At 64.5% G+C, this 56,620-nt stretch carries 52 protein-coding genes and 2 tRNA genes (2 of these 54 running past the window's edge); 25 read left to right on the top strand and 29 right to left on the bottom strand.

Annotation, left to right across the window (positions count from 1 at the left end; genetic code table 11):
* Together topA and VF194_RS19195 are read right to left on the bottom strand one after the other, a co-directional pair.
* Positions 1–815, bottom strand: partial view of a type I DNA topoisomerase gene (gene topA / locus VF194_RS19200; protein WP_330892817.1) — the 5' end (the start) only. Its footprint begins 1,936 nt before the window's first position; only the first 815 of its 2,751 coding nucleotides appear in the window; its start codon is at positions 813–815; the stop codon falls past the left edge of the window.
* A gap of 140 nt (positions 816–955) precedes the next feature.
* A complete protein-coding gene (locus VF194_RS19195) occupies positions 956–1,456 on the bottom strand; it encodes a PAS domain-containing protein (protein WP_330892816.1) in 501 nt (166 codons plus the stop codon).
* A 238-nt stretch (positions 1,457–1,694) separates the two neighbouring features.
* On the opposite strand from VF194_RS19195, the gene VF194_RS19190 reads away from it, so the two are divergent.
* The gene (locus VF194_RS19190) at positions 1,695–2,480 is read left to right on the top strand and encodes an SDR family oxidoreductase (RefSeq protein WP_330892815.1); all 786 of its coding nucleotides are present in this window, start codon (positions 1,695–1,697) and stop codon (positions 2,478–2,480) included.
* 87 nt (positions 2,481–2,567) lie between these two features.
* Here VF194_RS19190 and VF194_RS19185 read toward each other — a convergent pair whose 3' ends face one another.
* From VF194_RS19185 to VF194_RS19175, 3 genes are all read right to left on the bottom strand, one after another.
* Entirely contained in the window at positions 2,568–3,041 is a 474-nt protein-coding gene (locus VF194_RS19185; RefSeq protein ID WP_330892813.1) for an OsmC family protein, read from the bottom strand.
* 4 nt (positions 3,042–3,045) lie between these two features.
* Positions 3,046–3,687, bottom strand: coding sequence for a muconolactone Delta-isomerase family protein (locus tag VF194_RS19180; protein WP_330892812.1), 642 nt, complete (start codon positions 3,685–3,687; stop codon positions 3,046–3,048).
* A gap of 88 nt (positions 3,688–3,775) precedes the next feature.
* Complete coding sequence (locus VF194_RS19175) at positions 3,776–5,587, bottom strand: class I poly(R)-hydroxyalkanoic acid synthase (protein WP_330892811.1); 1,812 nt, start codon at positions 5,585–5,587, stop codon at positions 3,776–3,778.
* A 177-nt stretch (positions 5,588–5,764) separates the two neighbouring features.
* Between VF194_RS19175 and VF194_RS19170 the strand changes: the two genes are divergently transcribed.
* From VF194_RS19170 to recJ, 5 genes are all read left to right on the top strand, one after another.
* Complete coding sequence (locus VF194_RS19170; RefSeq protein WP_330892810.1) at positions 5,765–6,916, top strand: OmpA family protein; 1,152 nt, start codon at positions 5,765–5,767, stop codon at positions 6,914–6,916.
* A 105-nt stretch (positions 6,917–7,021) separates the two neighbouring features.
* Positions 7,022–8,242, top strand: a complete 1,221-nt coding sequence (locus tag VF194_RS19165; protein ID WP_330892809.1) for an LL-diaminopimelate aminotransferase — start codon at positions 7,022–7,024, stop codon at positions 8,240–8,242.
* On the top strand, positions 8,235–9,554 hold the full coding sequence (locus VF194_RS19160) for a homoserine dehydrogenase (protein ID WP_330892808.1): 1,320 nt from the start codon (positions 8,235–8,237) through the stop codon (positions 9,552–9,554). Before VF194_RS19165 ends, VF194_RS19160 begins: the two co-directional genes overlap by 8 nt.
* A gap of 8 nt (positions 9,555–9,562) precedes the next feature.
* Positions 9,563–10,573 (top strand): class II fructose-bisphosphatase, encoded by a 1,011-nt coding sequence (gene glpX / locus VF194_RS19155; RefSeq protein ID WP_330892807.1) that lies wholly within the window; start codon positions 9,563–9,565, stop codon positions 10,571–10,573.
* A 5-nt stretch (positions 10,574–10,578) separates the two neighbouring features.
* Positions 10,579–12,378: a single-stranded-DNA-specific exonuclease RecJ gene (gene recJ / locus VF194_RS19150; RefSeq protein WP_330892806.1), complete on the top strand. Its 1,800-nt coding sequence runs from the start codon at positions 10,579–10,581 to the stop codon at positions 12,376–12,378.
* A gap of 6 nt (positions 12,379–12,384) precedes the next feature.
* On the opposite strand, the gene VF194_RS19145 is transcribed toward recJ, so the two are convergent.
* Complete coding sequence (locus VF194_RS19145) at positions 12,385–12,876, bottom strand: cupin domain-containing protein (RefSeq protein ID WP_330892805.1); 492 nt, start codon at positions 12,874–12,876, stop codon at positions 12,385–12,387.
* A gap of 223 nt (positions 12,877–13,099) precedes the next feature.
* Here VF194_RS19145 and VF194_RS19140 point away from each other — a divergent pair.
* Positions 13,100–13,175, top strand: a tRNA-Glu gene (locus tag VF194_RS19140).
* Positions 13,176–13,253: 78 nt separating this feature from the next.
* Entirely contained in the window at positions 13,254–15,083 is a 1,830-nt protein-coding gene (gene edd, locus VF194_RS19135) for a phosphogluconate dehydratase (RefSeq protein ID WP_414656127.1), read from the top strand.
* A 19-nt stretch (positions 15,084–15,102) separates the two neighbouring features.
* On the opposite strand, the gene VF194_RS19130 is transcribed toward edd, so the two are convergent.
* From VF194_RS19130 to VF194_RS19120, 3 genes are read right to left on the bottom strand one after another with little or no spacing between them, the layout of a single operon-like run.
* Positions 15,103–18,336: an error-prone DNA polymerase gene (locus VF194_RS19130; RefSeq protein ID WP_330892803.1), complete on the bottom strand. Its 3,234-nt coding sequence runs from the start codon at positions 18,334–18,336 to the stop codon at positions 15,103–15,105.
* Positions 18,337–18,362: 26 nt separating this feature from the next.
* On the bottom strand, positions 18,363–19,829 hold the full coding sequence (locus tag VF194_RS19125) for a DNA polymerase Y family protein (protein ID WP_330892802.1): 1,467 nt from the start codon (positions 19,827–19,829) through the stop codon (positions 18,363–18,365).
* A complete protein-coding gene (locus tag VF194_RS19120) occupies positions 19,762–20,451 on the bottom strand; it encodes a hypothetical protein (protein WP_330892801.1) in 690 nt (229 codons plus the stop codon). The genes VF194_RS19125 and VF194_RS19120 overlap by 68 nt, the downstream gene beginning before the upstream one ends.
* 418 nt (positions 20,452–20,869) lie before the next feature.
* Here VF194_RS19120 and VF194_RS19115 point away from each other — a divergent pair, with 418 nt between their 5' ends.
* A complete protein-coding gene (locus tag VF194_RS19115; RefSeq protein WP_330892800.1) occupies positions 20,870–21,532 on the top strand; it encodes a gamma-glutamylcyclotransferase in 663 nt (220 codons plus the stop codon).
* Positions 21,447–22,091 carry a glutathione S-transferase family protein gene (locus VF194_RS19110; RefSeq protein WP_330892799.1) on the top strand — a complete coding sequence of 215 codons (645 nt, stop codon included), beginning with the start codon at positions 21,447–21,449 and terminating at the stop codon, positions 22,089–22,091. The genes VF194_RS19115 and VF194_RS19110 overlap by 86 nt, the downstream gene beginning before the upstream one ends.
* Here the strand turns inward: VF194_RS19110 and VF194_RS19105 are convergent.
* Positions 22,054–22,638, bottom strand: a complete 585-nt coding sequence (locus tag VF194_RS19105; RefSeq protein WP_330892797.1) for a dTDP-4-dehydrorhamnose 3,5-epimerase family protein — start codon at positions 22,636–22,638, stop codon at positions 22,054–22,056. The genes VF194_RS19110 and VF194_RS19105 overlap by 38 nt on opposite strands.
* 414 nt (positions 22,639–23,052) lie before the next feature.
* Between VF194_RS19105 and arfB the strand changes: the two genes are divergently transcribed.
* A complete protein-coding gene (gene arfB / locus VF194_RS19100; RefSeq protein ID WP_330892796.1) occupies positions 23,053–23,475 on the top strand; it encodes an alternative ribosome rescue aminoacyl-tRNA hydrolase ArfB in 423 nt (140 codons plus the stop codon).
* 104 nt (positions 23,476–23,579) lie between these two features.
* Positions 23,580–24,641 (top strand): lipid A deacylase LpxR family protein, encoded by a 1,062-nt coding sequence (locus VF194_RS19095; RefSeq protein WP_330892795.1) that lies wholly within the window; start codon positions 23,580–23,582, stop codon positions 24,639–24,641.
* Here the strand turns inward: VF194_RS19095 and VF194_RS19090 are convergent.
* The 3 genes from VF194_RS19090 to VF194_RS19080 form a co-directional block, all read right to left on the bottom strand.
* The gene (locus tag VF194_RS19090) at positions 24,638–25,180 is read right to left on the bottom strand and encodes a PAS domain-containing protein (protein WP_330892794.1); all 543 of its coding nucleotides are present in this window, start codon (positions 25,178–25,180) and stop codon (positions 24,638–24,640) included. The genes VF194_RS19095 and VF194_RS19090 overlap by 4 nt on opposite strands.
* Before the next feature lie 68 nt (positions 25,181–25,248).
* Entirely contained in the window at positions 25,249–26,742 is a 1,494-nt protein-coding gene (locus VF194_RS19085; RefSeq protein WP_330892793.1) for an indolepyruvate oxidoreductase subunit beta family protein, read from the bottom strand.
* Between the two features lie 2 nt (positions 26,743–26,744).
* Positions 26,745–28,898: an indolepyruvate ferredoxin oxidoreductase subunit alpha gene (locus VF194_RS19080; protein WP_330892792.1), complete on the bottom strand. Its 2,154-nt coding sequence runs from the start codon at positions 28,896–28,898 to the stop codon at positions 26,745–26,747.
* Between the two features lie 175 nt (positions 28,899–29,073).
* On the opposite strand from VF194_RS19080, the gene VF194_RS19075 reads away from it, so the two are divergent.
* The 5 genes from VF194_RS19075 to VF194_RS19055 all read left to right on the top strand — a co-directional run bounded on the left by VF194_RS19075 (position 29,074) and on the right by VF194_RS19055 (position 33,263).
* Positions 29,074–30,132: a TRAP transporter substrate-binding protein gene (locus tag VF194_RS19075; protein WP_330892791.1), complete on the top strand. Its 1,059-nt coding sequence runs from the start codon at positions 29,074–29,076 to the stop codon at positions 30,130–30,132.
* A gap of 76 nt (positions 30,133–30,208) precedes the next feature.
* Positions 30,209–30,676 carry a TRAP transporter small permease gene (locus VF194_RS19070; protein WP_330892790.1) on the top strand — a complete coding sequence of 156 codons (468 nt, stop codon included), beginning with the start codon at positions 30,209–30,211 and terminating at the stop codon, positions 30,674–30,676.
* 2 nt (positions 30,677–30,678) lie between these two features.
* Positions 30,679–31,980: a TRAP transporter large permease gene (locus VF194_RS19065; protein WP_330892789.1), complete on the top strand. Its 1,302-nt coding sequence runs from the start codon at positions 30,679–30,681 to the stop codon at positions 31,978–31,980.
* 73 nt (positions 31,981–32,053) lie between these two features.
* The gene (locus tag VF194_RS19060; protein WP_330892788.1) at positions 32,054–32,542 is read left to right on the top strand and encodes a MarR family transcriptional regulator; all 489 of its coding nucleotides are present in this window, start codon (positions 32,054–32,056) and stop codon (positions 32,540–32,542) included.
* A gap of 289 nt (positions 32,543–32,831) precedes the next feature.
* Positions 32,832–33,263 (top strand): hypothetical protein, encoded by a 432-nt coding sequence (locus VF194_RS19055; RefSeq protein WP_330892787.1) that lies wholly within the window; start codon positions 32,832–32,834, stop codon positions 33,261–33,263.
* A gap of 50 nt (positions 33,264–33,313) precedes the next feature.
* Here VF194_RS19055 and VF194_RS19050 read toward each other — a convergent pair whose 3' ends face one another.
* The 4 genes from VF194_RS19050 to purU all read right to left on the bottom strand — a co-directional run bounded on the left by VF194_RS19050 (position 33,314) and on the right by purU (position 36,069).
* On the bottom strand, positions 33,314–33,934 hold the full coding sequence (locus VF194_RS19050) for a DUF1194 domain-containing protein (protein WP_330892786.1): 621 nt from the start codon (positions 33,932–33,934) through the stop codon (positions 33,314–33,316).
* Positions 33,935–34,151: 217 nt separating this feature from the next.
* On the bottom strand, positions 34,152–34,487 hold the full coding sequence (locus VF194_RS19045) for a DUF2934 domain-containing protein (protein ID WP_330892785.1): 336 nt from the start codon (positions 34,485–34,487) through the stop codon (positions 34,152–34,154).
* Positions 34,488–34,526: 39 nt separating this feature from the next.
* Positions 34,527–34,985 (bottom strand): hemerythrin domain-containing protein, encoded by a 459-nt coding sequence (locus VF194_RS19040; RefSeq protein ID WP_330892784.1) that lies wholly within the window; start codon positions 34,983–34,985, stop codon positions 34,527–34,529.
* A gap of 232 nt (positions 34,986–35,217) precedes the next feature.
* Positions 35,218–36,069, bottom strand: coding sequence for a formyltetrahydrofolate deformylase (gene purU / locus VF194_RS19035; RefSeq protein ID WP_330892783.1), 852 nt, complete (start codon positions 36,067–36,069; stop codon positions 35,218–35,220).
* A gap of 189 nt (positions 36,070–36,258) precedes the next feature.
* On the opposite strand from purU, the gene VF194_RS19030 reads away from it, so the two are divergent.
* Positions 36,259–37,035 carry a hypothetical protein gene (locus VF194_RS19030; RefSeq protein WP_330892782.1) on the top strand — a complete coding sequence of 259 codons (777 nt, stop codon included), beginning with the start codon at positions 36,259–36,261 and terminating at the stop codon, positions 37,033–37,035.
* An 8-nt stretch (positions 37,036–37,043) separates the two neighbouring features.
* Here VF194_RS19030 and VF194_RS19025 read toward each other — a convergent pair whose 3' ends face one another.
* The 7 genes from VF194_RS19025 to VF194_RS18995 form a co-directional block, all read right to left on the bottom strand.
* Positions 37,044–37,484 carry a hypothetical protein gene (locus VF194_RS19025; RefSeq protein ID WP_330892781.1) on the bottom strand — a complete coding sequence of 147 codons (441 nt, stop codon included), beginning with the start codon at positions 37,482–37,484 and terminating at the stop codon, positions 37,044–37,046.
* Positions 37,485–37,527: 43 nt separating this feature from the next.
* Positions 37,528–38,778, bottom strand: a complete 1,251-nt coding sequence (locus tag VF194_RS19020) for a hypothetical protein (RefSeq protein WP_330892780.1) — start codon at positions 38,776–38,778, stop codon at positions 37,528–37,530.
* A 176-nt stretch (positions 38,779–38,954) separates the two neighbouring features.
* Entirely contained in the window at positions 38,955–40,598 is a 1,644-nt protein-coding gene (locus tag VF194_RS19015; RefSeq protein ID WP_330892779.1) for a molybdopterin-binding/glycosyltransferase family 2 protein, read from the bottom strand.
* Between the two features lie 3 nt (positions 40,599–40,601).
* Positions 40,602–41,324 (bottom strand): XdhC family protein, encoded by a 723-nt coding sequence (locus tag VF194_RS19010; protein ID WP_330892778.1) that lies wholly within the window; start codon positions 41,322–41,324, stop codon positions 40,602–40,604.
* Complete coding sequence (locus VF194_RS19005; RefSeq protein ID WP_414656126.1) at positions 41,321–41,665, bottom strand: XdhC family protein; 345 nt, start codon at positions 41,663–41,665, stop codon at positions 41,321–41,323. Before VF194_RS19005 ends, VF194_RS19010 begins: the two co-directional genes overlap by 4 nt.
* Entirely contained in the window at positions 41,662–42,894 is a 1,233-nt protein-coding gene (locus VF194_RS19000) for a VWA domain-containing protein (protein ID WP_330892777.1), read from the bottom strand. The genes VF194_RS19005 and VF194_RS19000 overlap by 4 nt, the downstream gene beginning before the upstream one ends.
* A 4-nt stretch (positions 42,895–42,898) precedes the next feature.
* Positions 42,899–43,816 carry a MoxR family ATPase gene (locus VF194_RS18995; RefSeq protein WP_330892776.1) on the bottom strand — a complete coding sequence of 306 codons (918 nt, stop codon included), beginning with the start codon at positions 43,814–43,816 and terminating at the stop codon, positions 42,899–42,901.
* A 123-nt stretch (positions 43,817–43,939) separates the two neighbouring features.
* On the opposite strand from VF194_RS18995, the gene VF194_RS18990 reads away from it, so the two are divergent.
* Positions 43,940–44,425: an ester cyclase gene (locus VF194_RS18990; protein WP_330892775.1), complete on the top strand. Its 486-nt coding sequence runs from the start codon at positions 43,940–43,942 to the stop codon at positions 44,423–44,425.
* On the opposite strand, the gene VF194_RS18985 is transcribed toward VF194_RS18990, so the two are convergent.
* From VF194_RS18985 to VF194_RS18975, 3 genes are all read right to left on the bottom strand, one after another.
* Positions 44,422–44,802, bottom strand: coding sequence for a hypothetical protein (locus VF194_RS18985; RefSeq protein WP_330892774.1), 381 nt, complete (start codon positions 44,800–44,802; stop codon positions 44,422–44,424). The genes VF194_RS18990 and VF194_RS18985 overlap by 4 nt on opposite strands.
* An 84-nt stretch (positions 44,803–44,886) precedes the next feature.
* Positions 44,887–48,060: a bifunctional proline dehydrogenase/L-glutamate gamma-semialdehyde dehydrogenase PutA gene (putA, locus tag VF194_RS18980; RefSeq protein WP_330892773.1), complete on the bottom strand. Its 3,174-nt coding sequence runs from the start codon at positions 48,058–48,060 to the stop codon at positions 44,887–44,889.
* A gap of 82 nt (positions 48,061–48,142) precedes the next feature.
* Positions 48,143–48,216 (bottom strand) — tRNA-Cys (locus tag VF194_RS18975).
* Between the two features lie 180 nt (positions 48,217–48,396).
* Between VF194_RS18975 and VF194_RS18970 the strand changes: the two genes are divergently transcribed.
* From VF194_RS18970 to VF194_RS18945, 6 genes are all read left to right on the top strand, one after another.
* On the top strand, positions 48,397–49,068 hold the full coding sequence (locus tag VF194_RS18970; RefSeq protein WP_330892772.1) for a protein-L-isoaspartate O-methyltransferase: 672 nt from the start codon (positions 48,397–48,399) through the stop codon (positions 49,066–49,068).
* 20 nt (positions 49,069–49,088) lie between these two features.
* Entirely contained in the window at positions 49,089–49,421 is a 333-nt protein-coding gene (locus tag VF194_RS18965; RefSeq protein WP_330892771.1) for a rhodanese-like domain-containing protein, read from the top strand.
* Between the two features lie 93 nt (positions 49,422–49,514).
* Positions 49,515–50,891, top strand: a complete 1,377-nt coding sequence (locus VF194_RS18960) for a TolC family outer membrane protein (protein ID WP_330892770.1) — start codon at positions 49,515–49,517, stop codon at positions 50,889–50,891.
* Positions 50,892–51,109: 218 nt separating this feature from the next.
* Positions 51,110–51,775 carry a DUF2497 domain-containing protein gene (locus VF194_RS18955; protein ID WP_330892769.1) on the top strand — a complete coding sequence of 222 codons (666 nt, stop codon included), beginning with the start codon at positions 51,110–51,112 and terminating at the stop codon, positions 51,773–51,775.
* 93 nt (positions 51,776–51,868) lie between these two features.
* Positions 51,869–54,508, top strand: a complete 2,640-nt coding sequence (locus VF194_RS18950; RefSeq protein ID WP_330892768.1) for a valine--tRNA ligase — start codon at positions 51,869–51,871, stop codon at positions 54,506–54,508.
* On the top strand, positions 54,505–54,939 hold the full coding sequence (locus VF194_RS18945) for a cytidine deaminase (RefSeq protein ID WP_330892767.1): 435 nt from the start codon (positions 54,505–54,507) through the stop codon (positions 54,937–54,939). Before VF194_RS18950 ends, VF194_RS18945 begins: the two co-directional genes overlap by 4 nt.
* Before the next feature lie 3 nt (positions 54,940–54,942).
* Here the strand turns inward: VF194_RS18945 and VF194_RS18940 are convergent, their stop codons facing one another.
* Both VF194_RS18940 and VF194_RS18935 read right to left on the bottom strand, forming a co-directional pair.
* The gene (locus VF194_RS18940) at positions 54,943–56,079 is read right to left on the bottom strand and encodes a dipeptidase (RefSeq protein WP_330892766.1); all 1,137 of its coding nucleotides are present in this window, start codon (positions 56,077–56,079) and stop codon (positions 54,943–54,945) included.
* A gap of 15 nt (positions 56,080–56,094) precedes the next feature.
* Positions 56,095–56,620: the 3' portion of a carbohydrate ABC transporter permease gene (locus VF194_RS18935; RefSeq protein WP_330892765.1), read on the bottom strand. 374 nt of this gene lie beyond the right edge of the window; only the last 526 of its 900 coding nucleotides appear in the window; the start codon falls outside the window, past its right edge; its stop codon occupies positions 56,095–56,097.

Raw genomic sequence — 56,620 nt, 5'->3', positions numbered from 1 at the left:
TTGCGCGCCGCTTCCTGCTGCAGGGTCGAGGTGGTGAAGGGCGGCGCCGGATGGCGCTTGGCCGGCTTGATCTGCACATCGGCAACGGCGTAGCGCAGATCCTGCAGCCGGGCGACGGCGGCCTTGGCGGCGGCCTCGTTGGCGATGTCGAACTTGTCGAGCTTCTTGCCGCCCAGCTCGGCCAGGCGGGCGACGACCTTCTGGCCGGCCTCGTTCAGGAACTCGGCGGCGATGGTCCAGTATTCACGCGGGCGGAACGCCTCGATCTCGGTCTCGCGCTCGCAGATCAGCCGCAGCGCGACCGATTGCACGCGGCCGGCCGACTTGGCGGAGGGCAGCTTGCGCCACAGCACCGGGGAGAGGGTGAAGCCGACCAGATAGTCCAGCGCGCGGCGCGCCTGCTGGGCGTTCACCAGGTCCATGTCGATGTCGCGCGGATGCGCCATGGCATCCAGCACGGCGGTCTTGGTGATCTCGTTGAACACCACCCGCTTGACCGTCTTGCCCTTGACCGCCTTGCGGTTATTCAGGGCCTCGAGCACATGCCAGGAAATCGCCTCGCCCTCGCGGTCCGGGTCGGTGGCGAGGATCAGCGTATCGGCCTCTTTCAGGGCGCCGGCGATCGCGCGCACCGAGTCGGAGCCGCGGCCCGACATCTCGTAATGCATCGTGAAGTCCTTGTCCGGCTCGACCGAGCCGTCTTTCGGCGGCAGATCGCGGACATGACCGAAGGAGGCCAGCACTTTGTGGCCTGGACCAAGGTATTTTTCGATGGTCTTCGCCTTCGCCGGGCTTTCGACGACAACGACTTTCATACGGGGCTGTTTTCCAACAAAAATTCAACAATCTGACGGCGACGGCGGTTCCGGCGCGGCCCGGGGAACATGGGGGATGCGCCCTACCTTGTCAAATCGGGTGAATTGGGGCTGGGATAAAGTCTTTGCTTTTCAAAGGCTTAAGAAAGGCGGTCTTCCGGAGCCGGTTCCAGCGGGAAGGCGGCCACGAGAAGCATGCGGACCTCTTCGCCACCTGCGGTAAGCGGCAGCGCCAGGCGCTCCCAGCTCCGCTCTACCTGCCAGGCCGAACGCTTGTCGCGGGAGGTGTAGTCGAAGGTGGCGGTATAGCGCCGCGACATCGGCATCCGGCTATGCACCACGGCGTCGTATTCGACGCGCAGCAGGGCGGCCTGGGCCTCGGGCAGTTCGCGGATGCTGCGGCCGGTCATGTCGACCTTGAACTGGTTCACGAAGGTCGAACCGTAGAGACGATAGACGTAGTCGCCGTCGTCCTTGCGCTCGACCAGCATCAGATTGCCCAGCCAGGGTTTCATCTCGATCGGGTCGATATCGGCACGGTCGGGCATCGGCCGGCCCTGGCGCTTGCCGGCCCAATAGGCATAGAGCGCCTGCAGCGTTTCCAGCGTCAGTTGCGGCGCGGCTTCCAGCATCCGACCCATGCGGTTGACAACACCCCCGATATTAGCCCGCCGGATGCGACCCAACATCCGGTATGTTTCAGGCAAGAATACCGCAAAAACATGAATCTGTCAGCCCGCGCCGGGTGCCCTCCGGCAGGATTTCACGATTGCAATCCCGGACGCTCGGTCACTGCCGCTGAATCATGGCCGCCGATGCTGGCCGTCAGGCCATGCCGCAGATAGCTTCAGCCGATATTTGCGGGAGGAGATTCGGCGTATGAGTGCAACGAACAAGGTCGCTTTCGTTACCGGCGCGGCGCGCGGTTTGGGCCTGGCGACGGCCGGCAAGTTCCTGGACGACGGCTGGCGGGTCGTCATGCTCGACATCCTGGGCGATACCTTGCGGGCGGCGGCGAAAGACCTGGACAAGCCCGGCGAAATCCTGACGATCGAGGCGGACGTGTCCGACCCCGCCGCCGTGCACAAGGCGGTGCAGCAGGCCAGGCAGCATTTCGGCCGCATCGATGCGCTGGTCAACAATGCCGGCATCGCCGTCTTCAAGCCGATTCTCGAAGTCACTCTGGAGGACTGGCAGAAGGTGCTGGCCACCAACCTGACCGGACCTTTCCTGATGGTGCAGGCGGTGGCGCCGATCATGCGCGATCAGGGCGGCGGCGCCGTCGTCAATATCACCTCGATCTCGGGCCTGCGCGCCTCGACCTTGCGCGTCGCCTACGGCACCAGCAAGGCGGGGCTGGCGCATCTGACCAAGCAGCAGGCGGCCGAACTGGGCGAATACGGCATCCGGGTGAACGCGGTGGCGCCGGGGCCGGTCGATACCGCGATGGCGAAAGCCGTGCATACGCCCGAAATCCGCGCCGACTATCACGACCACATTCCGCTCAACCGCTATGGCCTGGAAAGCGAACTGGCCAACGCGATCTATTTCCTCTGCGGCGATCAGTCGACCTATATCACCGGCCAGGTGCTGTGTGTCGATGGCGGCTTCGATGGCACCGGGATCGGATTGCCCACCCTGCGGGGGCAGAGACGGAATAGCTGAGCGGCGCCAGCGGCATTGCCTTGGCTGGATATTTCTTCGGCGATCGCCTCGCTTATGCCTGCGCGCGCCGCTTGAGCCACGCCTGCTTCACGCCGCCACGGTGATCTCCGCCTCGTGGCGCACGGGAAAGTTCACCGAATTGGCGATGAAGCATTTGGCATGCGCCTCTTCGTGCAGGCGTTTGGCCAATTCGACGTCGCCACCGGCGGCAATGGTGATGCGCGGCCGTAAAGTGACGCTCTCGAAATGCCCGCTGCCGTCGGCGGTTTCGATCATCACGCCGATGGCTGGATCGCGGTATTCCTGCACGACGATCTTGTTGGCGGCGCAGAGATGCAGGTACCACAGCATGTGGCAGGCCGAGAGCGAGGCGACCAGCATGTCCTCCGGATTGTAGCGCGCCGGATCGCCCCGGAAGGCGGGATCGGAGGAGCCGGCGATATCCGGCTTGCCAGCGGCACGGATCACATGATCGCGGCTGTAGGCTTTGTAGCTTGAGGTGCCGGTGCCCTGGTTGCCCGTCCAGACGATCTCGGCTTCGTAGCGGTGCGTCTTGCTCATGAGGTCACACTGGCTTTTCGTGATGCTCGGCCGGCCGGGCGAATTGCGGGAAATTCGGATGCAGCACCAGGGGCGTCACGGTGATGTCGGTGAAGCAGGGATAGAGCGGCATCGACCGCAACTGTGCCGAGACCGCATCCGCATCGGGAAGGTTCCATAAAACATATGTACCGAGCGCATTGCCCTTGCGCCAGATGCCGACCAGCTGGCGCTTGGCCAGCATCTGCTCGGAGGCGCGCCATTCCGCCTGCACCAGTTCTTGCAGTTTGTCGCCGGCGCGGGCGTATTCGATGCGTACATCGACCAGATGCAGGATGCTGTCCGGGGCGGGCTTGCTGCCAGGTTTCTCGTGGGTCGCGGCGCCGCGCGCGAATTGCGGAAAATTCGGATGCCCGATCAGCGGCGTGACCCTCACATCGGTGAAGAAGGGATAGAGCGGCATGGCGCGAATCTGATCGCTCAGGGCTGCGTGACTGGGCAGGTCAAGAATGAACATCGTGCCCATGCTGTTGGCCTTGCGCCAGATGCCGACGAACTGGCCTTTCTCCAGCAGCTCTTCCTCGACCTTCCATTCGGCCTTGACCAGCGGCTCGGCCCTGTCGCCGAGCGTGGAGAAATTGAAGGTCACATCGATCAGGAAGAGCATTGTCGGGCCTTTTTGCGATCATCCCCGGGCGCAGCGCAGATCCGGGATCCTGTTTCAAGTATTCAGCCGGGATGGCGGGAGAGATGGTTCAATCCACGATCCGTTTCTTCACATACGAGCCCGGTGCGTCCTCGATCACCTTCAGCTTGCCGTCGCCGGGCTTGCGCGCCGGAACTTTCGGCCCGGATTTCTCCGATAGCCATTTGTCCCAATCGCTCCACCACGAGCCGGGATATTCCGTGGCATCCTTGATCCAGTCTTCCACGTTGGGCGGATTGGTCTTCGTCTCGTTCAGCCAGTGCTGATACTTCTTCGCGTTCGGGTGATTGATCACGCCGGCGATATGGCCCGAGCCCGCCATGATGAAGCGCACCGGACCGCCGTAAAGCTGCGTCGCCTTGTACACCGAGCGGTAGGGCGCGATGTGATCGTCGCGGCTGGCCTGGATATAGACCGGTATCCTGATCTTGCGCAGGTCCAGCTGCTCGCCCGCCAGTTCCAGCGCCCCGGGCCGGGACAGCAGGTTCTTCTGGTACATGTTGCGAAGATAGAACTGGTGCATCCTCGCCGGCATGCGCGTGCAGTCGGAATTCCAGTACAGCAGATCGAAGGGGAAGGGCTCCTTGCCGAGCAGATAATTGTTGACGACGAAGGACCAGATCAGGTCGTTCGAGCGCAGCATGTTGAAGGTGGTCGCCATCTCGCCGCCATCGAGATAGCCTTTTTCCTTCATCAGCTCGTCAAGGTAATGCAGCGTATCCTCGTCGGTGAAGACGGTCAGTTCGCCGGCTTCCGAAAAATCGACCTGGGCGGCGAAGAAGGTGACCGCCTTGATCCGATCGTCGCCCTTGGCGGCCATCCAGGCCAGGGTGGCCGCCATCAGCGTGCCGCCGATGCAATAGCCGATTGCTGTGACCTCTTCCTCGCCGGTGGCTTTCTTCACCGCATCGAGCCCGTCCAGAATGCCTTCGCGCATGTAGCTCTCGAAGGTCTTGTCGATCAGCGTCTCGTCCGGCTGATTCCAGGAGACGACGAAGACGGTGTAGCCTTTTTCGGTCATCCAGCGGATGAAGGAATTCTCCGGCTTCAGGTCGAGGATGTAGAATTTGTTGATCCAGGGCGGGACGATGAGGAGCGGCCGCTTGTAGACCTCCTTGGTCGCCGGTTCGTACTGGATGAGCTGCATCAGGTCGTTCTGGTAGATCACCTTGCCCGGCGTCACCGCAATGTTTCCGCCGACCGTGAAGGCCTTGGAATCGACCATCTTGATATTCAGCCTGCCCTTGCCGCGCTCCAAGTCGTCCAGCAGGTTCTGCAGGCCTTTCACCAGATTCTCGCCGTTGCTCTCGACCGTGGTCCGCAGCACTTCCGGATTGGTCAGCAGGAAGTTCGACGGCGCCATCGCATCGACGAACTGGCGCGTATAGAAATCGACCTTCTTGGCGATTTTCGGATCGACGCCCTCGACGCCGCCGACGGTCTGCTGCATCCAGCGGGCGGTCAGCAGGTAGGATTGCTTGATGTAGTCGAAGACGGCGCTTTCCTGCCAGGCGGGATCCTTGAACCGCTTGTCGCCCTTTTCCGGCTGGACCAGCGGGGGCGCCTCCTTGCCCATGAAACGGTCGGCCGCATTGGCCCAGAGCGCGGCGTAATCCCGCCACAGCTTCATCTGGGCCTCGATCAGCTTGTCCGGCTCGGCCATGAGCCGCGCCGCCATATCGGCAAAAGCCTTGCTGATATTGAGCGGATCGATATCCAATTGGCGCGGCAGACCCTCGGCGCTTTGCCGATTGGTGAAATCTGTCAATAACTTCTGGCTTTGCTCGGCGATCCGGGCCCAGTTTTTGGCCCAGGTGGCGGGGTCAGGAAGCTTCACGTTACTGTCCGGTTGCTTCGCCATCCGACAGTCCTTATTCTCGGGCCCGTTTCCTCTGCCGCCCGAATCCGGGGAATGGCCAGATTTCTGCGGCGCTGACTGAGGTTACGGGATAGGGAATCGCGCCGCAAGGCTGACGGTTGGTGGGCGCCAAAACAGTAGCAGATGCAGATTATGTTCAGGGTTGCAGGGGGATTTCACATGGCAGGATTTGGCTCGGCTTCCGCCGGCGCAAGCGTGCGGCCCGCCGCCCAGGCGCGCAGCGCGGCGCGGCGCGGCGCGACGGCGGCAATCCTCGTCGCCACCATGTTGGGACTTGGCGCCTGCTCCTCGATGGAGTGGGCCGATCCCACCGGCTGGTTCGGCAGCGACGAGCCGGCGCCGGTTTCGACCACCAGCCCGCCGGCCGGAGAGGCGGCCTCGGCCGATGCGACACAGGCGCGCTTTCCCAATCTGAGCCGCGTGCCGCCGCGCCCGGTCGAGGTGACCAGCACGGGCGAGCGCAAGCAGGCGGTGGGCGCCCTGGCCGCGGACAACGCCAATGCCCGTCATACCGACGAGGAACTGCGGGCCCGTCCGGCCGATAGCAATGTTCCGCCGCCGGCGCCGCGTCAGCCGGTGACGCCGCTGCCATCGTCTGCGGCCCCGGCCCAGCAGACGCCCGCGCCGCAGGCACAGGCAGCGCCGCAGGCGCCGGTTCAGCAGGAGACGCTGCAGCCGCCGGCTGCGGCATCGGCTGCGGCCCCGGCCCAGGGCGAACAGCAGCCGCCGGTGACCTTGCAGCCGCCGGCGCCGACAGCGCCGGTTCAATCCTCTGCCAATGGCGCGCCGCGTCAGGGCGCCGCCGCCGTCACGGATACTTTCTCCCAGGCGCTGGCACAATCTTCGGCGACGACCCTGCCGCCGAATCTGGCCCAGGCAACGCTGCAGCCCAGCAGCGCCGGCGGAACGGCCACGGCGGCCGCCGCCAGCGGCCTGCCGGCCCCGGGCAGCAGCCAGCTTCTGGCGGTAATCCGCTTCGGCAATGGCGACACCAGGCTGGGCAGCGACGACCGGACGCTGCTGCGCAAGGTGGCGGAATATTACAAGGGGCTGGGCGGCAAGGGCGCGCTGCGTGTCGTCGGCTATGCCTCCAGCCGCACCGGCAACATGGATTCCAGCAGCCATCGGCAGCTCAATTACAGCCTGTCGGAGCGCCGCGCCAATGCGGTAACCGCCGAGTTGCGCCGCCGCGGCGTCGCCGCCGACAAGATCCGAACTACCGCCGGGGCGGATTCGGCACCGGTCTATTACGAGGCCATGCCGATCGCCGAGGACTATAACCGCCGGGTTGAAATCTATCTTGTGAACTGAACGGATTTCGGCCAAGCCAGATTTCGGCTAAAGAAGGCGGGGCGCGGGGCGAAGAGCTGCCGCGCTTTCGCTTACCTGAGGCCCTGTTTTCGGACGTACAAAGCCATGGATACCGAGTTCTACCGCATCAAGCGCCTGCCGCCCTACGTGTTCGAGGAAGTGAACCGCATGAAGGCCCAGGCCCGGGCCCGCGGCGAAGACATTATCGATTTCGGCATGGGCAATCCGGACAATCCGACCCCGCCGCATATCGTCGCCAAGCTGGTCGAGGCGGCGCAAAACCCCCGCGCGCATCGCTATTCCTCCAGCCGCGGCGTGCCGGGCCTGCGCAAGGCGCTGGCCAATTACTATGGCCGCCGCTTCGGCGTGGAACTCGACCCAGAGAAGGAGGCGATCGTCACGCTGGGCTCGAAGGAGGGTCTCGCCAATCTGGCGATGGCGATCTCGGCGCCGGGCGATACCGTGCTGGTGCCCAATCCCAGCTATCCGATGCATGCCTTCGGCTTCGTCATCGCCGGTGCCAATGTGCGCAGCGTGCAGATCGGCCCGGGCATCGATTTCTTCGCCGGGCTCGAGCGCGCCTATCAGCATAGCGTGCCCAAGCCGATCGCGCTGATCGTCAGCTTTCCGGCCAACCCGACGGCAATGACGGTCGATCTGGCCTTTTATGAGGCCATCGTAGACTTCGCCAAGAAGCGCAGCATGTGGGTGATCTCGGATCTGGCCTATTCCGAGATTTACTTCGACGGCAATCCGCCGCCCTCGATCCTGCAGGTCAAGGGCGCCAAGGATGTCGCCATCGAGTTCACCTCGCTGTCCAAGACCTACAACATGCCGGGCTGGCGCATCGGCTTCGGTGCCGGCAATCCGGCGCTGATCGCCGCCCTGGCGCGCATGAAATCCTATCTCGATTACGGCGCCTTCACGCCGATCCAGGTGGCGGCAACGGCGGCGCTGAATGGCCCGCAGGACTGCGTCGAGGAAATCCGCCAGACCTACAAGTCGCGCCGCGACGTGCTGGTGAAGGGGCTGAATGCCGCCGGCTGGGCGATCCCGATGCCGAATGCGTCGATGTTCTGCTGGGCGCCGATCCCCGAGCGATACGCACATCTTGGCTCGGTCGAGTTCTCCAAGCTGCTGCTGCGCGAGGCCGAGGTCGCCGTCGCGCCGGGCATCGGCTTCGGCGAGCATGGCGACAATTTCGTGCGCCTGGCCTTCGTCGAGAACGAGCATCGCACGCGCCAGGCGGTGAAGAACATCAAGCGGCTTCTGATGTCGCCCTCGAACCTGCCGGATTTCGCAGGCAAGGCCGCGGCCCATGGTTAAGGGAATCGGAAGGGTTGCCCCGCCGCTCAAGGTGGGGATCGCCGGTCTTGGCGTGGTCGGCGCCGGCGTCGTGCGCCTGCTGGACGAGCATGCCGATGTGCTGGCGGCCCGCGCCGGCCGGCCGATCAAGGTCGTCGCCGTTTCGGCGCGCGACAAGCGCAAGAAGCGCGACATGCCGAAAGGGAACTGGCGCTGGTATGCCGATGCGGTCGAACTGGCCCATGATCCCGAGGTCGAAGTCGTCGTCGAATTGATCGGCGGATCGGACGGTCCGGCGCGCGTGCTGGTCGAGGCCGCGCTGAAGGCCGGCAGGGGCGTGGTCACGGCCAACAAGGCGATGCTGGCCATGCATGGCGCCAGGATCGCCGCTCTGGCCGAGGCCAAGGGCGCGCCGCTGGGATTCGAGGCCGCCGTGGCCGGCGGCATTCCGATCCTGAAGGCGCTGCGCGAGGGTCTGGCCGGCAACCGCATCGATCAGATCACCGGCATCCTCAACGGCACCTGCAATTACATCCTCACCGAAATGCGCGAGACCGGCCGGGATTTCGCCGAGGTGCTGGCCGAGGCGCAGAAGCTTGGCTATGCCGAGGCCGATCCCGGCTTCGACATCGACGGCGTCGATGCCGCGCATAAGCTTGCCGTGCTTACCGCCATCGCCTTCAATACCAAGGTCGATTTCAAGGCGGTGCATGTCGAGGGCATCCGCGACGTCTCGGCCATCGACATCGCCTTCGCCCGCGAGTTCGGCTATCGCATCAAGCTGCTGGCGATCGCCCGTCGCACGCCGCGCGGCATCGAACAGCGCGTGCATCCCTGCATGGTGGCGGCGGATACGCCGATCGCCCATGTCGATGGCGTGTTCAATGCCGTCGCCGCCGAAGGCGATTATGTCGGCCGGGTGATGTTCGAAGGCCGCGGCGCCGGCAGCAAGCCGACCGCCTCGGCGGTGGTGGCGGATCTGGCCGATATCGCCGCCGGACGGTCCGCGCCGGCATTCGGCGTGCCCGCCGCGCGGCTGCAGCCGCTGAAAGCGGCGGCGATGGCCGACCGGATCGGGCGCTACTATATCCGGCTCATCGTGCGCGATCAGCCGGGCGTGCTGGCGGACGTCTCCGCTGTGCTGCGCGACGAGCGCATCTCCATCGAAAGCCTGGTCCAGCGCGGCCGCGCCGAGATCGAGAACCAGCCGGTCCCGGTGGTACTGATCAGCCACGAAGCGCGCGAAGCCGACATGGCCCGCGCCCTGAAGCGCATCGCCAGGCTGCGCTCCGTGCTGCAGCCGCCGACGCTGATCCGGATCGAACCGCTCTGAGGTCGCCCATGGCAGCCGCGAAGACCAGCACCAAGGCCAAGCCCGCGAAGCAGCAGTCCATGGCGGTCGAGCGCAATCTGACGCTCGAAGCCGTGCGCGTCACCGAGGCCGCGGCGATTGCCGCCGCCAAGCTGGTCGGCCTGGGCGATGAGATCGCCGCGGATCAGGCCGCCGTCGATGCGATGCGCAAGGCGCTGAACGGCCTGAATGTCGACGGCACCATCGTGATCGGCGAGGGCGAGCGCGACGAGGCGCCGATGCTCTATATCGGCGAGAAGGTCGGCACCGGCAACGGCCCGACCATCGATATCGCGCTGGATCCGCTGGAAGGCACGTCGCTGACCGCCAAGGGCGGCAACAACGCGCTCACCGTGATCGCTTTCGCCAACAGCGGCTGTTTTCTCAATGCGCCGGATATCTACATGGACAAGATCGCGGTCGGCGGCGGCCTGCCCGAGGGTGTCGTCGATCTGGACCTGCCTGCGGCGGACAATCTGCAGCGCGTCGCCGCGGCCAAGGGTGTGGCGGTTTCCGATCTGACCGTCTGCATTCTAGACCGCCCGCGCCATATGGAGCTGATCAACGCCGTCCGTGCCACCGGCGCGCGGATTTCGCTGATTTCGGACGGTGACGTCGCCGGCATCATCGCCACGACCGATTGCGCAACCGGCATCGACATCTACATGGGCTCCGGCGGCGCGCCGGAGGGCGTGCTGGCTGCGGCCGCGCTGCGCTGCATCGGCGGACAGATGCAGGCGCGGCTGATGTTCCGCAACGACGCCGAGCGCACGCGGGCGCGGCGGCTCGGTATCGACAAGCTGGATCGGAAATACAGCCTGAACGACCTTGCCTCCGGCGACGTCATCTTCGCCGCCACGGGCGTGACCGACGGCTCGATGCTGCAGGGCGTCAAGCGCGTGCCGGGCGGCTACAAGGTGCATTCCATCGTCATGCGCTCGCAGACCGGCACGATCCGGCGCATCGAAGCGGTGATCCGGATTCCGCCTCAGCAGGCGTAGAGGTCATGCCGGGCACCGACAGCACTCCGTTTCTGGGCGTGGCCCGTTCGGTACAGGGACGCCGCTGGCGCCTGCGCAATCTGAACGACCGTCTGGCCCTGGCCCTGGCGCAGCAGGCCGGCCTGCCGGAAATCCTCGGCCGCGTGCTGGCGGGCCGCGGCGTCGATCCCGACATGCTGGAGGATCACCTCAATCCCAGCCTGCGGCGGCTGTTGCCCGATCCCTCCCGTTTCCGTGACATGGACACCGCCGCCGGTCGCCTGGCGAAGGCCATCATTGACGACGAGAAGGTTGCGGTATTCGGCGATTACGATGTCGATGGCGCCACTTCCACCGCGTTGCTGAACCGTTTTTTCAGAGCTATCGGCCGCCGGCTGCGCGTTTACATCCCGGATCGCCTGAAGGAAGGTTACGGTCCCAATGCCCCGGCCCTGCGCAAGCTGGCCGGAGAAGGGATCAGGCTGGTCGTCACTGTCGATTGCGGCACGCTGGCCTTTGCGCCGCTGGAAGATGCGGCGGCCATCGGCCTTGATGTCGTGGTGGTCGATCATCATCTGGCCGAGCCGGAATTGCCCAGGGCTCTGGCGGTGATCAACCCGAACCGCCTCGACGAGGCGGAGGGCTACGGCCAGCTTGCCGCGGTCGGCGTGGCTTTCCTGCTGATCGTCGCGACCAATCGCCGCCTGCGCGAACGCGGCTTCTATACGGCCGAGCGGCCCGAGCCGGACCTGATCCAATGGCTCGATCTGGTCGCCCTGGGCACGGTCTGCGACGTCGTGCCGCTGACCGGCCTGAACCGCGCGCTGGTCACGCAGGGCATCAAGGTGCTGCGCGGCCGGGGCAATGCCGGCCTTGCCGCGCTGGCCGACATTGCCGGCGTCAACGAGCCGCCCGGCGCCTACCATCTCGGCTTCCTGCTGGGGCCGCGGGTGAATGCCGGCGGCCGCGTCGGCCAGGCCGATCTCGGCACACGGCTTCTGTCGACCGACGATCCGCGCCAGGCTGCCGCGATCGCGGCCGAGCTGGACCGCTATAACCGCGAGCGCCAGGAGATCGAAGCCGCCGTTCTGGCGGAAGCGCTGCAGGAACTGGAGCATCTGCCGGAAGACGCGCCGCTGGCGCTGATCGCGCGGCCCGGCTGGCATCCCGGCGTGATCGGCATCGTCGCCGCGCGCATCCGCGAGGCCGCCGGGCGGCCGAGCTTCATCGTGGCCCTGGACGAGAACGGCATCGGCAAGGGCTCGGGCCGCTCGATCCCCGGCGTCGATCTCGGCGCCGCCGTTGTGGCGGCGGGCCAGGCCGGGCTGCTGATCAATGGCGGCGGCCATGCCATGGCGGCCGGCCTGACCGTCGCAGCCGACAAGCTGAACGACCTGAAGGCATTTCTGAACGAGCGCCTGGCGGCGCCGGTGGCCAGGGCGGGCGCCTCGGCCTCGCTCGGCTTCGATGGGGTGCTCGGTATCGGCGGCTGCAATGCCGATCTTTGCGACCGGCTGGAGCAGCTCGGCCCGTATGGTTCGGGCAACCCGGAGCCGCGCTTTGCCCTGGCTGCCGCCCGCGTCGTGCAGGCGGATGTGGTGGGCGAGAAGCATGTGCGCTGCCTGATCACCGGCGGCGACGGCAAGGGCGCCAGGCTGCGGGCGATTGCCTTCCGCTCACTGGACGGCGAACTTGGCCCGGCCTTGCTGCAGGCGCGCCAGACCGGCGCGGCGATCCATGTCGGCGGACATCTGCGCAGCAGCTACTGGCGCGGCGAACGCCAGATTCAGTTCGTGCTGGAAGATGCGGCCCAGCCGGCGGGCTGAAGCGCGTTACTTTTTCTCGTCCGGGTGGGCGTGGATCGGATCGACCCAGTAGACCGACTCGGGCTTTTCGACCGGCTCGATGTCGAGATTGACCACCACCGGGTCCTGGCCCGAGCGCACCAGCACGCATTCCAGCGTCTCGTCGGTGCTGGCATTGATCTCCTGGTGCGGCACGTAAGGCGGCACGAAAATGAAATCCCCCGGACCCGCCTCGGCGGTGAATTCGAGATTGTTGCCCCAGCGCATGCGCGCCTTGCCCTTCACCACATAGATCACGCTTTCCAGATCGCCGTGATGATGCGCGCCGGTCTTGGCGTCGGGATGGATATGCACGGTGCCGGCCCAGATCTTCTGCGCGCCGGCGCGGGCGAAGTTGATAGCGGTGGCGCGGTTCATGCCGGCGGTCTTGCCCGCCGTGGTCGGGTCCAGCTTGTCGGCGGGGATAACCCGCACGCCGTCGTGTTTCCAGTCCGTATGGTGGGGATGGTCGTGGCTCATGGGCGGACTCCATTAAACGCTGGCAACAATGGTAGGGAGGCGAGGGGGGGCGGGCAACCGCCCGGGCCGCCTTTTCTCCGCTCCGCCAGCGGCTTAGGCCGAATCGGTCAACCCAAAAGAAAGCGGGATCGGGCGATGGTTTAGGGCATGGGATGCTTGATTTGTGGGGGCGGACCCGGTACACAGCCCCCGCCGCGCCGCTTTCAAGCCGCCCGGCCAGGCCGACCCCATCGTCTAGAGGCCTAGGACGTCACCCTTTCACGGTGAAGACACGGGTTCGACTCCCGTTGGGGTCGCCAATTCCATACAGCCCTATAAGTTAGTCTTGGATGCGGCGGCGATTGTTTTGCCGCCGGACAGGAGGGCGTTTCATGCCGATCAATCAGACCTTGCTTGCCGTCACCGAGCGGATCCGCGCGCGTTCCGAAGCCAGCCGCGCTGCCTATCTGGAGCGCCTGGAACGGGCAGCGGTGAATGGGCCGCGCCGCGCCGCGCTGTCCTGCGGCAATCTCGCGCATGGCTTTGCCGCCTGTCCGGCCGACGACAAGGCGGCGTTGAAGGACGGCCGCGAGGTCAATATCGGCATCGTCACGGCCTATAACGATATGCTTTCGGCGCATCAGCCCTTCGAGACCTTTCCCGCCGAGATCAAGCGGGCGGCGCGCGAAGCCGGCGCGGTGGCGCAGGTGGCCGGCGGCGTGCCGGCGATGTGCGACGGCGTCACGCAGGGTCAGACCGGCATGGAGCTGTCGCTGTTCAGCCGCGAGGTGATCGCGCTCGCCACCGCCGTCGCCCTGTCGCACAACATGTTCGATGCCGCGCTGTATCTCGGCGTCTGCGACAAGATCGTGCCAGGGCTCGTCATCGGCGCGCTGAGCTTCGGCCATCTGCCGGGCATCTTCGTGCCGGCCGGGCCGATGACCAGCGGCCTGCCGAATGACGAGAAGGCGAAGGTGCGTCAGCTTTATGCCGAGGGCAAAATCGGCCGCGCCGAATTGCTGGAGGCGGAGAGCAAATCCTATCACGGGCCCGGCACCTGCACCTTCTACGGCACGGCAAACTCCAACCAGATGCTGATGGAGATCATGGGTCTGCATCTGCCCGGCGCGTCCTTCGTCAATCCCGGCACGCCGTTGCGCTCGGCCTTGACCGCTGCGGCAACGAAACGCGCTACCGAGATCACTGCGCTGGGCAACGACTACACGCCGATCGGCCGCATCCTGGACGAGCGCGCGGTGGCGAACGGCATCGTCGGGCTGCTCGCCACCGGCGGCTCGACCAATCATACCCTGCATCTGGTGGCGATGGCCGCTGCCGCCGGGCATCGCATCACCTGGCAGGATTTCTCCGAACTCTCGGCCGTCGTGCCCCTGCTGGCACGCATCTATCCCAACGGCCTCGCCGATGTGAACCATTTCCAGGCCGCCGGCGGCATGGCCTATCTGATCCGCGAGTTGCGCGATGCCGGCCTTCTGCACGACGACGTGCGCACGGTGGTGGGCGAGGGGCTTGCGGCCTATACGCGCGAGCCCGGCCTGGAGGACGGGCAACTGGTCTGGCGCGACGGCGCCACCAGGAGCCACGATACCAATGTGCTGCGTGCCGCCGCCGAGCCTTTCTCGCCCGATGGCGGCCTGCGCATTCTGCACGGCAATCTCGGCGAGGCCGTGATCAAGATCTCGGCGGTGAAGCCGCAGCATCGTGTGGTCGAGGCGCCGGTGCGGCTGTTCTTCGACCAGGACGAACTGACGGCGGCGTTCAAGGCGGGCGAGCTGGAGCGCGACATGATCGCCGTGGTGCTGTTCCAGGGGCCGAAGGCCAATGGCATGCCCGAGCTGCACAAGCTGACGCCCAGCCTCGGCGTGCTGCAGGATCGCGGCTACAAGGTGGCACTGGTTACCGACGGAAGGATGTCGGGCGCCTCGGGGAAGGTGCCGGCGGCGATTCACGTCACGCCCGAAGCGGAAGCCGGCGGACCGCTGGCGCGCTTGCGCGACGGCGACATCGTGCGGCTGGATGCCGAACGGGGGACGCTCGAAGCGTTGGTGCCGGCGCAGGTCTGGGCGGAGCGGCAGCCGATCACGCGCGATGTTTCCGGCCATCACAGCGGCATGGGACGCGAACTGTTCTCGATCTTCCGCAGCAACGTCTCCGGCGCGGCGGAAGGGGCGACGATCTTCCCCTTCTTCGATACCGCGCGGGCGTAGACCCGGCCGCCGAGGCCCGTCACCTGAAATTGCGCGCTTCCGGCAGCACGACCTGCACTTCATTGAGGGGCCGAAACGGCGAGGGCAGCGAGGCCGGTGCGGCCGCCTGATCGAACAATTCCGGATCTGGCAGGTCGCCAAGGGTCGACAGCAATCCGCTGTGATCGATGAGCCTTTCGACGATGATGTGGGTGACGATGCCCTCGCGCTGCAGCTTGCCCTCGACGCCGAGCAGGCGGGCGCCGAGCAGCGTACGGCGATAGCGTTCCATCACCTTGGGCCAGACGATCAGGTTGGCGATGCCGCTCTCGTCCTCGATGGTGACGAAAATGACGCCGCTCGCCGTGCCCGGTCTCTGGCGCACCAGCACCAGTCCGGCCAGCCTGACCCGTTTATGCTCGGGTAGCTCGGTCAGGCTGCGTGCCGGCACGATGCCCTGCTGTTTCAGGATCGGCCGCAAGAGATGCAGCGGGTGCGCCCGCAAGGTCAGGCTGGTTTCGCGGTAATCCTGCAGCACCTGCTCGCCGGTGGTGAGCCGCGGCAGATTCACGTCCTCCTCGTTGCCGGTCTCCAAGGGCGGTTGATTATCGCCTGGTTTGATCTCGGCCTCGACGTAGTCGAACAGCGGCAGCGGCGCTTCGCCGAAGCTGCGGATCTGCCACAGCGCCTGGCGGCGATCGAGCCCGAGCGATGCACAGGCATCGGCGCGGGCGATGATCTCGAGGATGCGCAAGGGCAATGCCGAGCGGCGCCAGAGATCGCGCAAGGTGGCGAAGCCTGCGCCGCGCGCCGCCATCAGCTTGCGGATCGCCTCCTCGCGGCAGCCTTTCACCTGGCGGAAGCCGAGCCGCAGGGCGAGTCGCTGCGTCGGCGTACGTTCCAGCGTGCAATCCCAGTCGCTGTGATTGACGTCGATCGGCCGCAGCTCGACATGATGCTCGCGCGCATCGCGCACGATCTGGGCCGGAGCGTAGAAACCCATCGGCTGGCTGTTGAGCAGGGCGGCGGCGAAGATCGCCGGATGATGGCATTTGATCCAGGCCGAGATATAGGCGAGCTGGGCGAAGGCCGCCGCATGGCTTTCGGGGAAGCCGTAATCGCCGAAACCCTTGATCTGATTGAAGCAGCGGATGGCGAAATCGCGCGGATAGCCGTTCCTCTCCATGCCGTCGATCAGCTTGGCCTCGAAATGGTGGATGGTGCCGGCATGGCGGAAGGTGGCCATGGCGCGGCGCAGCTTGTCGGCCTCGGAAGGCGTGAAGCCGCCGGCGACGATGGCGATCTTCATCGCCTGTTCCTGGAACAGCGGCACGCCGAGCGTCTTTTCCAGCACGGCCTGCAATTCCGGCTTGACGTAATCGATCTTCTCTTTTCGGTCGCGCCGTTTCAGATAGGGATGCACCATGTCGCCCTGGATCGGGCCGGGGCGCACGATGGCGACCTCGATCACCAGGTCGTAGAATGTGCGCGGTTTGAGCCGCGGCAGCATCGACATCTGCGCCCGGCTTTCGATCTGGAAGACGCCGATCGTATCGGCCTGGCAGATCATGTCGTAGACCTTGGGGTCCTCCTGCGGCACGCTGGAAAGATCGTAGCGCTTGCCCTCATGGCGCTCGATCAGGTCGAAAGCCTTGTGGATGCAGGTCAGCATGCCGAGCGCCAGCACATCCACCTTCATTATGCCGAGTGCGTCGATATCGTCCTTGTCCCATTGGATGACGGTGCGTTCCGCCATCGCCGCGTTCTCGATCGGCACCAGTTCGGCCAGCGGGCCGCGGCTGATCACGAAGCCGCCGACATGCTGCGACAGATGGCGCGGGAAGCCGACCAGATCGCGCGCCAGGCTGAGGGCGAGCGCGATGCGGCCGGTATCCGGATCGATGCCGATCTCGCGCAGGTCCTGCTCGGTGACGCCCTCGCGACCCCAGCCCCAGAGCGTCTTGGAGAGTTTGGTGACGGTATCGGGCGACAGGCCCATCGCCTTGCCGACATCGCGGATGGCGCTTTTCGGCTGATAATGAATCACCGTGGCGGTCAGCCCGGCGCGGTCGCGGCCGTATTTCTCATAGATATACTGGATGACCTCCTCGCGCCGTTGATGCTCGAAATCGACGTCGATATCGGGCGGCTCGCGGCGCTCGGCCGAGACGAAGCGCTCGAAAAGAAGGTCGATCTGGGTGGGGTCGACCGAGGTGATGCCAAGGCAGAAGCAGACGGCGGAATTCGCCGCCGAGCCGCGGCCCTGGCACAGAATGTTTTGGCTGCGCGCGTAACGGACGATGTCATATACCGTGAGGAAATAGGGGGCGTAATCGAGCTCGCCGATCAGCCGAAGTTCGTATTCCACCAGCTTGCGGATTTTTTCCGGTATCCCCTCGGGGTATTTCTGCGCGGCCATTTTCCAGGTCAGCCGCACCAGTTCCTCCTGCGGCGTGGCGCTGTCGCCGCGGGTCTCCTCCGGATATTCGTAGCGCAATTCGTCCAGCGAAAAGCGGCAACGCGCCGCGATTTCCATCGTGCGGGCGATCGCTTCGGGATAACGGCGGAACAGCCGAGCCATGACTGCCGGAGATTTCAGATGCCGTTCGGCATTGGCTTGCAGACGGAAGCCGGCCTCGTCGATGCTGCAGCCATGCCGGATGCAGGTCAGTACATCCTGCAGGGCCCGGCGCCCGGGTATGTGATAGAGTACGTCGTTGCAGGCGACGAGGGCGACGCCATGCCTTTTGGCATAGGCCGCGAGCGCGGCCAGCCGGCGCCGGTCCTCGCCATCCAGCCGGCAGGCGGCAGCCAGCGACAGGCGGTCGCCGCAATGCTCCTGCAGTTCCTGCAGGCGCGCGGTGAAGGCCTCGTCCGGCTGCTCGTCTGGCGGCTCGGACGGCAGCAGGATGATCTGCTGGCCCTCGATCTGGTCGAGCAGATCGGCCCAGCGAAGCTCGCAGGCGCCTTTCTCGACGCGGCGGCGGCCGATGGTGATCAGCTTGGACAGCCGGCCATAGGCGGTGCGGTCCTGCGGCAGGCAGAGCAGGGACGGGCCGTCGAGCATGTCGAGTCTGGCGCCGACGATCAGTTGCAGACCGGTGCCGCGCGCTTCCGTATGGGCGCGCACCACGCCGGCCAGGCTGTTGCGGTCGGTGATCGCAATCGCCGAAAGCCCCGACGCAATGGCCTGGCGCACCAGCTCCTCCGGATGGCTGGCGCCTTCAAGGAAGCTGAAATTGGTGGTGACGTGCAGTTCGGCGTAAGAAGGCATTTTACTCTTTAGCTCTCGGATCAAACTCATCCGAACAGCCCATGCAGAAACCAGGCGTGATCCTGGCGGAACAGCCAGTAGCGGCGGCCTTCTGCATCCTCGGCGCGGAAATAATCGCGATGCGTCGGCGCCAGACCGCCGTGCCACCATTCCGGCGCCAGGCGTTCCGGCCCTTCCAGGCGCACCAGCTGGCGCGGCACGCGATGCCAGCGAAATGCTTTCGGCCAGCCTGTCGCATCGGCCTCGATCTCGACCGGCTCCGGCTGCGGCAGCAGCGCAACCGGGCGCAAGGCGGCCGGCGGCTTTGCCGGCTGCCAGCGGGCGAAGGGCGGCGCCCGGCGCAGGCTGCGTTCCGGCCAGTGGCTTTCCACCGGCTGCGGCCGGAAGACGGCGGCCGATCCGAGCCGCGCCTGCAGGCGGTCGATGATCTCCGCCACGCCGGTGGCCTGCCCGCCATTTGTTTGCGGCAGATCGGTCTGCTTTCCCGGCATGGCATCGCAGACGGGTGCCTCCAGCAGCATGGTCTCGATGCCGAAGCCGGGCTCGATGCCATCCAGCCGGTCGCGGAACAGGCGGAAGAGATGCCGCGGATCGCGGTTGGGCAGGTTGGTGCCGATCGCCAAGGTCTGCACCGCGCCGTCGACGCGATAGGCATGCAGCAGCAGGCGCCGCGCACCGCGCTGGTCCTGTTCCAGCAATCTGCACAGAGCGCCGAGCAGATGATGCAGAACGTGATCGATAGCTTCGCGGCTGATGATCGGTTCCGGCAGATCGGCGCGCGCCCGCCAGGGTGCCGGCGGCAGGCGCGGCGAGATCGGCTCGCCGCGGCGGCCAAACAGGGCATCCAGCCGCGCGGTCAGGTCCTGCCCGAAGCGGCGCGCCAGCGGTGCGCGCGGCAGTTTCGCCAGATCGCCGATCAGCCGCAGGCCGAGGCGCTTCAAGTCGTCGCCGGTCTCCAGCGGCAGGCGCATGGCCTCGACCGGCAGGTCGTTGATCGGCGCAAAGCCCCGCAGGATGCCGCCGCGGCCATGATGCGCCCAGGCCCAGGCGGCGGCCGGCGTATCGGCGGCAGCCAGCCGGACATGGCATCCCAGATGCGTAAGTTTCTGCCGCATCAGACTGAGCATTCTGCCTTCGCCGCCGAACAGATGCGCCACGCCGCTGATATCCAGGATCAGGCCGTCCGCGCCATCGGCTGCCACCCAGGGCGAGAAGCGGCTGCACCAGGCGGCCAGCTTGTCCAGGGCCGCAGCATCGGCGGCCGGATCGGCGGCGCCGGTGAGCAAATCCGGGACCAGCGCGCGCGCATCGGCGAGCGTCATGCCCGGCGCAAGACCATTGCCGGCCGCCACGGCATCGACGGCGACGAGCCGTACGCCGCCGCTGGCTCTGGTGGTCAGGGCGAGCGGACGGTCCGGATCGATGTCACTCCGCTGCCGCTGCCAGCGATCGGTCGGCCAATGCGGCAACCAGACGGAAATGAAGCGACGCATGATCCCAATCCAAAAGCCAGGAAGCCGGCTGTCCGCCACGGCAGCGTTCCAGCGTCACCGACCAGCGCGGATTGCGCCCGTCGCTCAGGGCCGGGTCGATGCGCCAGCGGGTCAGCGCCGCCGAAGGGGCCGCATCGCGCCGGATCAGCAGGCCGAGGCCATGGCCGGCTTCGGCGGCAAGCTGCAGCCGTCGCGTGGCGGTGAGGTCGGCGCTGTCGATCTCGGCCACGACGGCGGCATAGCCGGGCGTGCGCAGCGCCTCCTCGAAAGCCCAAAGGCGATCCTGTGACCGGCGCGTCCAGGCGATGGTCAGCCGGCGGTGATCCAGGCCATAGGCGGCAAGGCCGGGGGCATATAGCTGCTGCTCGGGGGTGATCCACAGGATCGGGCGGCTGGTCCGCACGCGGCCGAGATAGGCGCTCAGAAAGCCTGCGATCGCCGGGGCATGACCGACCAGCTCATGCAGGCTGCCGGTCGGCAAGCCGCCCCAGGGCAGGGCGCCGTCCAGCGCCGCTTCGCCGAAGCTGCAGGTCTTGCCGGTCAGGATGCGGCCGCCCACGGTCAGGCGGTTGATATGCTGCCGAAGCTGTTCGATCACACCGGTTTGCATCTGCTGGCCCATTGACTTCTCCTGTGCTGTTGCCGTTGTTCTACTATTGATCCTGAAAAATGCCAAAATGTTCTTATTCCTATTTTGTTCCAAACAAAATCAATGAGTTAAGCGTTTAAGCCGGTATGTCGCCGAAGGCTCAGGCCGCCGGTTGGGGTGAGTGCCCCAGGTCGGCGGACGGAACGCGGTGACCAATCGGGGCTGTTCTTGCTGTGCCTCGCTCCTGCGATGAGCATGCCTCGACGGACGAGGCGGACGGATGCGGCAAGGCAAAACCAGGAAAAGGGCAGCGACGGCGGGACGGCCTCGCCGTGCCCTGCGTCTGACGGCGGCGTTATGCGCTCTGGTTCAGACGCCCGGCGAGGATCCGGGACCGGCGCCCGGCATCGCGTACATGAGCGATCGCGAATATGAGGACTCGCTTGCCCGCATGCTGGCGGATGCGCCGACAGCCGACGATATCCGGGTCTTCGCCTATGGCTCGCTGATCTGGAAGCCTTGCTTCGCCTTCATCGAACAGCGCATCGGCACGGTTGAAGGCTGGCACAGATCCTGTTGTCTGAAATCGACGCGCTGGCGCGGCACGCCCGACAAGCCTGGCCTGATGCTGGCGCTGGAGCCCGGTGGCCGTTGCCGCGGCGTCGTCTATCGGCTGGCGCCCGACACCTCGCGGGACGGCCTGATGGCGCTGTGGCGGCGCGAGCTGGGCCCCAAGCCGCTGAACCATGATCCGCTCTGGCTTTCGGTCCGCACCGAAAAAGGCGCTGTGCCGGCGATCACCTTCGTCGCCAATCCGCAGGGGCTGTCTTACGTCGGCGCGACATCCATCGACGAAGCGGCAGACATGATCGCTCAGGCCGCCGGCGTATGGGGGCCCTGTGCCGCCTATCTCCACGAAACAGTCGTCAGGCTGCGGACCCTCGGCATTCGCGACCGCTATCTCTGGCGTCTGCAGTCGGCGGTCGCCGAAAAAATCATTTCCGAACGAAGCAAGGGAAGCGCAAGCCATGAGGACCCTGATCTACAGCAGCAACGGCAGTCCCTTTGCCCGCAAGGTGCGGATCGTCCTCCACGAATTGCAACTCGGCAATGATGCCGATATCCGGCCCGGCATTCGTCCGGTCGAAGAATTGCGGCCGCTCAATCCCAGCCTGACGCTTCCGGTGCTGAAAGACGGCGACGAGATCCTGTTCGGATCGGATCTCATCATCGACTTCCTGTTCAGCCGTTACGCCGGCCGGCCATCATCCGACACGATCCCTCTCGCCGCCACGATGACGCGGCCCGACAGGCATCTGCAGGACCTCAAGGTCTTGAGCGTGATCGCTTCTTTTGCCGATACCCTGGTGAATGTGCGGCATTACCGTTCGGAAGGGATGACCGGCGCCAAGTCCCATTACATGAGCCGCCAGGAGGCGCGGCTGGAAAGTTGCCTGGACTGGCTGGAAGATCAGGCGACCGGGGAGGGGTTCTGGCCGGGTGTCTTCTCGATCATGGATATCGCGCTGATCTGCCCGCTCGATTACGGCGAGAACAGGGGGCTGCTTCACTGGCGTGCGCGGCCCAGGCTTGCCGCGCTTTACGATTTTTGGCGGGCGCGGCCCTCTGTTGCTGCTACTGCCGAAGCTCCCATGGCTCAGCCGGCGGTTTGAGCCGCATGGCCGCTTCCGTCTGCTGAAGCGGCGGCCAGGATAAGTCCCGGGTCGAAACCACGCTGACCGGCAGCGGCCATTTGATGCCGATCAGCGGATCGTCGTAACGAAACCCCGCGTATAAAGTCTCGTCGAACCGCTCGCCCATGAAATACTCGACATGGACATTGTCCGTGAGCGACTGAAAGCCCTGCGCGCAGCCTGGCGGCACATAGGCCATGATGAAATTGCTTTCGGTCAATTCGGTGGCGATCCATCGACCAAAGGTCGGCGACCCAGGTCGGATGTCGGCGACAACCTGGAAAATCCGGCCTCTCGTGCAGCGGACGATCTTGGCGTCCGGTCGCGGCCTGCGCTGGTAGTGCATGCCGCGAACCGTGCCGCATAGATTGGTGAAGGAAAAATTGGCCTGAACCGGATCGAAATCGATCCAGTGCGCGCGAAATGAATCCGAACACCAGCTTCTGGAAAAGAAGCCGCGGTCGTCGCGATGCGGCGTCAGATGGATGCGATAGCTTCCCTCGATGTCGAGTGACTCGAATTCCATACGCTTCCTCTCACCCCCCGGACACGGTACGCAACATGGCTCCTGTGCAGCGCGATCGGGCAATGCCTTCATGCCGCGCAAAAAATTATCGCCTCGCTCATGCTCTCCTGGTGATCAAGCTGTGGTCTGGCCGCGACGAGACAGCGTTGCTGCATACGCTATTGTGCGGGCGGTGGCGGATGGCCGAAAGCGCTAAGCGCCGATTGCGCCCGATAGGCCGGCTGCGGCGGCAGATGGTTGGCAGCCAGGCTTTTGGCTACCCGGACCGCATTCTCGACATTTGCCCATTTGTTCTCTTTGTAACCCATGATATGCATCTGGCTCGCAATAAACCGGTTGGCGGCCTAAGAGACTGAGAAGCCAAAACCTCAGGGCGACGAATACCGCGCGGCAAATTCGGCTAGTCTTCACGTCATGATTCGCATCAATCACCGCATCAGCCTGGACGAGAAGGAGCTGTCGTTCAGCTTCATCCGCGCGTCGGGGCCGGGCGGGCAGAATGTCAACAAGGTCTCGACGGCCGTGCAATTGCGCTTCGACGTGCGGCATTCGCCCTCGCTGCCGGAGCCGGTGCGCCAGCGGCTGGAAAAACTGGCAGGCCGCCGCCTGACCCAGGACGGCGTGCTGGTGCTGACGGCGCAGCAGCACCGCAGCCAGGACCGCAACCGCGAGGAGGCCCTGATCCGGCTGGCCGATCTGATCCGTGCCGCCGCCGTGGCGCCCAAGGTCCGGCGGTCCACCAAGCCGACCAGGGCCTCGCAGCAGCGCCGGCTGGAAGGAAAAAGCAAACGCGGCAGCATCAAGCGGCTGCGCGGGAGCAGGGCGGAACTTGACTAAGCAGGCGGATCGACATATTGGCGGCGCGATCATGCCCAGTTGGTGCCATAATTGCCGGCCAACAGTTCGTTTTCATCACGCCCCAGCCCGCACCACCTGGTTTCATGATCGCCTATCGCTTCGCCCAGCCGCTATTCCTTTGTGTTGCGATCGTCGCCGCCCTTCCGGCGAAGGCGCAGACATCGCAGGCTCAGCAGGAGCCGCCGGAACAAGCCGGACAGAATCGCGCCGATCCACCGGCCAGGCCGAGCGGAGATGCCGGCGTGTTCAGCCTGGTGGTCGAGAATGACCTGCTTTACAACGTCGACCGCCACTACACCAACGGCATCCGCGCCTCTTATCTGACACCGCGCGGTGACGAGCCGGTCAGGGCCCGCGATCTTGCCACCAGCTTGCCGATCTTCACTGCCGATACCGATCTGCGGGTGGAATATGCGCTCGGCCAAAGCATGTTCACGCCCAGCGACATCAAGGTCAGCAATCCGCCGCTGGACGACCGGCCTTATGGCGGCTGGCTGTATGGCTCGCTGGGATTGATCGGCCGCACCGATCATGTGCTGGATCAGGTGATTGTCAGCCTGGGCGTGGTCGGACCGGCCTCGCTGGCCGAACAGTCGCAGAAATTCGTGCACAGCATCATCGGCTCGCCAGAGCCGCAGGGCTGGGACAGCCAGCTCAAGAACGAGCCGGCCGTGCAGATGTTCTATGAGCGCAGCTGGCGCTCGCCCGCCTTCCACCTGCCGGCCGGAGTGGATCTGGATGCTACGCCGCATGCCGGCGGTGCGCTGGGCAACGTCTTCACTTATGGCAACATGGGCATGATGTTCCGGCTTGGCCAGAACCTGCCGCTCGATTACGGCGTGCAGCGCATCTTTCCCAGCCTGCCGGGCTCAGGCTATTTCGAGCCGGTGAACGATGTCGGCTGGTATTTCTTCGCCGGCGTCGATGGCCGCGCCGTGGCGCGCAACATCTTCCTGGATGGCAATACCTTCGCCGACAGCCGCAGCGTGGACAAGCGCACATATGTCGGCGACGCGCAGTTCGGCATCGCCGTGATCGTCAAAGGCGTACGCATCGCCTATACGCATGTCCTGCGTACCAAGGAATTCGAGACCCAGGATTCCGCCGACCGTTTCGGTGCCTTGAGCGTATCCTTCCGCTTCTAGGTCAGCGGAAGGAAACTGACCGCCACCTCCCCATGGTCAAGGATGCCGGCATCCGGAAGGGCGCGATCGATATCGTAGATCGTGGCGCCGATCATCTGCCGTACCTTGCCATCTTCGCCGGCCAAAGGCAGCACCACGCGCTCACCGACGCCGCTGCCGCCCAATTTCAGGAAGACCCGGCCGGCGGCATGCATGATCGCCGGTTCTTCGCAGACGCGGCCATAGCGGGCGAGAACATTGTCAAGCTCGGCTGCCGGCATGATCTGCTCGATTGGTGTGCCGGGCGTGGAGTTCGGCAGCAGATTGCGGATTTCCTCGCCTGCCAGGCGAAGAACGAAGCGACGTGCGACGGGGTCGTAATCGTACAGGAAGATACGCGGCAGCAGGGCAGGGAAATCGAGCGGGTCGATGGCCGAGCGTTTGGTGACAGCCGCTTCACTTCGCCGATCGAACCAGTAGGCGATCAGTTGCTTTAGACGCGGCGATCGCACAGCGGCCAGGAAAGACTGAAGTCGGGGTGCAGCGTTCTGGGAAGACACTACTTTATGAGGGTTAAGGCTCGACCTAGCAGCAATTCACATCGAAGAGCCTCGAAAATGCAAGCGGATCATTCGGCCGCATGCGGCAGTTTTGGTGTCGCCTCGAAAGCGTTCAGCGTCTGGGTCAATGCCTGTCCTTCGGGGTCGGCCAGCGCCGCCGTGCGGGCCTGAATGATCGCATCGGCCGCCTGGGCCGGTGCGATCTGCCCCGCCAATGCCGGCCGGATCACGCGGTCGCGGATCGCAAGATAGTTGGCCAGGCCGCGCTTGAAGGTATCGCCGTAGCCCTTGATCAGACGGGCGCATTCGACGATCTCGCGCGCCAGGCCGGTATCCAAAGCCGCGGCGCCTGTTACGCTGTCCAGCCAATCCTCGATACGGGCCTGCTCCTCCTGGTAGCGGAAACTGCGCGGACGCCAGGGCCGTAATCCGGCCAGCAGGCGCAAGCGCATATACCCGCCGAGGCGATTGCTGCGCACCTGCATGCCGAAATGGACCTTGTCGAGCCAGCCGCGCCGGGCGCTCAGGCCGATCAGCCGGCGGGCGAGGCCGGGCGGCAGAAACGAGGCGATTTCCTCGATGCCGGGCTTGACGAAATCCGCCACCACGTAGGGCTGGCCGGGTGTCATGCGCATCTCGCGCTCGATGGCGGCGAAGCGCTCCGGCTTCAGCTTCAGTTGCGCGACGCGAATGACATCCTCGAAGCTCATGCGCAAGGCCAAATGCCGCGCCGTCTCGGCCGTCAGCACATCGTCGCCCAGCTTGGCGACGCGCGCCAGCCGGTCGAGATAAAGCCGTGCATAGGCTTCGTCCTGGTAATCGATCAGGCGTTTGATGCCCTCGGCGGCGAAGCGCCGGCTGGCGGCAGGCAATGCCGAGATAAGGTCGGCGAAGCGCGGCGCAAGCTCGGCCAGCGGTGCGATGGCCTGCTGGGTCGCCGCGATCTCGCCCTGGCCATGCGCCAGGCCGAAGCGATAGCCGGCGAGATTGCTCTCCACCGCCTTGCCTTCGGCACGGATGCCGGCCTCGAAGGCGTCGGGCGGGATCGGCAGGGCCTCGGAACCGGCCAGGGCGCCGAGCAACACGGCATTGAGGATGCTGCCGGCATCCCTGGCGGCCTGATCCATGTCGAACAGAATGCTGCGGCGGGCATATTCCTTGGCAGCCCGGAACAGCCGGCCGGTATCGTAACGGCCGTCGCCCATGGCGCTGCGCTCGGCGATGGCGAAAACGCGGTGCGTGGAGGCGATCAGGAGCGTGCGGTCGGGCGTGACGTAACCGTTCGCGATGGCGCGGCCGGCCTCGACGAATTCGCTGGCGATCATTACATCGACCTGGCCCGGCGCCGGATTGAGGCACATCACCGGGCGTTCCGCCGTCTGCTCCGGCCAGATCTCGATATAGTAAGTGGTGGCGCCGGTGCGCTGCGCTACGCCGGGGATCGAGGTCGCCTGGACCGGATAGCCGGCACGTTCGGCGGCGCCGGTGATCCAGCCGGTCAGCACGCCGCCGCCTTCGCCGCCCATGGCGGCGATCAGGATGCAGATCGGACGGGTTGCCATGGTCACTCTCCCGCCGCCGGCTGCATGGCCGGACGGCCGGCCAGCCAGCCGATCACGGTCCGGTGCAGCCGATCGCTGATGCGGTCCCACCAGGTCGGGTTATGCACGATCTCGGTCTTATAAAAGGATGGGCAAAGCACGGCGGCATGGGCGACCTCGCCGCAATGACCGCAGCCGACACAGCTGCTCAGGACGGAGGCGACCGGGTCGCTGCGCAGCGGATCGGGGTTGGGCTTGATGGTGAGCGACGGGCAGCCGGACAGGCGGATACAGGAGTGGTCGCCGGTGCAGACGGCCTCATCGACCCCGAAGCGGGTGCGCAGCACGCGCCGGCCGGATTTCAGCGCCTGCGCTTCGGTGACGCGCAGGCGGCGCTGGCGGGCCAGCTGGCATTCGCCGTCGGCGATGATCACCTTCAGGCCCTTCTGCGCAGTGGTAACTGCCTCGCGCAGGGATTTCACCATATCCGACAGGCTGTAGCTGCGGATGCGCCGCACCCAGCGCACGCCCAGCGCTTTCACCGTGGTCTCGATATCCGAACCGCCGGCCTGATGATCGACTCGATTATCCGTGGAGGAGGGCAGGTATTGCACGCCGGTGGCCGAGGTATAGCCGTTCTGCATCACCACCAGCACGCCGTCGCCGCGGTTGAAGACGGAGGAGGCCACGCCGCTCAGCACGCCGTTATGCCAGAAGCCGCCATCGCCCATGATCGCCAGCGGGCGTTTGTTGGAGAGCGGCCCGACGCCGGCGGCAGAGGCCAGCGACATGCCATAGCCAAGAATGGAGTTGCCCAGGCTGAACGGCGCGAAGGTGGCAAGCGCATGGCAGCCGATATCGGCCGCGACATGCAGTTTGCCGACTTGACGCTCCACCAGCTTGATCGCGGTGAAGACCGGCCGTTCGGGACAGCCGGTGCAGAAGGTCGGCGGACGCGCCGGCAGATCCGGGCCGATTAGGGTTTGCGCCGCCTTGCGGCTGTCCAGTGTCTTGGCAAAGGCCGCCTCGGCGGCGCCGAGATCGATCTGAGGCTGCTCAGCCTTGAAAAAGGCGAGCAGGCCGCGGGTCAGCACCTCGATGGTATATTCGCCGGTCGCGGGCAGCATGCCCTTGCCATGCAGTCGGGTGTTGATATCGGCCTTGCGCAGGATGCTGTGGATCATCTGCTCGATATATTCCGGCGAGCCTTCCTCGATCATCAGCACTGCCTGCTTGCCGGCGCAGAACTCGCTGATCTGCTCGGGCACCAGCGGATAGGTGACGTTGAGCACCAGAGTCGGTACGCGGCTTTTGCCGAAGGCATCGCTCAGGCCGAGATTCATCAGGGCGCGGTTCAGGGCATTGTACAGGCCGCCCTGGACGATGATGCCGATCTGCTGCAGATCGCCCGGGATCGCTTCGTTCAATCCCTGCTGGAGGATGAATCTCCGCGCCGCCGGCAGGCGCTGTTCCAGCTTCAGGCGTTCCTGCATGAAGGTCGCCGGTGGATGCGACAGGCGGTCGTAATTGAATTTGGCCGGATCGGGCAGGCGGTTGTTGCGCGACACGCTGGCCGGCTGATTGTCCTTGGCGGCGAATTCGCCGGTGACGTGGCAGGCGCGGATGCGCAATTCCAGCATGACCGGCGTATTGGAGGCTTCGGACAATGCAAATCCATGCTCGACGCAGCGGGTGATCGTCGGCAGATCGGGCCGCGGATCGAGCAGCCACATGGAGGATTTCATCGCATAGGCATGACTGCGTTCCTGGATCACGCTGGCGCCCTCGCCGTAATCCTCGCCAAGAACGATCATTGCGCCGCCGACCACGCCGGCCGAGGCCAGATTGCTCAAGGCGTCCGAAGCGACGTTGGTGCCGACGATCGATTTCCAGGTGACGCAGCCGCGCGCCGGATAATTGATCGAGGCGCCGAGCAGGGCCGCGGCGGAGGCCTCATTGGTGCAGGTCTCCAGATGGATGCCGAGATCGTCGAGAATGTCCTGCGCCTGCACCAGGACATCGAGCAGGTGCGACACGGGAGCGCCTTGGTAGCCGCCGACATAGGATACGCCGGATTGCAGCAGTGCCTTGGTGACGGCGAGAATGCCTTCGCCGCGGAACGTATCGCCATCGCCCAGCCGCAGGGATTCGATCTCTTTCGCGAAAGAGCGTTCCATCGTTTCCTCCTGTGAGGCGTCGAGTCTCGCACCGCCCCGGCGGAGCGTCAACGATTAGTTGGAGTTCAAACGAAATCGACTGGACTCAGGCCATCGCCGCTGTTAGGCTTCCGCCGCATAACGATAGGGCGGTCCGGCAATCAATAGAGAGCCGCCCAGCATGCGGAGGAAAATCATGGCTCATCAGAAATCGGCTTTGTTGCGGGCGGCCTGTATCGGCGCGGCCGCGGTTGCGTTTGGTGCCATCGGCCTTGCCGCGCCCAAGCCGGCTATCGCGCAGGACAAAACCGTCACCCTGCGGCTCGCGCATTGGTTGCCGCCGCAGCACCCGCTGCACCCGGCCTGGCAGGCCTGGGGTGCCGATATCGAGAAGGCCTCCAACGGCACCATCAAGGTGCAGATTTTCCCTGCCCAGCAATTGGGTGCTGCCAAGGATCACTACGACATGGCGCGGGACGGGGTTGCGGATATCACCTATGTCAATCCGGGCTATACCCCCGGCCGCTTCCCGATCATCGCCGGCGCGGAACTGCCCTTCCTGTTCTCGAACGCCAAGGGCGGCTCAGCCGCGATCGATGCCTGGTATCGCAAGTATGCGCCCAAGGAAATGAGCGACGTGAAAGTCTGCATGGCTTTCGTGCACGACCCGGGCACCTTTCACAGCAAGGTCAAGATCGCCAAGCCGGACGATCTGAAGGGATTGAAGATCCGCCCCGGAAATTCTTCGGTCGCCCGCCTGGTCACCCTTGCCGGCGGTACCAATGTGCAGGTGACCGCGCCGGAGGCGCGTGAGGCGCTGGAGCGCGGCGTGGCCGACGCCATCACGTTCCCGTGGGGCAGCCTGTTCATCTTCGGCATCGACAAGGTGGTGAAGTATCACATGGATACGCCGCTCTACATCAGCAATTTCGTGATGGCGATGAACAAGAACAGCTATGCCAAGCTGTCGGCGAACCAGAAGAAGGTGATCGATTCCCACTGCACCTCGGAATGGTCGGAGAAGATCAATACGCCGTGGGCCGACTTCGAATCTGCCGGCCGCGGCAAGATGCTGGCTTTGGCCGGCCATGAGGCGGTCAAGCCGACCGCTGCGGATATGGCCGCCTGGCACAAGCTGGCCGACGAGATGGCGCAGGCCTGGTACGAGGATGTGAAGAAGGTCGGTGTTGACGGCAAGCAGGCTCTGGCCGAATTGAAGGCTGAACTGAAGAAGCATAACGCCGCGGCGTTCTGACAGGCCGGGTTGGGAGGAAGGGGCGGGCGGCTGCCGTACATCCGGTGGCCGCCCGCCTTGCTGATCGGGATGGCTCATGGATCGATTCATCGAAAAAGTTGAGCTGATAGCCGGCCTGTTGCTGGGAGGTATCGCGCTCCTGACCTTCACCGCCGTCATGGCGCGCTGGCTGTTCAATTTCGGTATCCCGGACGCGTTCGACATTTCCCGCCTGCTGCTGGGCACGGCAATGTTCTGGGGGATCGCCTCGGCCGGCTTTCGCAACCGGCATATCCAGGTCGACGGTTTGTGGGAAATGATGCCGGCCTGGGCCAAGCGGGCGATCGACATCTTCGCCACATCGGTGACCCTCGGTTTCTTCGGCTTGATGTCGTGGATGCTGCATTCGAAAGTGATGAGCGTATACGCCAGCTCCGAGCAGACTTTTGACTTGCGGCTGCCGGTCTGGCCGTTTTATGCCCTTGCGGCACTGGGCGTTCTTCTGGCCAGCATCCTGTTGCTGCTACGCCTGATCAGACTCATCGGCGGGGGAAGGGGAAACTAGTCTTGGAGCAGGACCTCATCGCGATCGGCGGCTTCGTCGCATTATTTGCCATGATGGTGTTGCGCGTTCCGGTGGGCGTCGCCATGGGAATCGTCGGCATCGCCGGGTTCGGGTTGCTTGCCGCGTTTCAGCCGGCGCTCAATCTTCTGGCGCAATCGCCTATCCGCACCGTGACGTCCTATGAGCTGGCCGTCATTCCCATGTTCATTCTGATGGGCAGTTTTGCCACGGCCGCCGGGATGAGCCGCGAATTGTTCCGCGCCAGCGAGGCCTGGCTGGGGCATCGCCGCGGCGGCCTTGCAATGGCAACGGTTGCTGCCTGTGCCGGTTTTGCCGCCATCAACGGCTCGTCCGTCGCGACGGCGGCTACCATGACCAATGTCGCGCTGCCGGAAATGCGCCGCTTCGGATATAACGGCAGCCTTTCGGCCGGCGTGATCGCCGCCGGCGGCACGCTCGGCATCATGATCCCGCCTTCGGTGGTATTTGCGCTTTATGGCATCCTTACCGAGCAGGATATCTCGAAGCTGTTCATCGCCGGCATCGGCCCCGGCATCGTGGCGGTGACATTCTACATGCTGCTGATCCAGATGATCGGCATTCTGCGGCCGGACCTGTTGCCGCGCGGCGAAAAGGCGGGGTGGAACGAGCGGCTGCATTCCCTGCGCGACATCTGGGCGACGATCCTGCTTTTCGTCGCCGTGATCGGCGGCATGTATGGCGGCGTATTCACTGCGACCGAAGCAGCCGGCTGCGGCGCCGTCGGCGCCTTGCTGATCGGCATTCTGCGCGGCAGGCTGAACTGGAAGAAAATCTGCGATTGCCTGATCGAGAGTGTGCGGACATCGGCATCGATCCTGACCATCGTGATCGGCGCTTTCCTGTTCGGCTATTTCCTGGTGATCACCCAGACGCCGCAGAGGGTGAGCGATTTTCTGACCGGCCTCCCGATCGGCCGCTACGGCATTCTGGCCCTGATCCTGGCGATGTACGTCGTGCTTGGCGCCCTGATGGATGAGTTGGCGATCATTTTGGTCACGGTGCCCATCATCTATCCGGTGATGATCCAGCTCGGCTTCGATCCGATATGGTTCGGCGTCATCGTCGTAATGCAGACGACGCTGGGCATGGTGACCCCACCCATCGGCATCAATGTCTTTGTGATCAACTCGATCGCCCGCGACCTCAGTCTTGGACAGATATACAAGGGTGTCGCACCCTTCATCCTCGTCGACATCCTGCGCATGATATTGCTGGTTGCCTTTCCCATCATTTCTCTGTTTCTCCCCAATCATATGAATTGATTCCATGCGTAAGAGACGAACTGCCCCAGGCCGGCAAATCGAACCGAAGCGGCCGAGTGGCAACAGGGCTGCGGTGCCGCGCAAAGAGTCGACGCCGCGAAAGATCGACCGTGGCCCGCTGCCGAGTTATTACGGTTATAACCTGCGCATCGCGCAGGTAGCGGTATTCGAAGATTTCGCGCGGATCGTCGGTCGTCTCGCGGACCGCATGGGCGAGTTGACGCCGGGACGCTTCAGCCTGCTCACGCTTTTGCGGCACAATCCCGGCATCAATCAAACCGACCTCAGCCGGGCCGTCGGGCTTGATAAATCCACGCTTACGCCGGCACTCGACCAGCTGGAGCGGAAGGGGCTTATCGTGCGCGAGCGCACGGCTGCCGACCGGCGCACCTATGCATTGCGGCTGAGCGAACGGGGCGAAGCGCTGCTCGACAGCCTGGATGACAAGGTCCGCCGGCATGAACAAAACATCGTGGCGGGGCTGAGCTCGGCCGAACGCGCGGCGTTGCTCAAAAGTCTGAAAAAGATCGCCCGTAGCCTGGGCAGCGAAGCAGTCGAGTAAATCGCCGCTTTTAGGGAAATCGGTCTGCTTTTCTGCCGTTTCCAATTTGAGGCTTTGCCAATCGACGTCGATTGACGCGGCGCACCCGGAATCACTTTGATCTTCTCTTTCCCATAGGATTGGATAGTATGAAGACGAAGTGCGCCGGCCAGAATTCCGGCGGCTGAGATAAAGCCAAAAACAAATCAGACGTCCCCTCTGTTGCGCTGAACAGGGGGCGGTTCTTTGTGTTGCGAAGGCTTCAGGCCGGTTTGCGGTTGACCGATTTCGAACTGTATCGGAGGACACAATGGAATACAGAACCTTGCATGATGTCGAACAGATGGCGCAGGTGTTCCGTGCCGGCGTCGGGAAAATGTCCCGTACGGAACGCCTCGAATATTGGGCAAAGTTGCTGGAGCGGGGGCAGGATCAAAGGCTGCGGCCGCTGATGCAGCTTGAATTCCTCAGCCGGGCGGAACGGATGCGGGCGCGGGCGGACGGATCGCCTCTGTCCATTGCCTACGAGGATCCGATCCTGCAGGGGCAGGGATTGGCCGGCGATACCGTCAAGGATGCGATGGAATTCTTCAACCTGTCGGAGGGCGAGATCCATTTCCTGCTGTGCGATTGCCATTACAACGGCAGGATGGAAGCCAAGGTCGTTGCCGATCGCATTCGCTCGATCAGCCGCAAACCATCCGTTATGGGTTTCTGGCGCCAGCTTTGCGCCGGCCTGTAAGGCACCGGATCAGACTCCCTCGGGCCGGCAAAGCCCGAGGGGGCTATCCGTCAGCTTTTCACCGCACTTGACGGGGCTCTGCCGGCAATTTCCTGCATGAACTTGCGGCGGATCGCTTCACCAAAGGCATTGAAATCGACCGCCGGGACAATGAAGGCGCCGGGGCCGCCGATCAGGTGATTCTTGTAATAATCCTCGATATCCGGCTCGAGATGCAGGATCGGCAAGCCGTTGATGGTGATGCCGTCCGCGAGAGCTTCGTCGCGGTCTTTTTCCGGCGGCGGACCGTTATTGGTGCGGCCATCGCCGGAGATATCGATCACCTTCCGCGCCACCTTCGTCGGAAGATTCATCAATAGCTTATGTCCAAAGGCGATGGCGCCGGCGGGTGCGGTGCCGCCGCTGTAGATCGTGCGGTCCGCCTCATCGAGCCTGGAGGCGAAATGCGCAATGCTCTCGCGGCTGTTCAGCAGCGTCCAGGGAATGCTCATCTGCTGCGCATCATAACCGGACCACTGGAAATAGCAGACCATGATGCTGCCGCCCGGTCCGGAGCGGATCGCCTCGATGATTTCGTGATCCCGGAATGCCTCGGCATAGCCGCGTTGCTGCAAGGCATAGTTCTCCGGCGTGACGCTGCCCGAGCAATCGGCGGCTAGGGCGAGGGCCAAATCCGCACCAACATCCTGCGCGCAAGCCTGCGCGACTGCGAATACCTTCCCCACCGCAGCCAGTTCAGTCGCTGCGATCAGGAAACTGCGGCGATCAATCTCGGCGTTGAACACGGAGTTGGCTGCCACATCGACGATTTTAATTCAGCATACCAGAAATCACCGCTGGATGCCTTATCCGAATGCGCCTAGCCGGAACGTTGCCAGGCGCGTCAGATCAGCCCCGGCGCCGCAATGTCTTGGGGCGCCGGGGGTGGGTTTCTTCTTCGCCTTGGTCGGTCAGGGTGGGAACATCGCCCTGATTTTCCGCGGACAAAAGCGGCTCTGCAGGTTCCATTCCCGGCTCGCCGGTTCTGCCCCAGGTTTTGTCCGTCTCTGTCGGATTAGGTTCGGTCGCTGTTTGCCGCCGGTCTTCCTGCGCGACCAGCTCACGCGCCATATCCCGATGCACCTCTTCGCGCCCCTCCGGCTGGCCTTCGTCCAGCCAGATTTGATGCATGTACCGGCGGATGCGTTCCTCGGTATCGTCCTTGCTTGCACGGCGCTGTGTCATAACGCTACTCCCTGACCCGTCGCGGCTCGAACTCCTTCATCAGCGTGTGACGTGATGCCGGACGTCCCGTATCATCTTGTCGTGGCGAATGGCCATTTGGGTGGAATCCTCTTCCTCGATGCCTTTCCTGGCGAGCGGGAATATCTCGTCTTCCTCCTCGCGGACATGCTCCTGCACGGCTTCCTGCAATTGCCCGATCAGGTCCATGAATTCCTCGCTGGCGACATCCATTTTCTCCAGCCGCATCAGCATGCGTTCGACTTCGCGATGCTCTTCAAGAGCATGCTTTACCTTGGGGCCGGCGCCGTCGCCGCTTTCCCGCACAGCCGGATAAAAGATCCGTTCCTCGAACTGCGTATGGGCCTTCAACTCCTGGGCCAGCGTCCGGCAAAGGTTTTCGCGGGTTTTCTTGGCGCCCGTGCTGGTTGCCTGCAGCTTGGTGAAGAGCTGCTCGACGCGCTCGTGATCCTGGTGAAGTTTTTCGATGATGTGTGGCATCTGTGTCCTCCCTTGGCCCGGATGATCACCTGAAACCATTGTTTCAAGGCCGAGCGCCAATGCTCGTGAGCCTTCCCACAACGTCTCCGCAGGCCGGCAGTTCCAATTCGAGGGTAATTTTGCCGCAGAAAGACAATGCCGATGAGGCCGCCGCACGCGACGCATCGGCAGGTGCGTTCAGGCGAATTCAAGGGTGAAGTTGCAGCGCAGTTCATGCTGCGCTGCGGAATGGTCAGCCGCGAAACACTACGGTCTTATTGCCGTTGAGAAAGATGCGGTGTTCGACGTGGTATTTCACGGCACGCGCCAGTACCAAGCTTTCGATGTCCCGGCCGGTGGCGGCCAGTTGCTCCGGCGAGTAGGCGTGATCGACCCGCGCCACTTCCTGCTCGATGATCGGGCCTTCGTCGAGCGCTTCGGTAACGTAGTGCGCCGTCGCTCCGATCAGCTTGACCCCGCGGCTATGCGCCTGATGGTAGGGCCTGGCCCCCTTGAAGCTTGGCAGGAAGGAGTGATGGATATTGATGATCCGGCCGGCCAGCGCCTTGCACAAGGCGGGAGAAAGCACCTGCATGTAGCGGGCCAGGACGACGAGGTCGATCTTCTCGGCCTGCACAAGCTCCAGCAGTCGCTGCTCCTGCTGGACTTTATTGTCCGGCGTTACCGGCCAATGGTGATACGGAATATCGTAGCCTGCGGCGCGCTGATACCAGTCACGGTGGTTGGAGACCACGGCGGGAATCTCGATGGGAAGCGCGCCGATCGAATAGCGATACAGTAAATCGTTCAGGCAATGGCCGAATTTCGAGACCAGGATCAGGATGCGGGCCTTTTCCCGCTCGTCGTGAATCGCCCAGGTCATGCCGAATGGAGCGGCGACGGGGACGAAGGCGGCGCGAACGGTTTCGGCCGTCCGGCTGCCCTCGAGATCGTCGATGCTCACCCGCATGAAGAACAGGCCGGTTTCGGCGTCGCCGAACTGGGCGGAATCGCGGATGTTGAAATTCTGCTGAACCAGGAAACCGGAGACGGCGGCCACGATGCCCGGCCGGTCTTGGCAGGAGAGGGTAAGAATGAGACTCATGGGACTACCGAGGAAAACAAGGGATCGCACTGTAGCGGCGGTTGTGCCACACCGCAATGTCAAGGTTAACAAACTATTGCAAGTCGCTGTCTTTGACCAAGAATTGCCTCGCTTCCAAAAAAAGCGAAGCTTAAGCTGCCGGAAACGGAAACGCGAGTCGGCGAAGCCATGGACCACATAGAAGCCAGTATGTTGAACCGGGGCCCGGATTATCTGAGGCAGATGGCGAACAAGCTGCTGGAGGCTCTTCTGCAGGGCGCCACGATGCATGCCAAGGACGGCGTGGTATCGCAGCAGACGCTGAGGCAGCTGATCGAGGCGATGAAGACCTCGCCCGACTACGACCATTACTACCGGGCCTCCTATGACGGGCTGATCAAGGTTATCGAGGAGGACCAGCGGCGCGGTGCGCGCGTCAACGCCTTCGGCCGCCTGCTGGTGCAGCCGTTGGACCGGCTCTTCGCCCAGGAGAAGCTGGACCGGCGCCTGATCGGCAACTACTTCTTCTTCGTCCGCTCGCTGTTCGGCGACGAGGTTGACGTCATGGCCGATGAGGCGGCGGCGCTCGCGGAAGAGTTGCGTTCGCAATCGAGCGGCAAGCTGGATTGGAATGCCTATTACGCCGATCCGCGGGCGAAGCGGATATTCTTCAAGGTGGTGGCCCGTGTCATCCGCGCTTTCCGGGTGTTCGAGACGCGCCGCGATTGGCTCATGAAGGTCATGCAGCATGATCCGACCGCCGTCGGCATCTCCTCGACGGTTTATGTCGAGCGTCCGTTCGAAGGGGCGGCGCTGCCGTTCGGGGATCGGGAATTCTATCTGCTTTTCGATGGCCTGATCCGGCCCATCGCCAAGCTTCCGCCTGAAGACGCCAAACTTTTCGAGGAAACCACGGGGGACGATCCGGCGCGGGTCGCCGGCAATTTCCTCAGCGAACTGGAACAGTATCGCCCGGTCGCGCTCTGACGGTAGGCTCAGTTCGTATTGGCCGGCTCGCGGCGGTCGAGCTTGGCGGCGAACTGTTCGAACAACTCGCTGACGCAGCGCGCAACCGTCCGCTGGTGATTGTCGTTCAACTGATCCGCCGCGCGCATGCACATATCGGCGAACTTGCGGGCCAGGATGACGGCGTCGCGGTTGCTTTCCTGCCGGATCTCGTCGAATACGGACAGAACGAAATCGCGCGTCTGGGTGCTTTCGTGATGCGCGACCGGGCGTTCGCCCATCAGGGAATCGAGCATCGCGTTGAAGGTTTGCGACGTATCGATGGCGATGCTGGCCAGGATCTTCTCGATCCGCTCGTTGTCTTTCGCGGATGCGACCCTCTTCGGCGTCGCCGGTGTAGCCGGAGCGCGGATTTCCGTCACCTGATTCTCAGTCTGGTTGGGTTTGGAATTGAAAGAACGGTTCCACATCGGCTGACCCCGTGATGTCCCAGATTGAGGGCTGCCCGCCCGGTTAGTTCACAACTTCGCGCGAGGCGCGGATCAGATTGTCGATATGCCAGCCCTGGAACAGCCGGATACCGGCCGCCATGCCAGCCTTCATCGCATCTTCCGTTTCGCAGCGGGCCATGATGACACGGTTGGGATCGGCTTCCGAAATCCGGGCGGCCAGTTCCTTGTCCACCCAATCCTCGTGGCGGTCGCGGAAATAGAATAGCTTGATGAAGTCGGCCTTCAGTTCCTTGCGGCCGAACAACTGCAGCAGATCCGGCGTGATGCCGTCGATCAGCATGCGATAGCCCGAATTGTGCAGGAACTCGCAGGCGAGCTGATACTCGCCGTAATCCCAGAACACGTCGTAGCGCTGCATCTCGATGATGATCTGCTCCTTCTTCACGATATTGCCGATGCGGCTGTCGAAATCGCGGAAGGTGTCGCTCAGGATCGTGCTGACATTGAGGTTGATGCTGAACGGGCCGCTGTTGCGCGTCACATAGCCGTCGAGCAGGGCGCGGAAGACGCGGGTATCCAGCGTGCGCGTAAGATGATGGAACAGCGAACGCGCGCCGCGCAGATTGACATTCGGCGCGATTGCCTGGCGCAGTTCGTTCACGCCGACGAAAATTTCCTGGAAGATCGGCCGGGGCGGCTGGTTGCCGAAGCATAACGCGACCGGCTGCCGTTTCATGAAGGTGGAGACGTCCGCCTTCTTGAGGATGTCGTCGATCTGCTGCAGGGCGCCGGGGGTCAGCGGCGTGCCTTCGCCGGCGCCGGCGGACGTGCCGGCCTTGGCGAGCAGACGCTTGCGGCGTTCGGAAAACGTGCGGTAGCGCTGCTGGACGTTGTCCAGCAAGTCCTGCAGGTCTTCGAGCTGGCTGTCGAACCGATACCAGCGGACGGCGTTCTCGGCTTCCTCCGGCGTCAGGCCGATGGCGACGTTGTTCCGGGTCAGGATGTCGTCGATTTCCAGGACCAGCTTCTCGAAGGTCTGGTCGAAAAAACGCTCGGAGAGGCGGACGAACAGCACGATCGTATAATCGTGCAACGTGTAAAACGTGCCCTCGTATTTCGACATCAGCGACCGGATCGAGTGCACCACGATATTGTAGCTCTCGCGGTTGCGCTCGAAGGTCTTAGGATTGGCGAACTGGATGATGGCCGCCAGACGCCCGCCGAAGATCTTGCCGCGCACCAGACGGTCAAAATCGGCGAACATCTTGTCGTCGTCATACGACACTTGGTTTTGTGTAACTGCCTCGCTCATCGCAACGGTCGCTTCTCCGGTAACGGTCGTGGAGAGGGCGGCAACCTGCCGATCTAAGCTGTAGTTTTTGCCCCCGCGGCCGGTCCAATATGGCAAATTCCACGCTACGGCAAAAGCCGGATGAGCTCATATAAATGCGTGGTTGTAGATAATATTTCATTAACCCCGCAAAAATCCTAGCCGGCTGGGCCGGACGGGCGTCGCTGCGCGAGCATGGCAGGCGTGTCGTAATCAAGTAGAATGCCGGGCTCGTTGACCGGGACCTCGCAGATCCAGTCCGCATAAGGACCAAAAAGGCTGCGGGCACCGGTATCGCCTTCCAAGCGCAGCAGGTCGGGCAGGAACTGCAGACCCCACAACGTTGGGTTGCCGCGCTTGCCGTCATGGGTGGGCAGGCAGATGGCGCGACCTTCGGTGGGATTGAAGGCGGCGATCAGCTTTTCAAGCGCTGCCGGCCCGACATCCGGCATGTCGCCGAGGCAGATCAGCACGCCATCCAGGCCGGGTGGCAGGGCGGTCAGGCCGGCGCGCAGGGATGCGGCAAGGCCTTCCTTGTATGCCGGATTGTCGACCACGCTGAAATCGCCCGTCCCCGCGGCCTGGCGGATGGCTTCCGCCTGATGGCCGACAACCAGCAGGATCGGGCGCGCGCTGGAGGCCAGGGCAGCCTCGACCACATGCCGGATTACCGGCTTGCCGTCGATCTCGGCGAGCAGCTTATGGCCATCGCCGAAGCGGCGCGACAAGCCGGCGGCCAGGATCAGGGCGGCGATTTTCGGCCGCCGCGGCGCGGCGGATGCCGGCTCATCGGCAGCGCCGCCGGCGCGCGGCATCGGGCGGGTGGGAATTTCCTTCAGCAGGCCGCCGGCCCCCATGCGCATGATGTCCCGGCGGCCGACCGGTATGCCGGCGCAAAGCCGCTGCAGCACCCAATCGAAGCCGTTGAGCTTGGGCGAGCGCGCGCAGCCCGGCACGCCGACCACGGGCACGTCGCCATGGCGGCCCAGCATCAGCAGGTTGCCCGGATCGACCGGCATGCCGAAATGCTCGACCACCCCGCCGGCACGGGTCAGCCCGGCCGGCACCATGTCGAGGCGGTCGACGGTGGCCGATGCGCCGAAGACGAAGATGGGGGCACAGCCGCGCGCCTTGAGTTCGGCGATGGCTTCGGCCACCGCGGCATCGTCATGCGGCACCCTGCAGGTGGCGGCGATGCGCCCGCCAAGATGGGCCAGGCGCTGCGCGACCGATTGCTCGGTCTTGGCCAGAACGCTCTCCTTCGTTTCCGGCACGAAAGTCACCACCAGGCCCGCATTGCAGGGGCGGAAGGCGGCGACCTGCACGAGAGGCGTCGTTTCGCGCAGAATGCTCTCGCCGCGCTCGATCACCTTGCGGGGGGCGGCAAAGGGAATGACCTTCACCGTGGCCAGCATCTGGCCCGGCTCGACCGGCTCGTAATCCGCCACCGTCGCTATGGTCAGCGCTTCGTCGAGCTCATTGACGGCATCTAGCCGCGCCGTGTCGATGCGGGCCAGGCCGGCGGCTTCGGCATACAGGTTGGCGCGCCCGGTGAAAGCGGCGGCCACCCGGACGCCCGAGCCGGCAGCGGCGGCGGCGATGCGTCCCGCAGCCTCATCCTCGGGCATGTCATCGGGATCGAGCCGGGCGATATGCACCTGCTTGTGGCCTGCCGCCAGCAAGGCTTCGACATCGGCGGCGCTCAGCACGCGGCCCTTCTTGAAGCGCTCCTTGCCGACGCCGATGCTGTGGCCAAGCACGCCGCCGACCGCTTCCTGTACCGGCACGGATCCGAAGAACATGGCTCAGGCCGCCTCCGTGGCGGGGCTGCGCTCGGCCGGCTGGCGCAACGCGGCCGTCATCTGCGCCAGGATCGCTATGGCGATTTCAGCCGGCGATTTGGCGCCGATGCTCAAGCCCACCGGGCCGTGGATGCGGGCGAATTCATGCTCGGAGATACCCGCCGCGCGCAGCCGCTCCAGCCGGGCGGCATGCGTCTTCTTGCTGCCCAGCGCGCCGATATAGAAGGCGTCCGATTTCAGCGCCGCAATCAGTGCCGGATCGTCGATCTTCGGATCGTGGGTCAGCGTGACGACCGCGGTGCGCAGATCGGGCTTCAGCTCGGCCATCGCTTCGTCCGGCCAGTCGTTCGACAAGGTTACGCCGGGAAAGCGTTCTGCCGAGCCGAAAGCGCTGCGCGGATCGATGACGGTGACTTCATAGCCGGTGAATTGCGCCATCGGCACCAGCGCCTGGGCGATATGGACGGCGCCGATCAGGATCAGCCGCAGCGGCGGATTGAAGACATTCAGGAAGAGGGGGCCTTGCTCGGTCTCGATGGTGCGCGGCTTGTCTTCCAGAAGCGCCGCACGGGCCGCTTCGCCAATGCGCGGATCGATGTGCTTCAGCCCCTTCTTGCCGAAAAGGTAAAGCAGCCGCTGTTCGCCGGTCTTCAGGAATGTGGCAAGCACGACCGGGCGCTTCTCGGCGCGGTCCTGCTGCAGTTGATCGAGGATTGTCTTCTTCATTCGTCCAACCGTTCAACGAAAACCTGAATCTTGCCGCCGCAGGCCAGGCCGACTTCCCAGGCCTGAGCATCGGAAACGCCGAAATCGAGCAACCGCGGCTTGCCATCGGCGATCACATCCAGGGCTTCGGTGATGACGGCCCCTTCGATGCAGCCGCCGGAAACGGAGCCGAGAAATTTGCCATCCTGATCCACGACGAGCTGGCTGCCCATCGGGCGCGGAGCCGAGCCCCAGGTGGTCACCACCGTGGCCAGAGCGACGCCCTTGCCGGCACTCTTCCAGGCCTGCGCCGTGGAGAGGATGTCCTCGTTCATCGCTGTCTTCATCGTCTCCGGGATCATGCCGCCATCCTTTTCATAGTCTGCTGCAGGCGATTGCCGGCATTGCTGCCATGGCTCAGCGCCGCCACCAGATCGGCGATGGAGTTAAGATTGTGAACCGGCCTGAAATCGTCAACATGGGGCAGAATGGCGCGGATTCCTGCCGCCTTCGGCTCGAAGCCGTCCCAGCGGAGCAAGGGGTTGAGCCAGATCAGGCGGCGGCAGGATTTGTGCAGGCGCTCCATCTCCCGCGCCAGCCCGGCGCCGCCTTCGCGGTCGAGGCCATCCGTCACCAGCAGCACTACGGCACCCTGGCCCAGCACGCGGCGGGACCACAGCCGGTTGAACTCCTCCAAGGTGGTGCCGATCCGGGTACCGCCGGACCAGTCGGGGACCTTTTCGCTGACGGCGGCGAGGGCCTTGTCGACATCGCGCTGCCGTAACAGGCGGGTCACATTGGTCAGCCGCGTACCGAACAGAAAGGAATGCACGCGCGCCCGGTCGTTGGTGAGCGCATGCATGAAATGCAGGAACATGCGGCTGTATTGGCTCATCGAGCCGGAAATGTCGCAGAGCACGACAAGCGGCGGCGGCCGTTCCCCCGGGCTTTTGCGCCTGAGCGGGATGATGGCGCCGCCGCTGCGCAGGCTGGCCTGCAGGCTGGCGCGCAGGTCGATGCGATGGCCCCGGTCGTCGGGCTTGAGGCGGCGGACATGCTGCGGCTTGAACGGCCATTCGAGGCGGGCTAGGGCCGCTTTGGCCCGGTCCAGTTCTTCCGCCGTCATCTCGGCGAAATCCTTCTGCTGCAGAAGCTCTTCGGCCGAGAAGGTCAGCGTGGCGTCGATCTCGACATCCTTCTGCTCGCCGGCCTTGCGGTTCCGGCCATGCGCCGACAGCAGGGCCTGGCGGACGCGTTGGGAAACCTCGCTCTTCTTCGGTTCGGCGGTGCCTTCCGCCTCCGGCAGCAACAGGCTCATCATGCGCTCCAATATCTTCGGGTCGCGCCAGAAGATATGGAAGGCTTGATCGAACAACTCGCGCTGATCGCGGCGGTTGACCAGGACGGCAAACAGCGTCCAGTAGAGATCGTCGCGCCGGCGGATACCGGCCGCTTCCACGGCGCGCACGGCATCCAGCGCCTTGCCGGGGCCAAGCGGAAGGCCGGAGGCACGCAAAAGCCGCACGAAATGCACGATATTCTCGGCGAATGCGCCGGGCTCACCTGCTGGTAACTCGGGCAGCAGGTTCATTGCGTCACATCCCCAGTGCGGCCATGTCCTGCTGCACCTGGCGCAGGATGGCTGCCGCCTCCGAGCCTTTCATCTTGGCGATGTCGTCCTGGTATTTCAGCAGCACGCCAAGCGTGTTGTCGATCGTCTCCGGATCGAGGGCGACCTTGTTCAGGAAAACCAGGGCCCGGGTCCAGTCGATGGTTTCCGCCACACCAGGCAGCTTGAACAGCTCGATCTCGCGCAGATGCTGCACGAAAGCGACGATCTCGCGGCTCAGCCGTTCCGGCGCCCCAGGAATCTTGCGGTTGAGGATCGCCAGCTCGCGTTCCGCGGTAGGATAGTCGACCCAGTAATAGAGGCAGCGGCGCTTCAGCGCGTCGTGGATTTCGCGCGTGCGGTTCGAGGTGATGACGACGATTGGCGGCTCGCTCGCCTTGATCGTGCCGATTTCGGGGATGGTGATCTGGAAGTCGGACAGCACTTCGAGCAAATAGGCTTCGAACGGCTCGTCGGTGCGGTCGAGCTCGTCGATCAGCAGGACCGGCGCGCCCTTGGAATCCGGCTTCAGCGCCTGCAGCAGCGGCCGCTCGATCAGGAAATCGGGGCTGAACAGATCATGGCTCAGCGTGCCTTTGTCGCCTTCGCCGGTCGCCTCCGCAAGGCGGATCTCCAGCATCTGGCGCGGATAATTCCATTCATAGACGGCGGAGGCCAGATCGAGGCCTTCATAGCATTGCAGGCGCACCAGCGGCCGATCCAGCGTCGCTGCGAGAACCTTGGCGATTTCGGTCTTGCCGACCCCGGCTTCGCCCTCGAGGAAGAGCGGCCGGCCCATCTTGAGGGCCAGGAACAGCGTCGTCGCCAGGGGGCGGTCGGCAACATAGTCGCCCCGGTTCAGCAGGGCTTCGACGGCATCGATGGAATCGGGCAGGGCAGGCATGGCGGCTATGGGCATTGGCATGAAATAGGTCAGGGAGAGAAGAAATCATGCCCGCTTCGGCCGGCTGTCACAAGGTCGGACTGCGGCTCGTCTTCCCGGACAGACGATTAAAGGAAAAGCGCCATGCATGCTCCGACCGATCCACATCCCAATCGCCTGACGCTGCAGCGGCATCTGGCGTCCGAAAACGCCCATGATATGCAGGGCACGCTTGCCACGGTGCATCCGGACTGCACCTTCCGCGATCTGGCTATCGGGCAGGTCTTTCCCGGCCTGGCAGGGGCGGAGCGGCATTACCGGCAATGGTGGACGGCGTTCGGCAATGTGGTTGAGCGCTCGCCGATCGGTACCGCCCGCTGGATCGACGACGAGACCTATGTGGCCGAGCCGCAATATGTCGGCCGCCATGTCGGGCCGTTTCTCGGCCTGGAACCCACGGGAAAAAGCTTCGTCCTGTCCTTTACCGTTTTCGTCAAGTTCCGCGACGGCCTGTTCGTGGAAGAGCGTTTCTATTACGATCTGGCCACCTTGTTCCGTCAGCTCGGGCGGGAGCGGATCGCGGCCGAGGCGCTTGAAAAGGCCCGCCGCTGGGCGGAAACGGGCCTTTAGCGGACCAGCAGCGTATAACCGCGTTCGATGATCCGCTTGGTCGCCTCGAAGGCGTGCATCATCTCGTCGTTGGCCTCGCGGGCGGCCTTGAGATGCGCGATATCCTCGGGCGAGGGATTGGCCTTGGCCGAGAGGTCCAGCGCGGCTTTGATATAGCGGGCCCGCGCCTCGGCGACGCGCACGGCAAAGGCCATGAAGGAGTCCCGGTTCAGCTCCGGAACCGCCTTCTTGATTACCTCGCGGTTGGCGCTGAAGATCGCCATCTCGATTTCTTCGAGGAACTTCTGCAGCTTTCGCGCGGTGTCGCGATCCAGCATGTCCTTGCTGACGAGATGGTCAACCTTGTCGCTCTTGCCGTAGCCGACAATCTTCATCATCGCCTCCTGGCGCAATCATAGGATCGGCTCGAGTATGTGTGAAACCCGCTTAACGGGGTGCTAACAGGCGGAGCGGAACGAGGATTATTCCTCGCCCGCCAGAAGGCTGGTATTTCCGCCGGCCGCCGTCGTGTCGATGGCGGTATGGCGCTCGGTGACGAAGCGGGCGAGGTAATGCGGCCCGCCGGCTTTGGGTCCGGTGCCGGACAGACCCTCGCCGCCAAAGGGCTGCACGCCGACCACGGCGCCGATCTGATTGCGGTTGACGTAGAGATTGCCGACACGGGCACGGCTGCGGACGCGGGCGACGGTGGCATCGATCCGGCTGTGGATCGACAGCGTCAGGCCGTAGCCGGTGCCGTTGATTGCATCCAGCAACTGATCGAGCGCATCGGCACGGAAGCGCGCCACATGCAGCAAGGGTCCGAAAACCTCCTCGCGCAGCCAACCGGGATCGGGTATCTCGTAGGCTGCCGGCGCCAGGAAAGTGCCGTTTTCGCAATATGCGCTCAGCCTCGCGCGGGCGATCAGCCGCGCTGCGCGATCCAGCTTTGCCGCATGGGTCTGCAACCGCTGCAGCGCCTGGGCGTCAATGACCGGACCGATATCGGTGGCAAGCTGTGCCGGATCGCCGACTTGCAGCTCCGCCATGGCGCCCGCAAGCATCTCGATCATGCGGTCGGCGACATCTTCCTGCAGGCAGAGCAGCCGTAGGGCCGAGCAGCGCTGCCCGGCGCTCTGGAAGGCGGAGGTGATTACATCGCGCACCACCTGTTCCGGCAGCGCCGAGCTGTCGACGATCATCGCATTGACGCCGCCGGTTTCCGCGATCAGCGGCACGATCGGACCATCCTTGGCGGCCAGCGCACGGTTGATTTTGCGGGCGACCGCCGTAGAGCCGGTAAAGCACACGCCGGCAACGCGCGGATCCCCGATCAGCACCGCGCCCAGTTCCGGCCCTCCAGGCAGGAGATGCAGAATGTCGCCGGGAATGCCGGCTTGATGCAGCAGACGGACCGCGGCGGCGGCGATCAGCGGCGTCTGCGGCGCCGGCTTGGCCAGCACGGCATTGCCGGCCGCCAGCGCTGCGGCGATCTGGCCGGTGAAGATGGCGAGCGGGAAATTCCACGGGCTGATGCAGACGAAGACGCCGCGGCCATGCAAGGTCAGCTCGTTGCGCTCTCCGGTCGGGCCCGGCATGACCTGCGGCGCGGCAGCCAGGCGTTCGGCTTCGGCGGCATAATAACGCAGGAAATCGACCGCCTCGCGGATCTCGGCCACCGCGTCGGCCCAGGTCTTGCCCGCCTCGCGCACCGCCAGACTCATGAGCGGCAGCATTTCGTTTTCGTAGAGGTCGGCGGCGCGCCGCAGGCAATCGGCCCGGTGTTTCGCGGATAGCGCCGACCAGGCGTGCTGTGCTGCGGCAGCGATTTCAAAGGCCTTTGCTGCGTCCCGGGGTGTAGCGTTGACGACCTGGCCGACGGCCTCGCGGCGATTTGCCGGATTGGTTACGGCTACGGGATTGCCGCTGGAACTCCGGCCGCCGATGATCGGCGCGGCGGCGTGCTGCACCTTTTGCAACTGCGTGAATTGCGACAGCAGATGCGCGGTGCTGTCGGGCGCATTGAGATCGAAGCCATTGGCATTCTTCCGCCCCGGACCGTAGATATCGCGCGGCAAAGGGATGCGCGGATTGGGCTTCGGCTCCAGCGCGGCGAGCCGGCTGACCGGATCTGCGGCGATTTCGCTGACCGGGACGGTGCGGTCGCCGACACGATGCACGAAGGAGGAATTCGCGCCGTTCTCGAGCAACCGGCGCACCAGATAGGCCAGCAGGTCCTGATGGCTGCCGACGGGGGCGTAGATCCGGCAGGCGCAGGCATAGCCGTCCCTGGCGACGACGCGGTCATGCAGGGCTTCACCCATGCCGTGCAGGCGCTGGAATTCGAAATCGCGCCGTCCTTCGGCCAGATCGACGATTGCCGCGATCGTATGGGCGTTATGGGTGGCGAAAGCCGGATAGATCGCATCGCTCGCGGCCAGCATCGCACATGCGCAGGCGAGGTAGGACACATCCGTTGCCGCCTTGCGGGTGAAAACCGGGTAGCCATCGAAGCCGCCGACTTGCGCCCATTTGATCTCGCTGTCCCAGTAAGCGCCCTTGACCAGCCGCAGCAGCCAGCGCCGGTTGCAGCGCCGCCCGAGGGCGATCAGCCATTCGACCAGCGGAAGGGCGCGCTTCTGATATGCCTGGACGGCTAGCCCCAATCCCTGCCAGCCGCGCAGGCTCGGCTCTTCCGCCAGGGCTTCGATCAGGTCCAGCGACAGATCGAGGCGATCGGCTTCCTCGGCATCGATGGTCAATCCGATATTGGCCGCCTTGGCTTCGCGGCACAGCCCGATCAGCCGCGGCAGCAGCTCGGTCATGACGCGATGCCGTTGCGCGAACTCGTAGCGGGGATGCAATGCGGACAGCTTGACCGAAATGCCCGGACCCTCAACCGGGCCGCGGCCGGCGCCCGCCTTGCCGATTGCCGCAATGGCATTGGAATAGGCGGCCAGATAGCGGTCGGCATCGGCCATGGTGCGGGCCGCCTCGCCGAGCATATCGAAGGAATGGCGGTAGCCGTTCGCCTCGTCGTCGCGGGCGCGGCGCAAGGCCGCCTGGATGCTTTCGCCCAGCACGAACTGATCGCCAAGCATACGCATGGCATGGCGGATCGCCGCCCGGATCACCGGTTCGCCCAACCGCGCGACGGCCTGGCGCAAGCCGTCATGCCAGGGGCGGGGGGCGGCGACGTCCCGGCGCAGCAACTCCCCGGTCAGCACCAGCGCCCAGCTCGAGGCGTTGACCAGCAGGTCATCGGCCCGGCCAAGATGGCGAGTCCAGTCGGCGCCGCCGAGCTTGTCGCGGATGAGGGCGTCGGCGGTGTCGCTGTCGGGGATGCGCAGCAGCGCCTCGGCCAGGCACATCAGCAGCACGCCTTCCTGGGACGATAGCCCGTACTGGCGCATGAAGGCCTCGACGGGGGAATTGGTGCTGCGCCGGTCGCGCAGGGTCTGGACCAGGGCTGCCGCCTCGGTGGAGATGCGGGCGGCGCGTTCCGGCGGCAGGGCCGCCGATTTCAGCCGCTCGGAGATGCAGGCCGTCTCATCCATCCGGTGCGCGGCCCGGATCGCTTCCCGCAAAGGGTCCCGGGCTACAGCATTGTTTTGCAACGGGCCGGTCGTTAACGGCGGGGTGGTTCCCGGCGGCATGGCAGCCTCATCGAATCGCATGCCGATTATGGCCGCGGCCATGCGCGAGCGGGAAGGGTCAGGTTGCAATTTTGGGGAAGAATGGAGGTCCGGGCCGGAATTGAACCGGCGTACGCGGATTTGCAGTCCGCTGCGTCACCACTCCGCCACCGGACCTCGCGAGCGCGCCCCTTAGTAAGGGTTTCGCTCCTGCGGGGTCAAGAGCCTGCCGGCGGCGGCACGCCTGTGACGGGCATTACCAATTGCGGCTAAGCCAGCATACAGGCGTTGTTTTCACCGCATCGCAGCATTATAAACGGCGCGAACTTTTCTCTGTCTAGCCAGGATTCCAGACCCATGGCTCTCGCCGACCGCCAATATGCCGAAGCTCGCCGCCAGATGGTGCTTTCCCAGCTCCGCCCGAACCGGGTCATCGACGAGCAGGTGATCGACGCCATGGAGGCGGTGCCGCGCGAACAATTCGTGCCGAAGCCCTATCGTGGCGTGGCCTATGTCGACGAGGACGTCATGGTCGCCCCGGGCCGCTACCTTATGGAGCCGATGGTGCTTGCGCGGTTGCTGCAGGAAGCAGAGGTCCAGCAGCAGGACATCGCCCTGGTGGTCGGCTGCACCACCGGCTACGAGGTCGCCGTGCTGGCCAAGATCGCCAATACGGTAATCGGGCTGGAAAGTGATCCGGCCCTGGCACAGCAGGCCAGCCAGACCCTGCAGGCCCTGGGGATCGACAATGTCGCCGTGGTGGAAGGCGCCTTGAAGGACGGGCTGCAGAAGCAGGCGCCGTTCAACGTCATGCTGCTGGCCGGCGCCGTGCCGGAGATTTCCCCCGCGCTGCTGAACCAGCTCGCCGATGGCGGCCGGCTGGTCGGCGTGGTGCGGCCCCCCGAAGCGCCCATCGGCCAGGCGGTCATCGTCAAGCGCACCGGCGATCTGTTCCCGCAGCGGGTGCTGTTCGATGCCGGGACGCCGCCGATGCCCGGATTCGAACGGCCGGCCGGATTTGTATTTTAAGAGACCGCTGAAAGCCTGTTATGACTGACCCTGCCCCGCTCGAGATCGATGTCGCCCAGCTGGATGCCTGGCGCAAGGGCGGTCGCGACATCGCCGTGCTGGATGTGCGGGAGGATTGGGAAGTGACGGCATGTGCGCTTGCGGGCGCCATGCACATCCCGATGCGGCAGGTCCCCTCCCGGGCCGCCGAACTGCCGCAGGACAAGCCGCTGGTGGTGATGTGCCATCACGGTGGCCGCAGCCGTCAGGTGACGGGATGGCTGCGGCAGAACGGTTTTTCGCAGGCAATCAATCTTGCGGGCGGTATTCATGCCTGGGCTGAGCAGATTGATCCCTCGATGGCCAAATACTGAGTTCCGTGTGCAAATAACAACAAGAGTTCCGGGGAAGACGAGTTCGGCATGGCGCGACGCCACGCAGGCAACAAAAAGAAATGGATACACGGCATGAACTTCACTAAGGCCTTTCTTGCTTCGGCGCTTGCCGGAAGCTGCTTGATCGCCGTGCAACCGGCCTCGGCACAGACTTTCAACGAAGTATTGAGCGCCGCCTACAACAACAATCCCACATTGCTCTCCGCCCGCGCCGCCTTGCGCGCCACCGATGAAGGCGTGCCGCAGGCATTGTCGAACTGGCGGCCGACGGTGAGCGTCAACGGCGAGATCGGCACGCTGCGGCAGGATTACGATCCACAATCCTCCAGCTTTCAAAGCGACACCATCACGCCCAAAACCCTGTCGCTGACGATCACCGAACCGCTCTATCGCGGCGGCCGCACCGAAGCGGCCACTGAGGCCGCCGAGGCATTGGTTCTCGCCGGCCGGCAGGACCTTGCCAGCACCGAGCGCAGCGTCCTGCTGGACGCCGTGACCGCCTACATGGATGTCGTGCAGAACCAGGCCGTGCTGGACCTGAACCGCAACAACGAGGAGGTTCTGCGCCGGCAGCTCGAGGCGACGCGCGAGCGTTTCCGCGTCGGCGAGATCACCCGCACCGACGTCGCGCAGGCTGAGTCGCGCTTGAGCGGGGCCATTGCCGACCGCATTTCCGCCGAAGGCGTCCTGGTTTCCAGCCGGGCCGTGCTGGCCCGCATCATCGGCGAGATGCCAGGTACGCTGTCCTCGCCGCCGCCGCTGCCACAATTGCCGGCTAGTGAGCAGGAGGCGATCCAGATCGCCTATGACGAGAACCCGGACCTGGTGGGCGCCAAGTTCCGCGAGGTGGCGGCGAAGTACGACGTCCGTGCCGTCTCCGGCGCCCTGCTGCCGACGCTGTCGCTGAACGGCTCGCTCAGCAAGGCGGACGAAACCTCGCGCGCCAATCTGGAAACCGATTCCGCCCGGGTGTCGCTGCAGCTGACCGTACCCCTCTATGAGTCGGGTTCCATCTACAGCCAGACCCGCCAGCGCAAGCAGATCCATAATCAGCGCCGTATCCAGGTGGAGGAGCAGCGGCGGGCGGTACGCCAGGCCGTGGTACAGGCCTGGGAGAACCTGATGACGGCCCGCTCGAATATCGAGGCCCGCCGCGCGCAGGTGGAGGCTGCCCGCGTCGCCCTCGAAGGCGTGCAGCAGGAAGCCGAAGTCGGTTCGCGCACCACGCTGGACGTGTTGGACGCCGAACAGGAATACCTCAATGCCCGGGTTGCCGAGGTGCAGGCGCGGCGCAACGAGTATGTCGCCGGCTTTGCGCTGCTGTCGTCGATCGGCCGCTTGAGCGCCCGCCAGCTGTCGTTGCCGGTCGAATATTACGATCCGATCGAGAATTACGACCGCGTCCGCAACAAGTGGTTTGGCACCGATGGCGGTCTGAACGCCGAGTAAACCGTAAATCCCGGCCGCGGAATCGGTCGAAAACCAAGGTTGGAGGGAGATTCCGGAAAATTCCCTTAACCCTGGTTAACAGTTCGGTTATCTTTGCCAGCGCATATCGTGGATGTGCTGATTCGGCTTGGCTGGGTCGGTAACTGCCCGCGGCTGCGGGACCATATGGCAGCCGCTGAGTAAACTGATGTTTTGGCAGGTTTTTTGTGAGCGAGGGGATGAGCGACCCTAAAGCTGGGCAGAATGAACCGACGATGGAGGAAATCCTCGCCTCCATTCGGCGGATCATTTCGGAAGACGGAGCCGAGCAGCCGGCAACGCCGGCTGAGGAAGCGGCTGCGCCGCCGCCTGCGCCCGAGCCCGAGCCCGAGCTGGAACCTGAGCCGATGATGACGGCGCCGGAGCCTGAGCCTGAGCCTGAGCCGCCGATGCCCGAACCCGCTTTCGAGCCCGAACCGGAGCTTGAGCCCGAGCCGGCCGTGATGGCCGCGGCTGAGCCGGAACCGGAGCCCGAGGAGGAACCGGCTTACGAGCCGCCGCCACCTCCGCCGCCGCCTCGCCGGGCTGCGCCGCGGCCGCAGCCGCGGGAAAACATTTTGGAACTCACCGATGTCGTGCGCGACGAGGTGGAGGGGCTGGTCTCGCCGCCGACCGCCGCCCGGGCTGCCGCTCATCTGGGCCAGCTTTCCGGCGCCGTGGCCGGTTCGCGCGCCATGGGGCTGGGGAACAGCCAGCGCACCCTGGAAGAGCTGGTCAAGGAGCTGCTGCGCCCGATGCTGAAGGAATGGCTGGACGCGCATCTGGCCACCATCGTGCAGCGGATTGTCGAGCGCGAGGTCGCGCGGCTGACGATCCAGGCGGAAGAAGAGCAGGATCTCCTGTAAAATCCGGGTTTCTGGCGCGTCCGGGTCTGGACTGACCGGTCCGGATCGTCTTTATTTTTCGCCCCTTTGGACGCCGTACCCGAGTTGATGCTTATGCTGGACAAGACCTATTCGCCGCAGGATGTGGAACCGCGCCTCTACAAGGCCTGGGAGGAGGCCGGTTGCTTCCGGCATGGCGTGAAGTCCGGCAAGCCCTACACCATCGCCCTGCCGCCGCCGAATGTGACCGGCAGCCTGCATATGGGCCATGCGCTCAATCACACGCTGCAGGATGTCCTGATCCGCTATCAGCGCATGCGCGGCCGCGATACGCTCTGGCAGCCCGGCACCGATCATGCCGGCATCGCCACGCAGATGGTGGTCGAGCGCCAACTGGCCGCGCAGCAGATGAACCGCCATCAGATGGGGCGCGAAGCCTTCGTCGAGCGCGTCTGGAAATGGAAGGCGGAATCCGGCGGCATGATCACCAGCCAGCAGCGCCGGCTCGGCGAAAGCTGCGACTGGAGCCGCGAGCGCTTCACCATGGACGAGGGCCTGTCGGCTGCCGTCCGCAAGGTTTTCGTCGAACTCTATCGCGATGGCCTGATCTACAAGGACCAGCGGCTGGTCAACTGGGATCCCAAGCTGCTGACCGCGATCTCCGATCTCGAGGTCGAGCAGCATGAGGTCAAAAGCCACCTCTGGTACTTCAAGTATCCCATCGAGGGGATGCCCGACACCTACATCACGGTGGCGACCACGCGGCCGGAGACGATGCTGGGCGATACCGGCGTCGCCGTGCATCCGGAAGACGAACGCTACAGACACCTGATCGGCAAGCATGCCGTGCTGCCCCTGGTCGGCCGCAGGATTCCGATCGTCGCCGATGAATATTCCGATCCGGAGAAGGGCTCCGGTGCGGTGAAGATCACGCCGGCGCATGACTTCAACGATTTTGAAGTCGGCAAGCGGCATGGCCTGGAGATGATCAACATCTTCGACAAGCATGCTCATCTGAACGATGCCGTGCCGGAGAAATACCGTGGCATGGAGCGCTTCGCCGCGCGCAAGCAGATCGTTGCCGATCTGGAAGGGCTGGGGCTGGTCGAGAAGATCGAGCCGAACACGCATATGGTGCCGCATGGCGATCGTTCGCAGGTCGTCATCGAGCCCTGGCTGACCGAGCAATGGTACGTCAACGCCGAAGTTCTGGCCAAACCGGCCATCGAGGCGGTGGAGAAAGGCGATATCCAGTTTGTGCCGAAGAACTGGGAAAAGACCTATTTCGAATGGATGCGCAACATCCAGCCCTGGTGCATTTCGCGCCAGCTCTGGTGGGGGCACCAGATCCCGGCCTGGTATGGCCCGGATGGCAAGGTCTTCGTGGCCTACGACGAAGCTGAGGCGCAGGCCGAAGCCGACAGGCATTATGGCAAGGCAGTCGAACTCACCCGCGATCCCGATGTGCTGGATACCTGGTTCTCATCGGCGCTGTGGCCGTTTTCGACGCTTGGCTGGCCGGAGCAGACCCCGGTGCTGAAGTCGCATTATCCGACGGATGTGCTGGTGACCGGTTTCGACATCATCTTCTTCTGGGTTGCCCGGATGATCATGATGGGGCTGCATTTCACCACGCAGGTGCCGTTCCATACGGTCTACATCCATGCCCTGGTCCGCGACGAAAAGGGCCAGAAGATGTCGAAGTCCAAGGGCAACGTGATGGACCCGCTCGACATCATCGGCAAATACGGCGCCGATGCGCTGCGCTTCACGCTTTCCATCTTCGCCGCCCAGGGCCGCGACGTGAAAATGTCGGAGCAGCGGGTCGAGGGCTACCGCAACTTCGCCACCAAACTGTGGAATGCCGCACGCTTTGCCGAAATGAACGGCTGCGTTCTATCGGCCGATTTCGATCCGGCCGAGGTGCAGGGCACGATCAACAAATGGATTCTCGGCCGGCTTGGCCAGGCGGCGCGCGACGTGGAAGCTGCGCTTGATGCGTATAAGTTCAACGAAGCAGCCGGCGCGCTCTATCATTTCACCTGGGGCACCTTCTGCGACTGGTATCTCGAACTGATCAAGCCGGCGTTGAACGGCGAGGATGCCGGGCTGAAAGCCGAGACGCAGGCAACCTGCGCCTATGCGCTGCGCCAGCTTCTGCATCTGCTGCATCCATTCATGCCCTTCGTCACCGAGGAGCTATGGGACAAACTGTATGGCAAGCCCGGTGGCTATCTGATGCTGCGCGACTGGCCGGCGGATGGCGCCCGCGCAGAGGACAAGGCCGCCGCCGCCGAGATCGACTGGCTGATCCGCCTGATCGAAGGCGTGCGCGGCGCGCGTTCGGCGCTGAACGTTCCCGCGGCGGCGAAGATCGCCATGATCGCCAATGGGGCGAATGCCGAGACGCTGGCGCGGCTGGAGCGGCATGCCGATCCGATCAAGCGCCTGGCGCGTATCGAGACGATGTCTCGGAATGTCGACGCGCCGCAGGGTTCGGCCCGGATCGTGGTGGATGAAACCACCTTCGTGCTGCCGCTCGCCGACGTCATCGACATCGCCAAGGAGCGCTCGCGGCTCGCCAAGGAGCGCGACAGGGCCCAGGCCGAGATCGCCAAGCTCGATGCCAAGCTGGGGGATGCCACTTTCACAGCGCGTGCGCCGGAGCATGTGGTGGAGGAGCAGCGTGAACGCCGCGCCGCCCAGGCCGCCCTGGCCGGGAAGCTTGAAGAAGCATTGCAGCAGCTTGGATGAATATTCAGCCCGTCAAACCGGAAGATCAGGCGCTGATCGATGCCGCCACGGCACTGATCAAGCAGCGCTACCGGGTCGGCCGGCACCATATTGCCGCTGCCCTGCGCACGCGCTCGGGGCGCATCTTCACGGGTCTGCATCTCGATACGTATGTTGGCCGCGCCTCGGTCTGCGCCGAGGCTGTCGCCGTCGGCCAGGCGATGGCCGCCGGGGCAGGCGAGGACGATCCGATCGAAGCGATTGTCTCGATCCGTCATCCGCGCCCGACCGAGCAGCATAAGGAGCCGCAGGTGGTGGCGCCCTGCGGCATCTGCCGCGAGATGCTGCGCGATTTTGCGCCGGATGCCCGGGTCTTGCTGGCCGCCAATGGCGGTCTGACGGCCTACAACCCGGCCGATCTGCTGCCGCTCAAGTACCAGCGGTTGGAATAGGCCTCAAACCATTGTGGCAAGCGCCACGCGCAGATAATTGCCGCCGAGGATTTTCAGCATATCGGCGGGAGTGAAACCGCGCGCCAGCAGGGCGGCGGCAAGCGCCGGCAGGTGCCGGTAATTCGGCAGCGCCGATCGGCTGAGCAGGCCCATCATGTCCGAGCCGAGGCCGACATGGTCGACGCCGACGACGTCTGCCATGCGCGCCATGCCGGTGGCGAGAGCGTCCATATTGGGAAAGATCGTGCTGGGCGGCCAGATGCCGATCACGCCGCCTGTCTGCGCAACGAGTTTCGCATGCTCGGGGGAGACGGTGCGGCTCCTCGGGCCGGGAGCGTGATTCAGGGAGGTGTGCGACAGCACGAGAGGTTTGGTCGTGACATCGGCTGCGCGTTTGACCAGGTCGAAGGTGCCGTGGGCGATATCGACGACGATGCCGCGCCCGTTGCAACGCCGGATCACCTCCGCCCCGAAAGCCGTCAGGCCGCCATGCACGGCCGGCTCGGTCTGGATGTCGCCAAGTTCGTTGACACGGTAATGCGTCAGTTGAAGGTGCCGCAGGCGCCAGCGGTCATACGCTTCGTCCAGCCGCTCCAGGCGGCCTTCCAGGAAATCGCCGCCCTCGCTGGCGATCAGCGCGCCCGGTCTGGCTGATCGGGCATTGCGCAGGCCTGCCGCATCGGCGATCAGCGTCAGGCCCTCGGCCCCGATCATGGCATGGGCACGCGCAAAGGCGCGTTGGGCATAGTCATGAAGTTCGCCGGGCGCCGGCTGGCGGAAGGGGCGGATGCGGCGATCCTTGGTGGCCCGCGTTGCCGGGCTGTCGGCCACGATGGCCAGGCAGATGACCGCCATGCCGCCTTCGCGCATCGGTTCTGCAACCGCCGAGAACGGTGCATGGGTTTCGATGCGGCGCAGGCCGATGACCGAGCCGGCATGGCTGTGCATGTCGATGGTGACGGCCCCAGACAGCAGCTTCAGCGTTTCGGGATTTTCCGCCGCGGCTGCGGACGCGGACAGAGGGAGCGATGCCCAGGCAAACAGGCCCAAGGCAGTGCCGGCGGCCAATGCCTGCCGCCGGGTCAAACCCGGATGCCCGGGCTTGCCGCCCGGCTCGGGATCGCTCCGCCTTCGCAGCATCGCGCCGGCGCGGCGCTATTCCTTCACGGCGCCCGTCAGACTGGCGACGTAGGAGTCGACGAAGAAGGAGTAAAGGATCGCCACCGGCAGCGAGCCGAACAATGCGCCGGCCATCAGCGATCCCCAATGGTAGACGTCGCCCTCCACGAGTTCGGTCAATACGCCGACCGGCACGGTCTTGTTCTCGGAGGAGGAGATGAAGGCGAGCGCGTAGATGAACTCGTTCCAGCTCAGCGTAAAGGCGAAGATGCCCGCCGAGATCAGGCCGGGCAGGCTGAGCGGGAGGATGATCTTCACCAGGATCTGGAAGCGCGAGGCGCCGTCGATCAGCGCGCATTCCTCCAGCTCGAAAGGCAGCGTCTTGAAATAGCCGATCAAAAGCCAGGTGCAGAAGGGAATCAGGAAGGTCGGATAGGTCAGGATCAGCGCCCACATGCTATCGTAGAGGCCGAACTGGAAGATCATCGTGGCCAGCGGAATGAACAGGATGCTGGGCGGCACCAGATAGGCGAGGAATATCAGCAGGCCGATGGTGTCCGCG

This window comes from Ferrovibrio sp., assembly GCF_036381655.1.
Taxonomy (GTDB): domain Bacteria; phylum Pseudomonadota; class Alphaproteobacteria; order Ferrovibrionales; family Ferrovibrionaceae; genus Ferrovibrio.
Note: the sequence above shows the minus strand (reverse complement) of the source record. Positions and strands in the feature narration are given on the sequence as shown.

Coding starts and splice junctions, on each gene's coding strand:
- VF194_RS19195 (WP_330892816.1), bottom strand. CDS start 1,456: ATGGGTCGGATGCTGGAAGCCGCGCCGCAACTGACGCTGGAAACGCTG.
- VF194_RS19190 (WP_330892815.1), top strand. CDS start 1,695: ATGAGTGCAACGAACAAGGTCGCTTTCGTTACCGGCGCGGCGCGCGGT.
- VF194_RS19185 (WP_330892813.1), bottom strand. CDS start 3,041: ATGAGCAAGACGCACCGCTACGAAGCCGAGATCGTCTGGACGGGCAAC.
- VF194_RS19180 (WP_330892812.1), bottom strand. CDS start 3,687: ATGCTCTTCCTGATCGATGTGACCTTCAATTTCTCCACGCTCGGCGAC.
- VF194_RS19175 (WP_330892811.1), bottom strand. CDS start 5,587: ATGGCGAAGCAACCGGACAGTAACGTGAAGCTTCCTGACCCCGCCACC.
- VF194_RS19170 (WP_330892810.1), top strand. CDS start 5,765: ATGGCAGGATTTGGCTCGGCTTCCGCCGGCGCAAGCGTGCGGCCCGCC.
- VF194_RS19165 (WP_330892809.1), top strand. CDS start 7,022: ATGGATACCGAGTTCTACCGCATCAAGCGCCTGCCGCCCTACGTGTTC.
- VF194_RS19160 (WP_330892808.1), top strand. CDS start 8,235: ATGGTTAAGGGAATCGGAAGGGTTGCCCCGCCGCTCAAGGTGGGGATC.
- glpX (WP_330892807.1), top strand. CDS start 9,563: ATGGCAGCCGCGAAGACCAGCACCAAGGCCAAGCCCGCGAAGCAGCAG.
- recJ (WP_330892806.1), top strand. CDS start 10,579: ATGCCGGGCACCGACAGCACTCCGTTTCTGGGCGTGGCCCGTTCGGTA.
- VF194_RS19145 (WP_330892805.1), bottom strand. CDS start 12,876: ATGAGCCACGACCATCCCCACCATACGGACTGGAAACACGACGGCGTG.
- VF194_RS19130 (WP_330892803.1), bottom strand. CDS start 18,336: ATGCCTTCTTACGCCGAACTGCACGTCACCACCAATTTCAGCTTCCTT.
- VF194_RS19125 (WP_330892802.1), bottom strand. CDS start 19,829: ATGCGTCGCTTCATTTCCGTCTGGTTGCCGCATTGGCCGACCGATCGC.
- VF194_RS19120 (WP_330892801.1), bottom strand. CDS start 20,451: ATGGGCCAGCAGATGCAAACCGGTGTGATCGAACAGCTTCGGCAGCAT.
- VF194_RS19115 (WP_330892800.1), top strand. CDS start 20,870: ATGCTGGCGGATGCGCCGACAGCCGACGATATCCGGGTCTTCGCCTAT.
- VF194_RS19110 (WP_330892799.1), top strand. CDS start 21,447: ATGAGGACCCTGATCTACAGCAGCAACGGCAGTCCCTTTGCCCGCAAG.
- VF194_RS19105 (WP_330892797.1), bottom strand. CDS start 22,638: ATGGAATTCGAGTCACTCGACATCGAGGGAAGCTATCGCATCCATCTG.
- arfB (WP_330892796.1), top strand. CDS start 23,053: ATGATTCGCATCAATCACCGCATCAGCCTGGACGAGAAGGAGCTGTCG.
- VF194_RS19095 (WP_330892795.1), top strand. CDS start 23,580: ATGATCGCCTATCGCTTCGCCCAGCCGCTATTCCTTTGTGTTGCGATC.
- VF194_RS19085 (WP_330892793.1), bottom strand. CDS start 26,742: ATGGCAACCCGTCCGATCTGCATCCTGATCGCCGCCATGGGCGGCGAA.
- VF194_RS19080 (WP_330892792.1), bottom strand. CDS start 28,898: ATGGAACGCTCTTTCGCGAAAGAGATCGAATCCCTGCGGCTGGGCGAT.
- VF194_RS19075 (WP_330892791.1), top strand. CDS start 29,074: ATGGCTCATCAGAAATCGGCTTTGTTGCGGGCGGCCTGTATCGGCGCG.
- VF194_RS19070 (WP_330892790.1), top strand. CDS start 30,209: ATGGATCGATTCATCGAAAAAGTTGAGCTGATAGCCGGCCTGTTGCTG.
- VF194_RS19055 (WP_330892787.1), top strand. CDS start 32,832: ATGGAATACAGAACCTTGCATGATGTCGAACAGATGGCGCAGGTGTTC.
- VF194_RS19045 (WP_330892785.1), bottom strand. CDS start 34,487: ATGACACAGCGCCGTGCAAGCAAGGACGATACCGAGGAACGCATCCGC.
- VF194_RS19040 (WP_330892784.1), bottom strand. CDS start 34,985: ATGCCACACATCATCGAAAAACTTCACCAGGATCACGAGCGCGTCGAG.
- purU (WP_330892783.1), bottom strand. CDS start 36,069: ATGAGTCTCATTCTTACCCTCTCCTGCCAAGACCGGCCGGGCATCGTG.
- VF194_RS19030 (WP_330892782.1), top strand. CDS start 36,259: ATGTTGAACCGGGGCCCGGATTATCTGAGGCAGATGGCGAACAAGCTG.
- VF194_RS19025 (WP_330892781.1), bottom strand. CDS start 37,484: ATGTGGAACCGTTCTTTCAATTCCAAACCCAACCAGACTGAGAATCAG.
- VF194_RS19020 (WP_330892780.1), bottom strand. CDS start 38,778: ATGAGCGAGGCAGTTACACAAAACCAAGTGTCGTATGACGACGACAAG.
- VF194_RS19015 (WP_330892779.1), bottom strand. CDS start 40,598: ATGTTCTTCGGATCCGTGCCGGTACAGGAAGCGGTCGGCGGCGTGCTT.
- VF194_RS19010 (WP_330892778.1), bottom strand. CDS start 41,324: ATGAAGAAGACAATCCTCGATCAACTGCAGCAGGACCGCGCCGAGAAG.
- VF194_RS19005 (WP_414656126.1), bottom strand. CDS start 41,665: ATGATCCCGGAGACGATGAAGACAGCGATGAACGAGGACATCCTCTCC.
- VF194_RS19000 (WP_330892777.1), bottom strand. CDS start 42,894: ATGAACCTGCTGCCCGAGTTACCAGCAGGTGAGCCCGGCGCATTCGCC.
- VF194_RS18995 (WP_330892776.1), bottom strand. CDS start 43,816: ATGCCTGCCCTGCCCGATTCCATCGATGCCGTCGAAGCCCTGCTGAAC.
- VF194_RS18990 (WP_330892775.1), top strand. CDS start 43,940: ATGCATGCTCCGACCGATCCACATCCCAATCGCCTGACGCTGCAGCGG.
- VF194_RS18985 (WP_330892774.1), bottom strand. CDS start 44,802: ATGATGAAGATTGTCGGCTACGGCAAGAGCGACAAGGTTGACCATCTC.
- putA (WP_330892773.1), bottom strand. CDS start 48,060: ATGCCGCCGGGAACCACCCCGCCGTTAACGACCGGCCCGTTGCAAAAC.
- VF194_RS18970 (WP_330892772.1), top strand. CDS start 48,397: ATGGCTCTCGCCGACCGCCAATATGCCGAAGCTCGCCGCCAGATGGTG.
- VF194_RS18965 (WP_330892771.1), top strand. CDS start 49,089: ATGACTGACCCTGCCCCGCTCGAGATCGATGTCGCCCAGCTGGATGCC.
- VF194_RS18960 (WP_330892770.1), top strand. CDS start 49,515: ATGAACTTCACTAAGGCCTTTCTTGCTTCGGCGCTTGCCGGAAGCTGC.
- VF194_RS18955 (WP_330892769.1), top strand. CDS start 51,110: ATGAGCGACCCTAAAGCTGGGCAGAATGAACCGACGATGGAGGAAATC.
- VF194_RS18950 (WP_330892768.1), top strand. CDS start 51,869: ATGCTGGACAAGACCTATTCGCCGCAGGATGTGGAACCGCGCCTCTAC.
- VF194_RS18945 (WP_330892767.1), top strand. CDS start 54,505: ATGAATATTCAGCCCGTCAAACCGGAAGATCAGGCGCTGATCGATGCC.
- VF194_RS18940 (WP_330892766.1), bottom strand. CDS start 56,079: ATGCTGCGAAGGCGGAGCGATCCCGAGCCGGGCGGCAAGCCCGGGCAT.